The sequence below is a fragment of the Streptomyces sp. NPDC017095 genome, assembly GCF_044332325.1.
Lineage (GTDB): Bacteria > Actinomycetota > Actinomycetes > Streptomycetales > Streptomycetaceae > Streptomyces.
Genome location: NZ_JBIROU010000022.1, coordinates 1 through 54,647 on the forward strand (window position 1 = coordinate 1; position 54,647 = coordinate 54,647).

General features: G+C 72.2%; 53 protein-coding genes (1 of these 53 running past the window's edge). 28 read left to right on the plus strand and 25 right to left on the minus strand.

Translation table 11 applies throughout. The features are described from left to right. Positions 1-381 precede the first annotated feature (381 nt). Positions 382-1,263, minus strand: coding sequence for a DUF72 domain-containing protein (locus ACH4OA_RS31400; protein ID WP_397945700.1), 882 nt, complete (start codon positions 1,261-1,263; stop codon positions 382-384). Positions 1,264-1,390: 127 nt separating this feature from the next. On the opposite strand from ACH4OA_RS31400, the gene ACH4OA_RS31405 reads away from it, so the two are divergent. The 6 genes from ACH4OA_RS31405 (at position 1,391) to ACH4OA_RS31430 (ending at position 9,007) form a co-directional block, all read left to right on the plus strand. Then, complete coding sequence (locus ACH4OA_RS31405; RefSeq protein WP_365875858.1) at positions 1,391-2,278, plus strand: alkaline phosphatase family protein; 888 nt, start codon at positions 1,391-1,393, stop codon at positions 2,276-2,278. A 1-nt stretch (position 2,279) separates the two neighbouring features. Further along, positions 2,280-3,527: an MFS transporter gene (locus ACH4OA_RS31410; protein WP_365875860.1), complete on the plus strand. Its 1,248-nt coding sequence runs from the start codon at positions 2,280-2,282 to the stop codon at positions 3,525-3,527. Further along, the gene (locus ACH4OA_RS31415) at positions 3,524-4,567 is read left to right on the plus strand and encodes a TolB family protein (RefSeq protein ID WP_397972707.1); all 1,044 of its coding nucleotides are present in this window, start codon (positions 3,524-3,526) and stop codon (positions 4,565-4,567) included. The genes ACH4OA_RS31410 and ACH4OA_RS31415 overlap by 4 nt, the downstream gene beginning before the upstream one ends. A 117-nt stretch (positions 4,568-4,684) precedes the next feature. Further along, complete coding sequence (locus ACH4OA_RS31420; protein ID WP_397972710.1) at positions 4,685-7,057, plus strand: Orn/Lys/Arg decarboxylase N-terminal domain-containing protein; 2,373 nt, start codon at positions 4,685-4,687, stop codon at positions 7,055-7,057. A 163-nt stretch (positions 7,058-7,220) separates the two neighbouring features. Next, on the plus strand, positions 7,221-8,387 hold the full coding sequence (locus tag ACH4OA_RS31425; protein ID WP_397972712.1) for a phage holin family protein: 1,167 nt from the start codon (positions 7,221-7,223) through the stop codon (positions 8,385-8,387). After that, complete coding sequence (locus tag ACH4OA_RS31430) at positions 8,363-9,007, plus strand: DUF3618 domain-containing protein (RefSeq protein ID WP_397941887.1); 645 nt, start codon at positions 8,363-8,365, stop codon at positions 9,005-9,007. Before ACH4OA_RS31425 ends, ACH4OA_RS31430 begins: the two co-directional genes overlap by 25 nt. A 237-nt stretch (positions 9,008-9,244) precedes the next feature. On the opposite strand, the gene ACH4OA_RS31435 is transcribed toward ACH4OA_RS31430, so the two are convergent. Beyond that, positions 9,245-10,117, minus strand: coding sequence for a restriction endonuclease (locus ACH4OA_RS31435; protein WP_397972715.1), 873 nt, complete (start codon positions 10,115-10,117; stop codon positions 9,245-9,247). A gap of 240 nt (positions 10,118-10,357) precedes the next feature. Beyond that, a complete protein-coding gene (glnA, locus tag ACH4OA_RS31440) occupies positions 10,358-11,719 on the minus strand; it encodes a type I glutamate--ammonia ligase (protein ID WP_365875872.1) in 1,362 nt (453 codons plus the stop codon). 305 nt (positions 11,720-12,024) lie between these two features. Here glnA and ACH4OA_RS31445 point away from each other — a divergent pair, with 305 nt between their 5' ends. Both ACH4OA_RS31445 and ACH4OA_RS31450 read left to right on the plus strand, forming a co-directional pair. After that, positions 12,025-13,209: a globin domain-containing protein gene (locus tag ACH4OA_RS31445; RefSeq protein ID WP_397972718.1), complete on the plus strand. Its 1,185-nt coding sequence runs from the start codon at positions 12,025-12,027 to the stop codon at positions 13,207-13,209. 171 nt (positions 13,210-13,380) lie between these two features. Then, on the plus strand, positions 13,381-14,571 hold the full coding sequence (locus tag ACH4OA_RS31450; protein WP_397972720.1) for an aminotransferase class V-fold PLP-dependent enzyme: 1,191 nt from the start codon (positions 13,381-13,383) through the stop codon (positions 14,569-14,571). Here the strand turns inward: ACH4OA_RS31450 and ACH4OA_RS31455 are convergent. Next, positions 14,568-15,014: an RrF2 family transcriptional regulator gene (locus tag ACH4OA_RS31455; protein WP_397972723.1), complete on the minus strand. Its 447-nt coding sequence runs from the start codon at positions 15,012-15,014 to the stop codon at positions 14,568-14,570. The two genes, ACH4OA_RS31450 and ACH4OA_RS31455, sit on opposite strands and share 4 nt — an antisense overlap. A gap of 139 nt (positions 15,015-15,153) precedes the next feature. Here ACH4OA_RS31455 and ACH4OA_RS31460 point away from each other — a divergent pair, with 139 nt between their 5' ends. The 3 genes from ACH4OA_RS31460 (at position 15,154) to ACH4OA_RS31470 (ending at position 18,615) form a co-directional block, all read left to right on the plus strand. Continuing rightward, positions 15,154-15,831, plus strand: coding sequence for a DUF3105 domain-containing protein (locus ACH4OA_RS31460; RefSeq protein ID WP_397945690.1), 678 nt, complete (start codon positions 15,154-15,156; stop codon positions 15,829-15,831). After that, positions 15,828-16,460 (plus strand): DUF305 domain-containing protein, encoded by a 633-nt coding sequence (locus ACH4OA_RS31465; protein ID WP_397972725.1) that lies wholly within the window; start codon positions 15,828-15,830, stop codon positions 16,458-16,460. Before ACH4OA_RS31460 ends, ACH4OA_RS31465 begins: the two co-directional genes overlap by 4 nt. A 211-nt stretch (positions 16,461-16,671) precedes the next feature. Further along, a complete protein-coding gene (locus tag ACH4OA_RS31470; protein ID WP_397943413.1) occupies positions 16,672-18,615 on the plus strand; it encodes a protease pro-enzyme activation domain-containing protein in 1,944 nt (647 codons plus the stop codon). Between the two features lie 113 nt (positions 18,616-18,728). Here the strand turns inward: ACH4OA_RS31470 and ACH4OA_RS31475 are convergent, their stop codons facing one another. Beyond that, entirely contained in the window at positions 18,729-20,132 is a 1,404-nt protein-coding gene (locus tag ACH4OA_RS31475; RefSeq protein WP_397972728.1) for a VanZ family protein, read from the minus strand. A 1,046-nt stretch (positions 20,133-21,178) separates the two neighbouring features. Here ACH4OA_RS31475 and ACH4OA_RS31480 point away from each other — a divergent pair. Further along, complete coding sequence (locus ACH4OA_RS31480; RefSeq protein WP_397972730.1) at positions 21,179-21,367, plus strand: hypothetical protein; 189 nt, start codon at positions 21,179-21,181, stop codon at positions 21,365-21,367. A 99-nt stretch (positions 21,368-21,466) separates the two neighbouring features. On the opposite strand, the gene ACH4OA_RS31485 is transcribed toward ACH4OA_RS31480, so the two are convergent. The 5 genes from ACH4OA_RS31485 to ACH4OA_RS31505 form a co-directional block, all read right to left on the minus strand. Then, positions 21,467-22,309 (minus strand): C1 family peptidase, encoded by an 843-nt coding sequence (locus ACH4OA_RS31485; protein ID WP_397972733.1) that lies wholly within the window; start codon positions 22,307-22,309, stop codon positions 21,467-21,469. A gap of 109 nt (positions 22,310-22,418) precedes the next feature. Further along, the gene (locus ACH4OA_RS31490) at positions 22,419-22,943 is read right to left on the minus strand and encodes a hypothetical protein (RefSeq protein ID WP_397972736.1); all 525 of its coding nucleotides are present in this window, start codon (positions 22,941-22,943) and stop codon (positions 22,419-22,421) included. A 128-nt stretch (positions 22,944-23,071) separates the two neighbouring features. After that, positions 23,072-24,085: an NAD(P)H-dependent glycerol-3-phosphate dehydrogenase gene (locus tag ACH4OA_RS31495; RefSeq protein ID WP_397972738.1), complete on the minus strand. Its 1,014-nt coding sequence runs from the start codon at positions 24,083-24,085 to the stop codon at positions 23,072-23,074. An 83-nt stretch (positions 24,086-24,168) separates the two neighbouring features. Beyond that, positions 24,169-24,357, minus strand: a complete 189-nt coding sequence (locus ACH4OA_RS31500) for a DUF397 domain-containing protein (RefSeq protein WP_397972741.1) — start codon at positions 24,355-24,357, stop codon at positions 24,169-24,171. Further along, positions 24,344-25,204 (minus strand): helix-turn-helix transcriptional regulator, encoded by an 861-nt coding sequence (locus ACH4OA_RS31505; RefSeq protein WP_397943410.1) that lies wholly within the window; start codon positions 25,202-25,204, stop codon positions 24,344-24,346. Before ACH4OA_RS31505 ends, ACH4OA_RS31500 begins: the two co-directional genes overlap by 14 nt. Before the next feature lie 113 nt (positions 25,205-25,317). Here ACH4OA_RS31505 and ACH4OA_RS31510 point away from each other — a divergent pair, with 113 nt between their 5' ends. Then, positions 25,318-25,536 carry a hypothetical protein gene (locus ACH4OA_RS31510; protein WP_397972743.1) on the plus strand — a complete coding sequence of 73 codons (219 nt, stop codon included), beginning with the start codon at positions 25,318-25,320 and terminating at the stop codon, positions 25,534-25,536. Next, positions 25,533-25,892, plus strand: a complete 360-nt coding sequence (locus ACH4OA_RS31515; protein WP_397972745.1) for an ATP-binding protein — start codon at positions 25,533-25,535, stop codon at positions 25,890-25,892. The genes ACH4OA_RS31510 and ACH4OA_RS31515 overlap by 4 nt, the downstream gene beginning before the upstream one ends. An 18-nt stretch (positions 25,893-25,910) precedes the next feature. Here the strand turns inward: ACH4OA_RS31515 and ACH4OA_RS31520 are convergent, their stop codons facing one another. Both ACH4OA_RS31520 and ACH4OA_RS31525 read right to left on the minus strand, forming a co-directional pair. After that, complete coding sequence (locus tag ACH4OA_RS31520; protein WP_397972747.1) at positions 25,911-27,608, minus strand: RecQ family ATP-dependent DNA helicase; 1,698 nt, start codon at positions 27,606-27,608, stop codon at positions 25,911-25,913. A gap of 88 nt (positions 27,609-27,696) precedes the next feature. Next, positions 27,697-27,981: a hypothetical protein gene (locus ACH4OA_RS31525; RefSeq protein ID WP_397972750.1), complete on the minus strand. Its 285-nt coding sequence runs from the start codon at positions 27,979-27,981 to the stop codon at positions 27,697-27,699. Between the two features lie 169 nt (positions 27,982-28,150). Here ACH4OA_RS31525 and ACH4OA_RS31530 point away from each other — a divergent pair, with 169 nt between their 5' ends. Together ACH4OA_RS31530 and ACH4OA_RS31535 are read left to right on the plus strand one after the other, a co-directional pair. Continuing rightward, positions 28,151-28,657: a carboxymuconolactone decarboxylase family protein gene (locus tag ACH4OA_RS31530; protein ID WP_397972752.1), complete on the plus strand. Its 507-nt coding sequence runs from the start codon at positions 28,151-28,153 to the stop codon at positions 28,655-28,657. Between the two features lie 116 nt (positions 28,658-28,773). After that, the gene (locus ACH4OA_RS31535; protein ID WP_365875904.1) at positions 28,774-29,166 is read left to right on the plus strand and encodes an SgcJ/EcaC family oxidoreductase; all 393 of its coding nucleotides are present in this window, start codon (positions 28,774-28,776) and stop codon (positions 29,164-29,166) included. A gap of 44 nt (positions 29,167-29,210) precedes the next feature. Here ACH4OA_RS31535 and ACH4OA_RS31540 read toward each other — a convergent pair whose 3' ends face one another. The 4 genes from ACH4OA_RS31540 to ACH4OA_RS31555 form a co-directional block, all read right to left on the minus strand. Next, a complete protein-coding gene (locus ACH4OA_RS31540; protein ID WP_397972754.1) occupies positions 29,211-30,425 on the minus strand; it encodes an MFS transporter in 1,215 nt (404 codons plus the stop codon). Between the two features lie 139 nt (positions 30,426-30,564). After that, positions 30,565-31,629, minus strand: a complete 1,065-nt coding sequence (locus ACH4OA_RS31545; protein WP_397972756.1) for an endonuclease/exonuclease/phosphatase family protein — start codon at positions 31,627-31,629, stop codon at positions 30,565-30,567. Between the two features lie 186 nt (positions 31,630-31,815). Next, positions 31,816-32,445, minus strand: a complete 630-nt coding sequence (locus tag ACH4OA_RS31550; RefSeq protein WP_397943396.1) for a TetR/AcrR family transcriptional regulator — start codon at positions 32,443-32,445, stop codon at positions 31,816-31,818. A gap of 205 nt (positions 32,446-32,650) precedes the next feature. Then, positions 32,651-34,237 carry an MFS transporter gene (locus tag ACH4OA_RS31555; protein WP_397943394.1) on the minus strand — a complete coding sequence of 529 codons (1,587 nt, stop codon included), beginning with the start codon at positions 34,235-34,237 and terminating at the stop codon, positions 32,651-32,653. A 179-nt stretch (positions 34,238-34,416) separates the two neighbouring features. Between ACH4OA_RS31555 and panB the strand changes: the two genes are divergently transcribed. The 4 genes from panB (at position 34,417) to ACH4OA_RS31575 (ending at position 38,266) form a co-directional block, all read left to right on the plus strand. Then, positions 34,417-35,283 carry a 3-methyl-2-oxobutanoate hydroxymethyltransferase gene (panB, locus tag ACH4OA_RS31560; protein WP_397945683.1) on the plus strand — a complete coding sequence of 289 codons (867 nt, stop codon included), beginning with the start codon at positions 34,417-34,419 and terminating at the stop codon, positions 35,281-35,283. Positions 35,284-35,594: 311 nt separating this feature from the next. Further along, positions 35,595-37,127, plus strand: a complete 1,533-nt coding sequence (locus ACH4OA_RS31565) for a zinc ribbon domain-containing protein (RefSeq protein WP_397945682.1) — start codon at positions 35,595-35,597, stop codon at positions 37,125-37,127. A gap of 34 nt (positions 37,128-37,161) precedes the next feature. Then, positions 37,162-37,539: a hypothetical protein gene (locus ACH4OA_RS31570; RefSeq protein WP_397943389.1), complete on the plus strand. Its 378-nt coding sequence runs from the start codon at positions 37,162-37,164 to the stop codon at positions 37,537-37,539. 16 nt (positions 37,540-37,555) lie between these two features. Then, positions 37,556-38,266 carry a hypothetical protein gene (locus ACH4OA_RS31575; protein WP_397945681.1) on the plus strand — a complete coding sequence of 237 codons (711 nt, stop codon included), beginning with the start codon at positions 37,556-37,558 and terminating at the stop codon, positions 38,264-38,266. Between the two features lie 375 nt (positions 38,267-38,641). On the opposite strand, the gene ACH4OA_RS31580 is transcribed toward ACH4OA_RS31575, so the two are convergent. Next, the gene (locus ACH4OA_RS31580) at positions 38,642-38,884 is read right to left on the minus strand and encodes an acyl carrier protein (RefSeq protein WP_365879669.1); all 243 of its coding nucleotides are present in this window, start codon (positions 38,882-38,884) and stop codon (positions 38,642-38,644) included. Positions 38,885-39,190: 306 nt separating this feature from the next. Further along, positions 39,191-40,345, minus strand: a complete 1,155-nt coding sequence (locus tag ACH4OA_RS31585) for a glutathione-independent formaldehyde dehydrogenase (RefSeq protein WP_365879671.1) — start codon at positions 40,343-40,345, stop codon at positions 39,191-39,193. Positions 40,346-40,553: 208 nt separating this feature from the next. Here ACH4OA_RS31585 and ACH4OA_RS31590 point away from each other — a divergent pair, with 208 nt between their 5' ends. The 3 genes from ACH4OA_RS31590 (at position 40,554) to ACH4OA_RS31600 (ending at position 42,821) form a co-directional block, all read left to right on the plus strand. Beyond that, positions 40,554-40,745 carry a hypothetical protein gene (locus tag ACH4OA_RS31590; RefSeq protein ID WP_397972758.1) on the plus strand — a complete coding sequence of 64 codons (192 nt, stop codon included), beginning with the start codon at positions 40,554-40,556 and terminating at the stop codon, positions 40,743-40,745. A 238-nt stretch (positions 40,746-40,983) separates the two neighbouring features. Continuing rightward, the gene (locus ACH4OA_RS31595) at positions 40,984-42,003 is read left to right on the plus strand and encodes an ATP-binding cassette domain-containing protein (RefSeq protein WP_365878327.1); all 1,020 of its coding nucleotides are present in this window, start codon (positions 40,984-40,986) and stop codon (positions 42,001-42,003) included. After that, a complete protein-coding gene (locus tag ACH4OA_RS31600; RefSeq protein WP_397943384.1) occupies positions 42,000-42,821 on the plus strand; it encodes an ABC transporter permease in 822 nt (273 codons plus the stop codon). The genes ACH4OA_RS31595 and ACH4OA_RS31600 overlap by 4 nt, the downstream gene beginning before the upstream one ends. Positions 42,822-42,834: 13 nt before the next feature. Here ACH4OA_RS31600 and ACH4OA_RS31605 read toward each other — a convergent pair whose 3' ends face one another. Then, positions 42,835-46,095 carry a BTAD domain-containing putative transcriptional regulator gene (locus ACH4OA_RS31605; protein WP_397943382.1) on the minus strand — a complete coding sequence of 1,087 codons (3,261 nt, stop codon included), beginning with the start codon at positions 46,093-46,095 and terminating at the stop codon, positions 42,835-42,837. A 158-nt stretch (positions 46,096-46,253) separates the two neighbouring features. Here ACH4OA_RS31605 and ACH4OA_RS31610 point away from each other — a divergent pair, with 158 nt between their 5' ends. Next, positions 46,254-47,054: a site-2 protease family protein gene (locus ACH4OA_RS31610; protein ID WP_365878321.1), complete on the plus strand. Its 801-nt coding sequence runs from the start codon at positions 46,254-46,256 to the stop codon at positions 47,052-47,054. Here the strand turns inward: ACH4OA_RS31610 and ACH4OA_RS31615 are convergent. The 3 genes from ACH4OA_RS31615 to ACH4OA_RS31625 form a co-directional block, all read right to left on the minus strand. Continuing rightward, the gene (locus ACH4OA_RS31615) at positions 47,044-47,235 is read right to left on the minus strand and encodes a hypothetical protein (protein WP_365878320.1); all 192 of its coding nucleotides are present in this window, start codon (positions 47,233-47,235) and stop codon (positions 47,044-47,046) included. The two genes, ACH4OA_RS31610 and ACH4OA_RS31615, sit on opposite strands and share 11 nt — an antisense overlap. Before the next feature lie 86 nt (positions 47,236-47,321). Then, positions 47,322-48,026, minus strand: a complete 705-nt coding sequence (gene npdG, locus ACH4OA_RS31620) for an NADPH-dependent F420 reductase (protein WP_365878318.1) — start codon at positions 48,024-48,026, stop codon at positions 47,322-47,324. Between the two features lie 37 nt (positions 48,027-48,063). Beyond that, positions 48,064-49,137: an exo-alpha-sialidase gene (locus ACH4OA_RS31625; protein ID WP_397972761.1), complete on the minus strand. Its 1,074-nt coding sequence runs from the start codon at positions 49,135-49,137 to the stop codon at positions 48,064-48,066. Between the two features lie 102 nt (positions 49,138-49,239). Here ACH4OA_RS31625 and ACH4OA_RS31630 point away from each other — a divergent pair, with 102 nt between their 5' ends. Continuing rightward, positions 49,240-49,836 (plus strand): hypothetical protein, encoded by a 597-nt coding sequence (locus tag ACH4OA_RS31630; RefSeq protein WP_397943376.1) that lies wholly within the window; start codon positions 49,240-49,242, stop codon positions 49,834-49,836. A 10-nt stretch (positions 49,837-49,846) separates the two neighbouring features. Here ACH4OA_RS31630 and ACH4OA_RS31635 read toward each other — a convergent pair whose 3' ends face one another. Next, on the minus strand, positions 49,847-50,080 hold the full coding sequence (locus ACH4OA_RS31635; protein ID WP_397943374.1) for a hypothetical protein: 234 nt from the start codon (positions 50,078-50,080) through the stop codon (positions 49,847-49,849). A 58-nt stretch (positions 50,081-50,138) separates the two neighbouring features. Here ACH4OA_RS31635 and map point away from each other — a divergent pair, with 58 nt between their 5' ends. Continuing rightward, positions 50,139-50,996, plus strand: a complete 858-nt coding sequence (gene map / locus ACH4OA_RS31640; protein ID WP_365878310.1) for a type I methionyl aminopeptidase — start codon at positions 50,139-50,141, stop codon at positions 50,994-50,996. A 60-nt stretch (positions 50,997-51,056) separates the two neighbouring features. Here the strand turns inward: map and ACH4OA_RS31645 are convergent, their stop codons facing one another. Together ACH4OA_RS31645 and ACH4OA_RS31650 are read right to left on the minus strand one after the other, a co-directional pair. Beyond that, on the minus strand, positions 51,057-51,266 hold the full coding sequence (locus tag ACH4OA_RS31645; RefSeq protein ID WP_365878308.1) for a hypothetical protein: 210 nt from the start codon (positions 51,264-51,266) through the stop codon (positions 51,057-51,059). 115 nt (positions 51,267-51,381) lie between these two features. Further along, positions 51,382-52,095, minus strand: a complete 714-nt coding sequence (locus ACH4OA_RS31650; protein WP_397972764.1) for a PhzF family phenazine biosynthesis protein — start codon at positions 52,093-52,095, stop codon at positions 51,382-51,384. A 168-nt stretch (positions 52,096-52,263) separates the two neighbouring features. Here ACH4OA_RS31650 and efeO point away from each other — a divergent pair, with 168 nt between their 5' ends. Continuing rightward, complete coding sequence (gene efeO, locus ACH4OA_RS31655; RefSeq protein ID WP_397972766.1) at positions 52,264-53,400, plus strand: iron uptake system protein EfeO; 1,137 nt, start codon at positions 52,264-52,266, stop codon at positions 53,398-53,400. 16 nt (positions 53,401-53,416) lie between these two features. Then, positions 53,417-54,647: the 5' portion of an iron uptake transporter deferrochelatase/peroxidase subunit gene (gene efeB / locus ACH4OA_RS31660; protein ID WP_397972769.1), read on the plus strand. It continues 20 nt past the right edge of the window; only the first 1,231 of its 1,251 coding nucleotides appear in the window; it begins with the start codon at positions 53,417-53,419; its stop codon lies beyond the right edge, outside the window.

Below are 54,647 nucleotides of genomic sequence, written 5' to 3' on the forward strand. Positions count from 1 at the left end.
CGCGCCGCGTGTCCGGCTCCGCCCGCCGTGCGCGGGTGCGGGTCGTTCCCCGTCGCGCCGTGTATCCGGTGCCGCCCGCCGTGCGCGGGTGCGGGTCGTTCCCCGTCGCGCCGCGTGTCCGGCTCCGCCCGCCGTGCGCGGGTGCGGGCCGGCCCCGTCGCGCCGCGTGTCCGGCTCCGCCCGCCGTGCGCGGGTGCGGGTCGTTCCCCGTCGCGCCGTGTATCCGGTGCCGCCCGCCGTGCGCGGGTGCGGGCCGTCCCTCGTCGCGGGTCCGGCTCCGCCCGCCGTGCTCGGGTGCGGGCCGGCCCGCCTCCACCCGCCGTGCACCGGTGCGGGTCGTGCCGCCTTCGCCCGGCGGGCTCGGGTGCGGGGCGGGTGGTTCTAGTGGGCCTCGGGGGTCGTCTTCTCCGCTGGGGTGGGCTGGTGGGGGAATGTCGTGCTCAGCAGGTCGTGCATCGTCTGGGCCGCCGTGGGGGCCGCGTCGGCGCAGCAGTTGTTGAAGAGGAGGTGGACCTCGGACGTGGCCGCCGACAGGGAGTGGATGCGGGGCAGCCACTGTGCGAGTTCCCGCTCGGTGTAGGTGTGGCGGAAGCGGTCCTCCTTGCTGCCGGTGCGCCAGTGGGGGCTGCGGCCGTGGAAGCGGACCATGGCGAGGTGGGGGGTGGTGACGGGGACGGGGTGCTGGTCCTCGGGGGTGTCGGTGGCCACCGCCGTGACGTTGAGGTCCGTGAGGAAAGCGGTCGTACGGGCCGCGTGGTCGGGGTGCCACCAGGCCGGGTCGCGGAACTCGACGGCGAACGGCCAGTCGTGGGCGCGTTCGCGGGCGGTGCGGATGAAGGTCTCGGCCTCGGGGCCGGGGCGCAGGGAGGGCGGGTACTGGAAGAGCAGGGTGCCGAGGCGGCCGGTGTCGTGGAGGGGGGCCAGCGCTTCGGCGTAACGGGTCCAGACCTCGGTGCGCAGGGCCTCGTCGCGGGGGTGGGTGCGCAGGTCGGGCGGGAGGGCCGCGGGGCGGGTGGGGTGGCCGGTGAGGAGGGAGAACGCCTTGACGTCGAAGCGGAAGCCGTCGGGGGTGCGGTCGGCCCAGAGGGCGGTGGTGCGGGCGGAGGGCAGGGCGTAGTAGGAGGAGTCCACTTCGACCAGCGGGAAGCGGGTCGCGTAGTGGCGCAGGCGTTTGTCGGGGTCACGGTGGCCGGGTGGGTACCAGCCGCTCCTGAGCAGGTTCGGGTCGGTCCAGCCGCAGGTGCCGATGAGGATGTCCGCCATGGGAGCGGGGGTACCCGTCGTTCATCCGGTCTTCACCCGTGGGGTTGGCCCGTGTGGGCCAGGGGAATGTTGGCGTGTGCATGCTCTGACCGCACCGCCAGCCGCCCACCCGTTTCCGGAGGTTGATGTGTCCGGCAGTTCCGTGTTCCGCCGTGCCCGTACCGTCGTGGCGTCCGCAGCGGCCCTCGCCGCGGCCGCGTTCGGGCTGTGGACCGGGCTCGGCGAGGAGTCCGCGCACGCCGCGGGCGCCGTCCCCAGCCCGGACCACGTGGTCGTCGTGGTCTTCGAGAACCACGCGTACAGCCAGGTCATCGGATCGTCCAGCGCGCCGTACATCAACTCGCTGAAGTCGGGGGGCGCCAATCTGACCCAGTCGTACGCCGAGACGCATCCGAGCCAGCCGAACTACTTCGCGCTGTTCTCCGGCTCGACGCAGGGCATCACCGACGACAGCTGCTACACCCCGGGCTTCTCCTCGGCGCCCAACCTCGCCTCCGAGCTGATCGCCGCCGGCCGGAGCTGGGCCAGCTACAACGAGACCCTGCCGAGCCAGGGCTCGACGACGTGCAGCAGCGGGAACTACGCGCGCAAGCACAACCCGTGGTTCGGGTTCAGCAACGTGCCCACCTCGACCGCGAAGACGTTCGCGCAGTTCCCCACCGACTACACGACGCTGCCGAAGCTGTCGTTCGTGGTGCCGGACCTGTGCAGCGACATGCACGACTGCTCGGTGTCCACCGGTGACACCTGGCTGAAGAACAAGCTGGGCGCGTACGCGACGTGGGCCAAGACCCACAACAGCCTGCTCGTCGTCACCTTCGACGAGGACAACCGGCTGAGCGGGAACCGCATCCCCACCGTGTTCTACGGGCAGCCCGTCGCCGCCGGGTCCAGCTCCTCGGTCACGTACAACCACTACGACCTGCTGCGCACGCTGGAGGACAGCCAGGGTCTGACCGCGCACGCGGGCAACGCGGCCGGCGCCAAGGACATCACCGGCATCTGGGCGTCCTGACGTGTACGTAGCGGACAGCCGCGCGAGCACGTCCGCCCACGGCGCCGTCCGGCCTTCCGCCGGGCGGCGCCGTGCGGCGGTCGCGCCGACCGTGCTCGCGCTGGGAACCGTCAGCCTGGTCACCGACGTGTCCTCGGAGATGGTGACGGCGGTGCTGCCGTTGTACCTGGTGACCGGGCTGGGCCTGTCGCCGCTGGGCTTCGGGCTGCTGGACGGCGTCTACAACGGCTTCTCGGCGCTCGTGCGCCTGGTCGGCGGGCACCTCGCCGACCGGGGCGGCGGGCGGCACAAGTGGGTGGCCGGGCTCGGCTACGGCATCTCGGCCGTGTGCAAGCCGCTGCTGCTGGTGGCGCACACGCTGACCCCGATCGGGCTCGTGCTCGCCGCGGACCGGACCGGCAAGGGCCTGCGGACGGCGCCGCGGGACGCCCTCATCTCGCTGTCCGGCCCGCCCGAGACGCGCGGCCGGGCCTTCGGCGTGCACCGCGCGATGGACACCGCCGGGGCGCTGCTCGGACCGCTGGTGGCGTTCCTGATCCTGCGGGCCACCGTGGACGGCTACGACGCGGTGTTCACCGTCAGTTCCTGTGTCGCCGTGCTGGGCGTCCTGGTGCTGGTCCTGTTCGTGCCGGGCGGCCGGGGCGGCGCGGTGCCGGCGGAGCGGCCGACGCTGCGCGCGGCGCTCGCCCTGCTGCGCCGCCGCGATCTGCGCCGGATCACCGTCTGCGCGCTGCTGCTGGGCCTGGCCACGGTGAGCGACTCCTTCGTCTATCTGCTGCTCCAGCGCCGCCTCGGCGTACCGGACCGCTGGTTCGCGCTGCTGCCCCTCGGCACGGCCGCCGCGTTCCTGCTGCTGGCGGTGGTGCTCGGCCGGCTCGCGGACCGGGTGGGCCGCTGGACGGTCTTCCTGGCCGGCCACGGCGCGCTGCTCGTGGTGTACGCGCTGCTGCTCGGCCCCTGGCACGGCACGGCCCTGCCCTTCCTGGTGCTCGCCCTGCACGGCACCTTCTACGCGGCCACCGACGGGGTGCTGATGGCCGCCGCCTCGGACAGCGTGCCCGAGGCGCTGCGCTCGTCCGGGCTGGCCGTCGTACAGACCGGGCAGGCGCTGACCCGGTTCGCCTGCTCGCTGCTGTTCGGCGCGGCCTGGACGGTGTGGGGCGACCGGACGGCGCTGGCCGGGGCCGCGGTGGCGCTGGCCGGGTGCGCCGTGTTCTGCCTTCTGTCGCGTCCGGGGAGGACCGCATGACCGCACGCCACCGCGTCCTGATCCTGGTCTCGGCCGTCGCCGTGCTGGCGGCGGTCGGGCTGGCGTCCGTGCTGCACGCCTCCGCGCGGGCGGAGCGCCGGGACCGCGTGCAGGCGGGCGGGCCGGCCGTCGCCTCCGGGACGGTGACCCTGCGCGACCCCGGGCGGCTGGTGTTCCGGAACATGGCGTGGGGACCGCACCGGGACGAGCTGACCAGCGTCCCGGCCGGCACTCCCGGCGGCCCGCGCACCGCCGCGGGCCTGAAGTGCCTGCGCTTCTACGCCGCCGCGGGCACCGGGGTCTGCCTCCAGGCCGTGCACGGCCCGGTCTCGGACACCTACCGGGCGCTGATCCTCGACGCCCGTCTGCACACCGTGGACCGCTACGACGTGCCGGGCATCCCGTCCCGCGCCCGGGTCTCCCCCACCGGGCACTTCGCCGCCTGGACGGCGTTCGTGGGCGGTGACTCGTACGCCGGGACGGACTTCTCCACCCGCACGGCGATCGCCGACACCCGCGACGGCACGCTGATCCCGTCGCTGGAGGCGTTCCGGATCGTCAAGGACGGGCGGACCTACCGGGCGGCCGACGCCAACTTCTGGGGCGTGACGTTCGCGGCCGACGACCGCACCTTCTACGCGACGCTGGCGACCGGGGGCCGCACCTACCTGGTCCGCGGCGACCTGCGCGCCCGGACGGTCACCACGGTGCACGCCAACGTGGAGTGCCCGTCGCTGTCCCCGGACGGCACCCGGGTCGCGTACAAGAAGCGGGTCGCGGGGCTGCCGAAGGACGCGCCCTGGCGGCTGTACGTCCTGGACCTGCGGACGCTGCGGGAGACACCGCTCGCCGAGCTGCGGAGCGTGGACGACCAGGCGGTGTGGAAGGACGCCCGTACGGTCGTGTACGCGCTGCCCGGGGACTACGGCGCCGACCTGTACCAGGTCCCGGCGGACGGCTCGGGCCGGACGCGGCGGATCAGCCCGGCCGCCGTGTCGCCGGCGTACCTCGGCAAACCGCCTTCCGGGTCAACGCGGTAACCAGGTTTACCCCCATCACGGTGACCTGCCCTGCCCGCCGCCCGGCCGCCCGGCGGACCGCCCCGGAGACTTTCCGCGGCGGCGGCCGGACGGCCGCCAAAGAGGGCGAGGGCACGCATGAGCGACAGCAAGATCCTGGTGGCGGTGCCGGAGCACCCGAGCGCGGAAGGCGCCGGGGCCGAGCAACTGCGGAAGATCCGGGACGCGGTGGAGGCGGACGGCTTCGAGGTGCGGTGGGCGGTCACCGCCGAGGACGCCGACGCGGTGCTGCGGACGGAGGCGGGCCTGGCGGCGGCCCTGGTGGCGTGGGACCTGCCGGAGGAGGGCGGGTGGCGGCCCGGGGACGGGCCCGGGGCCGCGCTCGCCGCGCCGCCCCGGCCGGCCGGCACCGTGCACGAGGACCCGGGCGGGGCCGCCGTGCTGCGCCGCATCGGGCAGCGCTACCGGGACCTGCCGGTGTTCCTGGTCATGGCCGAGGACGGCCTGCGGGAGCTGCCGCTGTGGGTGTCGGAGACGGTCGTCGGGTACGTCTGGCCGCTGGAGGACACCCCGGGCTTCATCGCGGGCCGGATCACCAGCGCCGCGCGCGCCTACCGGGAGGACGTGCTGCCGCCGTTCTTCCGGGCGCTGCGCCGCTTCCACGACGCCCACGAGTACTCCTGGCACACGCCCGCCCACTCCGGCGGGGTCGCGTTCCTCAAGTCGCCGGTGGGACGCGCCTTCCACGACTACTTCGGCGAGCGGCTGCTCCGCTCCGACCTGTCGATCTCGGTGGAGGGACTGGGCTCGCTGTTCGAGCACACCGGGCCCATCGGGGAGGCCGAGCGCAACGCGGCCCGTGTCTTCGGCTCGGAGCTGACCTACTTCGTGCTGCACGGCGACTCCACCTGCAACCGTCTGGTGGGCCACTTCAGCGTCACCCGTGACGAACTGGCGCTGGTGGACCGCAACTGCCACAAGTCGGTGCTCCAGGGCCTGGTGGTCTCCGGCGCCCGGCCCGTCTACCTGATCCCGACCCGCAACGGCTACGGCCTCGCCGGCCCGCTGCCGCCGGCCGAGCTGGCCGCGGACTCGATCGCGGACCGGATCGCCGCGCACCCGCTCGCCGAGGGCGCCGTGTCCCGGGACCCGCAGTACGCGGTGTTCACCAACTCCACCTACGACGGCCTGAGTTACGACGCCGTGCCGACCGCGAAGGCGCTCGCGGCCAGCACGCCCCGGGTGCACTTCGACGAGGCGTGGTTCGCGTACGCCCGCTTCCACCCGCTGTACGCGGGCCGGTACGGCATGTCCGTGGACGAGGCGGCCTTCCCGGGCCCGGACCGGCCGACGGTCTTCGCCACCCAGTCCACGCACAAGCTGCTGGCCGCGCTGTCGCAGTCGGCGATGGTGCACGTACGGCCGGCTCCCCGGGCGCCCGTGGAGCACGACCGCTTCAACGAGGCCCTGATGATGCACGGGACCACCTCGCCGCTCTACCCGATGATCGCCTCGCTGGACGTGGCGACGGCGATGATGGACGGCCCGCAGGGCGAGTGGCTGGTGGGCGAGGCGGTCACGGAGGCGGTCCGCTTCCGGCAGGAGATGGTGCGGCTGGGGCGGCGGGTGGCGAGCGCCGGGGACCGGCCGCCGTGGTTCTTCGGCGTCTGGCAGCCCGAGGAGGTCACCGACCCGGAGACGGGCGAGCGGCTGCCCTTCGACGAGGCGCCGCCGGAGCTGCTGGCCTCGGACCAGTCCTGCTGGCTGCTGGAGCCGGGCGCCGCCTGGCACGGCTTCCCGGGGCTGACCGAGGGCCACTGCATGCTGGACCCGGTCAAGGTCACGCTGACCTGTCCCGGCATCACCGCGACCGGCGAGATGACCGAGGAGGGCATCCCGGCGCGCGTGCTGACGGCGTACCTGGCGACCCGGAACATCGTGGTGGAGAAGACCGACAGCTACACCACGCTCATCCTGTTCTCGATGGGCATCACCAAGGGCAAGTGGGGCACGCTGCTGGACGCCCTGATGGACTTCAAGGCCCTGTACGACGCCGACACCCGGCTCGACCGCGTGCTGCCCTGGGCCGTCGAGGCGTATCCGAAGCGGTACGCCGGGCTGACTCTCAGGGAGCTGTGCCGGCAGATGCACGAGGAGCTGCGCTCGGCCCGCCTGGTGGAGCTGCTGGACACGGCGTTCCAGCAGCTTCCCGAGCCGGTCCACCCGCCGCACCACTGCTACGAGCGGCTGGTGCGCGGCGGCACGGAACGCGTCCGGATCGCCGACGCGGCGCACCGGGTGGCGGCGGCGATGGTCACGGTCACCCCGCCCGGCATCCCGGTCCTCATGCCCGGTGAGTCCACCGGCGCCCAGGACGGCTCCCTGCTGCGCTACCTCACCGCCCTGGAGACCTTCGACCGCCGCTTCCCGGGCTTCCGCAGCGAGACCCACGGCGTGACGATCGACGAGGAGACGGGCGACTACGAGATCGAGTGCCTGCGACCGGAGTGACACGCGTTCACGATCCATGGCCCGCAAAGGGTGTCGAACAGGGACAAATGGCGACTCGGAGCGGGACGGACGGTCTCGTGGGGTGCCCGGCGTACGGCTTCTGGTCCGGGCCGGGCACCCCGCGGACGGGACCGCACGCTGACATCCTGAGGAGACGTCGCCGATGAGTGAGTCCATACAGACGGGCACCGGGAGCACCGGGGAGAAGGTCAGGGCGGAGACCGCCGCGACAGCCGGCCAGGCCAGGCAGGCGGCGGCCCAGGTCGCCGGGACCGCGGCGGAACAGACCCGCGCCGTCGTCGGCGAGGCACGGCAGCAGGCGGGCACGGTCATCGAGGAACTGCGCGGCCGTGCGATGGGCGAGGCCGACCAGCAGACCAAGCGCGCGGCCGGCACCCTGAGGCAGTGGGCGGAGGACCTCACCGGCCTCGCCGAGAACGCCCGGGACGACTCGCCCGCCCGCGGTCTGGCGAACCAGGCGGCCGACCGGGGGCACCGGGCGGCGGACTACCTGGAGAAGCAGGGCGTCCACGGCCTGGTCAGCGATCTCCAGGGGTTCGCGCGCCGCCGTCCCGGCGCCTTCCTGGGCGGCGCGCTGCTGGCCGGACTGGCCGTGGGGCGCCTGGCGAAAGCGGCGGGGGCCGCCTCGCGGTCCGACGGGCACGAGCGGGGGCAGGGCGGTACCGGGCCGGACCAGGGAGCGCTGGACGCCCCGGCCGCCCAGGCGCTGCCCACCGGCTCTCTCGCGGAACCCGGGCCGGCGACCGCGGCCCAGGCGCCGCCCGGACCGCCGGCCGGAGCCGCGCCGGGCGGACCACCGCCGGTGCCGCCCGCTCCCTCGGTGCCGCCGACCGTCGGTACGCCCCGCCGGACGGCACACCGGGCCGCCCTTACCCGGAGGTGTGAGATGGCCTCGGTCCCGCCCGTTTCCGGGCCGGCCCGGCCGCAGGGGGAGGACGCGTCCGTGGGCCGGCTGCTGTCCGCCGTGACCTCGGACCTGCAGACCCTCTTCCGCCAGGAGATCGAACTGGCCAAGGCCGAGGTCAGGGAGGAGGGGACCCGGGCGGGCAAGGCCGCCGGGATGTACGGCGGCGCCGGGTTCGCCGGCTATCTGGTCCTGCTGTTCCTGTCGCTGGCCGCCGTGTTCGGGCTGGCCAACGTGATGGACGGGGGCTGGGCCGCCCTGATCGTCGCCGCGGTGTGGGCCGTCGTCGCGGCCGTGCTGTACCAGCAGGGGCGCAGCCGGATGCGGGCCGTCTCGCCCAAGCCCGAGCGAACCGTCGAGACCATGAAGGAGAACGCGCAATGGGCACGTCACCCGACCAGGTGAGGGCCGAGATAGCGGCCACTCGCGACCGGCTGTCCGCCGACGTGGACCAGCTCGCCGACCGGACCAGTCCCCGGCGGGTGGTCCGCCGCCGGGCGCACCGGATGCGCGGTGCGGTGTCGGGCGTCCGCGAGCGGGTCATGGGCACCGCGGCGGACACCGCGCACGGTGTCGCGGACACCGCGCAGTCGGCGACCGGCTCCCTCCAGGAAGGCGCCGGGCGCGTGGCCGGCTCGGCGCGCGACACGGTCGGCGGCGCGGGGCAGGCCCTCCAGCAGGCCCCTGAGCTGGCCCGCCGCCGGGCCCAGGGCAACCCGCTCGCCGCCGGCCTGGTCGCCTTCGGCGTCGGCCTGCTGGCGTCCTCGCTGCTGCCCGCCTCCCGGGTCGAGCGGGAGAAGGCGTCCGACCTGATGGAGAGCGACGCGCTGGAGCCGGTCAAGCAGGCCACGGCCGAATCCGCGCAGCACCTGAAGGAAGGCGCCAGGGAAGTGGCGCAGAGCGCGGCGGCGGAGGTGCAGGACAGCGCCGCGCAGGCCGCCCGCACGACCCAGGAGGAGGCCCGCGCCCAGACCGGCCAGGTCACCGACCAGGCCCGGGACTCCGGCCACCACCTCAAAGAATGACCCCGGGGGTGGCGACCGTCCGGTCACCGGCCGAGGATCCAGAACAGGACGACGGTCGCCACCACACTGACGAGCAGGGAGCCGAGGCAGCCGACCCGGTTGCTGAAGAAGATCATGGCTCCCCCGTACCCCGGCACGGACGGTCCATGAGGACCTGCCCCAGCGACACACCGGGGCCGACGGTGCATGACCGTCGGCCCCGCCTGCGGCAATTTCGCTGCCGGGTGAGCCGGCCGGTCAGTCCGCCTCCGACAGGATCTTGGCGACCGGCAGGGAGCAGTGGCCCGTCTCGCTCGCATGCCGCTTCTTGCGGCGGATGAGTTCATCCAGCCGGATGCGCTGTTCCAGCACCGCCATGAAGTCGAGACCGTCCATCGTGATGAACGGCGTGCTGAAGCTGTACACCGCCACGGCGTCCGAGGTGAAGCCGTTCATGCTGATGTAGAGCCCCAGGGTGTTCTTTCCCTTGCGCTCGATGTTGGCCTTGAACACGTCCAGCTCCCGGCGCCCGATGGCGTCCTTCCACCACTTCGCCTCGAGCACGTAGTGGTCGGTGTCGAAGGCGAAGGCGCCGTCGATCTGCTCGTGCTCCATGACGTAGGACGCCCGCGGCTCCAGGTCGTAGAGGACGAACAGTTCGTTGATGAAGCCCTCGAACTCGGTGCCCCGCTTGTGCGGGTTGGTGGCCGTGTGCATCACCAGGAAGCGCTGCCTCAGGTCGTCGTGAGCCTGCGCGAACACCCGGCCGTCCTGGGCCTTCCTGGCACTCTGGGCGATGGTGGCCGCGTGCTCTTCGTGCTCCGCCATGACTTCGCGCTGCTTGGCCGTCCAGCGCTTCAGCTCGGCCACGGCGGCCTGGGCCTTGGCCACCATGTCATCGGCGTCCACCTGCGAAGCCAGATTGGGAAACGTCTCCATCGCTGCGATGTCGAGCATGAGGGCGACCGTCAAGTCCAGGTAGCGGGCTTCGTTGGCGCGCAGCAGCTCCACCAGCTGCCCCGACACCTCCCGCTTGGTGGCGGTGAAGTCCAGTCGCGGCAGGATCTCGCTGTGATCCTTCAGCATGGCTCGGACGTACGTCTGGAACGGCTTCTTGTTCCAGAAGATCACGGTCAGTGCCTCGACAAGCGCAAGGTAGGCACTCGGATTCAACGTCTTCCTACGGTCGTCGGACCGCATGGTCCCCCTCCTCCATCGACCACCCCGCACTCACGGTGACGGACCAGACACGGTACCGCTCGACGGGTGGATCGGGTGCCGGTACGACTGACCTTGATCCAGAGGTATGGGAGACGCGCCGGGGCCGACGGCGTCCTGACCGTCGGCCCCGGGGGCGGTTCGGTGTCGCGCCTACAGCACCGGCAGGTTCTTCCGCAGTTCGAACGCTGTGACCTCCGAGCGGTACTCCTCCCACTCCTGGCGCTTGTTGCGCAGGAAGAAGTCGAAGACGTGCTCGCCGAGGGTTTCGGCGACGAGGTCGCTGCTCTCCATCAGGGTCAGGGCCTCGCCGAGGTTCTGCGGGAGGGGTTCGATGCCCATCGCGCGGCGCTCGGCGTTGGACAGGGCCCAGACGTCGTCCTCGGCGCCCGGCGGCAGCTCGTAGCCCTCCTCGATGCCCTTCAGGCCGGCGGCCAGCAGGAGGGCGTAGGCCAGGTACGGGTTGGCGCCGGAGTCCAGGGAGCGGACCTCCACGCGGGCGGAGCCGGTCTTGCCGGGCTTGTACATCGGGACGCGGACCAGGGCGCTGCGGTTGTTGTGGCCCCAGCAGATGTACGACGGGGCCTCGCCGCCGGCGCCCGCCGTGCGCTCGGAGCCGCCCCAGATGCGCTTGTAGGAGTTGACCCACTGGTTGGTGACCGCGGAGATCTCCGCCGCGTGCCGCAGCAGGCCCGCGATGAAGGAGCGGCCGACCTTGGAGAGCTGGTACTCCGCGCCCGATTCGTAGAACGCGTTCCGGTCGCCCTCGAAGAGCGAGAGGTGGGTGTGCATCCCGGAGCCGGGGTGCTCGGAGAACGGCTTCGGCATGAAGGTCGCCTGGACCCCCTGCTCCAGCGCGACCTGCTTCATGACCAGGCGGAAGGTCATGATGTTGTCGGCCGTGGAGAGCGCGTCGGCGTACCGCAGGTCGATCTCCTGCTGGCCGGGCGCGCCCTCGTGGTGGGAGAACTCCACCGAGATGCCCATCGACTCCAGCATGGTGATCGCCTGGCGGCGGAAGTCCATGCCCACGTTGGTCGGGGTGTGGTCGAAGTAGCCCGAGTTGTCGGCGGGCGTGGGGCGGGAGCCGTCCAGCGGGCGGTCCTTCAGCAGGAAGAACTCGATCTCCGGGTGGGTGTAGAAGGTGAAGCCCAGGTCGGAGGTGCGGGCGAGGGCGCGCTTGAGGACGTAGCGCGGGTCGGCGAAGGACGGGGAGCCGTCCGGCATGAGGATGTCGCAGAACATCCGGGCGGTGCCCGGGGTCTCCGCGCGCCACGGCAGGACCTGGAAGGTGGCCGGGTCCGGCTTGGCGATCATGTCGGACTCGTAGACCCGGGCGAAGCCCTCGATCGCGGAGCCGTCGAAGCCGATGCCCTCGTCGAAGGCCTGCTCCAGTTCGGCGGGGGCCACGGCGACGGACTTGAGGAAGCCCAGCACGTCCGTGAACCACAGGCGTACGAACCGGATGTCGCGCTCCTCCAAGGTCCGGAGCACGAACTCCTGCTGCTTGTCCATCTTCCGCTTCCCATCCTTGCTGGTCAGGCCGCCTGCCCGGGTACCACGGGAGGCGGTCGGGCACCTGAGCATCCCACCACGACACCGTTTCACGCGCGTTGCGGACCTTGATCGCCCGAGCGTCCGCGCCCTGAACGGCTCTCGTCCGGCAGGTCTACTGCGCTCTCGCCCATCTTGCCTGCTCGCGGCGGTATCCGTAATGGCCGGTCCGCTTCGCCCGTGAGCGATACCACTGCCTTTTAATTTGCATCCCACATGCCAATTTTCTTACCGTGCTGATCAGCCGAGTCCTCCGAGGAGTCCCGATGCTGACCGAGCAGTCCGCAGCCACCGTCCGCGCCACCCTGCCCGCCGTCGGGGCCGCCATCGGCGAGATCACCGAGCGCTTCTACGCCCGCCTCTTCGCCGCCCACCCGGAGCTGCTGCGGGACCTGTTCAACCGGGGCAACCAGGCCGCCGGCACCCAGAAGCAGGCCCTGGCGGGTTCCATCGCGGCCTTCGCCACCCGTCTGCTGGACCACCCGGAGCAGCGGCCGGACGCGATGCTGGGCCGGATCGCCCACAAGCACGCCTCGCTGGGCGTGGCCCCCGAGCAGTACGAAATCGTCCACCAGCACCTGTTCGCCGCGATCGCCGAGATCCTCGGGGACGCCGTCACGCCCGAGGTGGCCGCCGCCTGGGACGAGGTCTACTGGCTGATGGCGAACGCGCTCATCGCGATCGAGAAGCGGCTGTACGAGGAGAGCGGCGGCCCCGGCCTGCGCGCGTGGGAGGTCGTCGACCGGGTCGAGGAGACCGCGGACGTCGTCACCTTCCGGGTGCGGCCGGCGGACGGCGGCCCGGTGGCCGGCTTCCGCGCCGGGCAGTACGTCTCCGTGGGCGTGACCCTGCCGGACGGGGCCCGGCAGATACGGCAGTACAGCCTGTCCGGGGCGCCGGCCGAGGGCGTGCGCCAGTTCAGCGTCAAGCGGGTGCACGGCGGCACCACACCGGACGGCGAGGTCTCGCACCACCTGCACGCGCGGGTGCGCCCCGGTGACGTCCTGGAGCTGTCCGAGCCGTACGGCGACCTCGTCCTGGACGCCGGCGCGGACACGCCGGTGCTGCTCGCCTCCGCGGGCATCGGTGTCACGCCGATGATCGCGATGCTGGCCGGCCTGGCCGCCGGCGGCCACCGCGGCCCGGTCACCGTGGTGCACGGCGACCGCTCCCCCGCCGACCACGCCCTGCGCGCCGACCACACCGCCTACGCCGGCAAGCTGGCGGCTGCCGACGTGCACTTCTTCTACGAGCGTGACGCCGGGCCGGACGCCCGGACCGGCCTGCCCGACCTGGCGGACATCGCCGTACGGCCCGGCACCCGCGCCTACCTGTGCGGCCCGCTGCCCTTCCTGCGCGCGATCCGCGCCCAGCTCATCGGCAAGGGCGTGGCCCCGGCCGACATCCACTACGAGGTGTTCGGCCCGGACCTGTGGCTGGCCCAGGGCTGAGCTGTGTCAGCGGAATCAGGACAGCCGGAGCCGTAGGCGGGCGAGGGGGGGCGGCCCGGCGGAACCCGGCAGCCGCCCGCCGTCCTGGCATGCCCGCCGACCCGGCGGCCGTGCGGACCGTAGCGTGGGTGATCGCGAAGGGACGCATACGCGTGAAGGAGTCGGGTGCCGGTGGCGATCGATGTGGAGCGGGTCCGTCAGGAGACGGCGGGCGTCGCACGGGTGGTCCACCTGAACAACGCGGGGGCGGCTCTGCCGCCCCGCCCGGTGGTCGATGCCGTGGTGGGGCATCTGCGCCTGGAAGAGCAGATCGGCGGGTACGAGGCCGCGGCCGCGCAGGCCGCGCGGATCGAGGGCACCTACGACTCGCTGGCCCGTCTGATCGGCGCCGGACGCGAGGACATCGCGGTGGTGGAGAACGCCACCCGCGCCTGGGACATGGCGTTCTACTCCCTGCCCTGGGCCGAAGGCGACCGCATCCTGACCGCCCGTGCCGAGTACGCGAGCAATGTGATCGCCTTCCTGCAGACCGCCCGCCGCCACGGCGTGCGCGTCGAGGTCGTACCGGACGACGCCGACGGCCAGCTCGACGTCGACGCACTGCGCGCGATGATCGACGAACGGGTCAAACTGATCGCGGTCACGCATGTGCCGACCCAGAACGGCCTGGTCAACCCGGCCGCCGAGATCGGCAGAGCGGCCCGCGAGGCCGGCATCGTCTACCTGCTGGACGCCTGCCAGTCCCTCGGCCAGATGCCCGTGGACGTCGGCGAGATCGGCTGCGATCTGCTCACCGCGACCGGCCGCAAGTTCCTGCGCGGGCCGCGCGGCACCGGCTTCCTCTACTGCTCGCCGCGCATCCGCGAACGGCTGGAGCCCCCGTTCCTGGACCTGCACGCGGCCACCTGGACGTCGGCCGACAGCTACCGGGTCCGGGCCGATGCCCGCCGGTTCGAGAACTGGGAGACCTACTACGCCGGCAAGATCGGCCTCGGCACCGCCGTGGACTACGCCCTCGGTCTCGGCCTCGACGCCATCGGGGAACGGGTGACCCGCCTGGCCGCGAACCTGCGCGCACGCCTGCGCACCCTGCCCGGGGTGCGGGTCCACGACCGTGGCGCCCGCCAGTGCGGCATCGTGACCTTCACCGTCGAGGGCCGCGACAGCCAGGACGTCGCACGGGCCCTCCAGGCCCGGGGGATCAACGTCTCGGTCTCCCTCGCGGGCTACGCGCGCTGGGACCTCGCACCCCGGTCCCTCACGTCGGTGGTCCGCGCCTCCGTGCACTACTACAACACGGACGACGAGATCGATCAGCTGATCGACGCTCTGCCTCCCGCCGACCGCCTGCCAGAGCGTTAGTCCCCGGCCGCCGGCCCCCTGGAGAGGCCCAGCAGCAGGGGGCCGGTCGGGTCGGTGACGATGTCGGCGATCATGATCGGGTCCAGGGTGGCGTAGAAGGCCTCCTGGGCCCGGCGCAGCGCGCCGCGCAGGCGGCAGCCGGAGCGCAGCGGGCAGGGGTTCGCGCCCTCGCACGCGACCACGTCGCCGTCGCCCTCGAAGGTGCGGACGACCGCGCCGACCGAGGCCGCACGGCCCCGCTCGGTCAGCGTGAGCCCGCCGCCCCGGCCGCGGCGGGCGTCGACCAGGCCCAGGTGCTGGAGTCCGGCGACGACCTTCGCGGCGTGCGTGTACGGCACCCCCATGTCGGCGGCGACCTGGCGGGTGGTGGGCGTGGCGTCGGTGATGACGGCCAGTCGCATCAGGACGCGCAGGGCCAGGTCGGTGGAGCGCAGCAGCCGCATACCGCGAGGGTAGGTAATGCGCATCCTGGCTTCAAATTAACCGCCGGCCGTGCGACGCCCTACGGCAGCGGACGCTTTCCGCATTACGATCAGCGGGCCCCACCGTCCCCGCCCGTTCCTCTCCCGAAGGACACCTCTCATGGGTTCCGGCAAGAACAGCAGCACCGCGGCGCGCAAGGCGCGCATAGACGAGATGCGGCGCGCCGAGCGTGCCCGGGAACGCCGCAACCGGATCCTGCTCGTCGCCGCCAGCGCGGTGGTGGTCGCCGGTCTCGTCGTCGGCGGCGTGGTCCTGGTGAACACGCAGTCGGACAAGAAGGACTCGACCGCGAGCGGCGACGCCAAGGGCGCCGGGGACTCCGGGCACTTCACCACCGGCGAGGACGGCGTGAAGAGCTGGTCGGGCAAGCTGGCCCGGACCCACGTGACGACCAAGGTGACGTACCCGATGCACCCGCCGGTCGGCGGCAACCACAACCCGGTCTGGCTGAACTGCAACGGTGACGTCTACACCGACCCGGTCCCGGAGGAGAACGCCGTGCACTCGCTGGAGCACGGCGCGGTCTGGGTGACGTACACCGGCAAGGCGCCCAAGGCGGACGTGGACGCGCTCGCGGCGAAGGTGAAGAAGACGCCGTACTCGCTGATGAGCCCGTACGCGAACCAGGACGCCCCGCTGCTGCTGTCGGCGTGGGGCCACCAGGTGGCGGTCAAGAGCGCGAAGGACCCGGAAGTGGACAAGTTCTTCGCCGCGTACGTGCAGGGGCAGCAGACGCCGGAGCCGGGTGCCTCGTGCACCGGCGGGGTCATGAAGTGAGCCGGCACGCCCTCGGCTGGGTCGCCGGGTGCGCGGTGACGGCGCTGGCCGCGGCCGGCGCGATCACGTACGCGGTCGCCCAGGACTCCGGCGGAGCGCGGGAGCGGACACCGGCCGCGGAGTCGGCCGACGCGGGCTTCGCGCGGGACATGGCCGTCCACCACCAGCAGGCCGTCGAGATGTCGTACATCGTGCGCGACCGCACCAAGGACGAGGAGGTGCGGCGGCTCGCCTACGACATCGCGCAGACGCAGGCCAACCAGCGCGGCATGATGCTGGGCTGGCTGGACCTGTGGGGGCTGCCGAAGGTGTCGGCCGAGCCGCCGATGACCTGGATGGGCATGCGCGGCATGGCCGCCGGCAAGGACGGCGCGCTGATGCCCGGGATGGCCACCGACACCGAGCTGAAGAGGCTTGAGTCGCTGAACGGGAAGCAGGCGGAGATCCTGTACCTCCAGCTCATGACGGACCATCACAAGGGCGGTGTCCACATGGCGGAGGGCTGTGTGGCCAAGTGCACGGTCGGCGTGGAGAAGCGGCTCGCGCAGGGCATGGTCGAGGCGCAGCAGTCGGAGATCGAGCTGATGGCCGGGATGCTCAAGGAGCGTGGGGCGCAACCGCGTTCGTAACATCCCCGTAAGGAGGAAAAGCCCAAATCGCCCCGGATGGCGTGGACTTGATCTTCTCTTGACTTCCCCGTTCCCCTGGCATGAACGGTTCATCGCAAGAGTGACCCCCATCATGTGATCCCTTCACCGGCCGAAACCGCCGCGGGCCGGGGCGCGGATCGCATGAGGCACCAGCCACTACATGCATGCGAATCGCATCGCAGGGGGTTTCATGAGATCCAACCGCGCCACCGTGCGCGCCGGGGTGAGCTTGGCAGCGACACTGCCGATGATCGCCGGAGCGCTGGCGCTGGGCATACCCGCGGCACACGCCGCCGACAGCCCCGCCCGTGACGTACTGAAGGGCACCAAGCCGCTGTGGGCCACGGCCAAGGCGGACCGGGGCGCCACCCCGGACAGCGGCCGGGTGAAGGCCCGTGTCTACCTGGCCGGCCGGGACGCGGCCGGCCTCGCCGCCTACGCCAAGGCGGTCTCCGACCCGGCCTCGCCGCTCTACGGCAAGTACCTGAGCGCGAAGAAGGCGCAGGCCCGCTTCGGCGCCACCAAGGCGCAGGTCGCCGCGGTCACGCACTGGCTGAAGTCGGCCGGTCTGACCGTCACCGCGGTCACCGGGCACTACGTCGCCGTCTCCGGTGACGTGGCCGCCGCCGAGAAGGCGTTCGGCACCCAGCTCCACGACTACGCCAAGGGCGCGAAGACCTACCGCGCCCCGGCGCGCACCGCCTCCGCCCCGGCCGCGCTGAAGGGCGCCGTCCTGACCGTCACCGGCCTGGACAACGCCCCGCACACCGCGCACCACGACGACCAGCTCCCGCCGCCGGACGCCGTGTTCAAGAACTCCGGGCCGTTCTCCTCGTACTACGGCTCGAACATCGCGACCACCCTCCCGGACGCGTACGGCGGCAAGATCCCGTACGCGGTCAGGGGCTACACCGGCAAGCAGCTCCGCGCGGCCTACGGCGCGGGCGGCTACACCGGCAAGGGTGTCCGCATCGCGATCACGGACGCGTACGCCTCCCCGACGATCGCCTACGACGCGGGTGCCTACGCCAAGAAGCACGGCGACGCGGCCTGGAAGACCGGCCAGCTGCACCAGGTGCTGCCGAAGAACTACACCAAGACCGAGGAGTGCGGCGCGGCCGGCTGGTACGGCGAGGAGACCCTCGACGTCGAGGCGGCGCACGCGCTGGCCCCGGCCGCCGACATCACCTATGTCGGCGCGGCCTCCTGCTACGACGACGACCTGCTGGACTCCCTCGGCAAGGTCGTCGACGACCACCTCGCCGACATCGTCTCCAACTCCTGGGGCGACATCGAGGCCAACCAGACGCCGGACCTCGCCGCCGCGTACGACCAGGTCTTCCAGCTCGGCGCGGTGCAGGGCATCGGCTTCTACTTCTCCTCCGGTGACGACGGCGACCAGGTCGCGGCCTCCGGTGTGAAGCAGGTCGACACCCCGGCCAACTCGGCGTGGGTGACGGCGGTCGGCGGCACGTCGCTGGCCGTCGGCAAGGACGAGAAGTACCTGTGGGAGACCGGCTGGGGCACCGAGAAGGCGACCCTGTCGGCCGACGGCAAGAGCTGGACGAACCTTCCCGGCACGTTCACCTCCGGCGCGGGCGGCGGCACCAGCAGGACGGTGCCGCAGCCGTACTACCAGAAGGGCGTCGTCCCGGACGCGCTCGCCACGGCCAACAACGCCGCCGGCAACCGCGTCGTCCCGGACATCGCGGCCATCGCCGACCCGAACACCGGCTTCCTCGTCGGCCAGACCCAGACCTTCCCGGACGGCACCGAGCAGTACAGCGAGTACCGCATCGGCGGCACGTCGCTGGCGGCGCCGGTCATCGCCGGCGTCCAGGCGCTGGCCCAGGAGGCCCGCGGCGGCAAGCCGCTCGGCTTCGCCAACCCGGCGATCTACGCCGACTACGGCAAGCAGGGCGTCTACCACGACGTCACGGACAACCCGACGGGCTCCGGCCTGGCGGTCGCCCGCGTCGACTTCGCCAACGGCGTGGACGCGGCGGACGGTCTGCTCTACTCCGCCCGCACCCTGGGCGAGGACAGCTCCCTGTCCGCGGTGAAGGGCTACGACGACGTGACGGGCGTGGGCTCCCCGGCCCACGGCTACGTCCAGTCGTACCGCCGGCACTGACCCGCCATACAGACCGGGGGCGTGAGGCGCTGGTGGCCTCACGCCCCCCTTGGCGTCGGATGGTGTCCTACCGCGCGGACCGAGCGCGCGGGTACGGCCGCCTCGCGCTCCGGTCAGTCCGTCCCCACCTGCGTGCCGCTGCCGTCGTAGACCCGCCCGTCGACGGCGTCCACGTGCCATGCGTCCCCCGCGTCGGACGCCATCGTCGCCTCGTCGGCCTTCGGGTCCGCCGAAACCCCCACGAGCCATTCGGGCCGCCAGGCACCGTCCCGGTCGACCGCCTTGAGCGTGAACGCCTTCACGGCAAGACCATGCGGGGTGCCACGCCCATGGGCCTCGGCCTGAGCCGCCATCGCCTCCTTCACGGCCTTTTCGGCCTGCCGCGCGTCCAGCCTGGCCTTCTCAAGAGGCACGTGCGTGGGACCGAGAGTGACGTCAACTTGTGAGATATGTCCGGCCTTGTCGACTTGTACGTCCAGCATCCGTGGCATCAGGACGTCGCGGTCGAGCCAGCGCCAGTTGGTCATCCATCCCAGTTCCGCTTTCTCCCCGACCGGAAAGGTCCGGTGCACAACCGCCCCCTGCGCCCACGGATAGCGCTTGTCCGTATACGACTGTGCGATCCGGAAGGCCTCTTGCTCGTTGGCCGGCTGCTTCGCCCCCTCCACCGGATAGCCCATCACTGCGGATCGGTTACCGTCTTCGAGCAGTATGTTCAGGTGCTTTTTGTCCGGCCATGACAGGTTGCCGTTGGCGAAGGCTCGTGGGTGGTTCTTGTCTCGGCTCAGCAGCGTGAAAAGGATGTTGGTACACGACAGTTCCACACATGGCTGCTCATACACATGCCCCAGGGCGTACCGGTCGCCGAATGCCTGTCGCACGGCCTGCTCCACGGCTCGGCGTTGCGGTGAGTTCGCCGCCGAAAGGCCAGTACCGTCGATGTTGGTGAAGGTCAGCATCGGCTCAGCGACACCGGTGCCCAGCAACAGGGCGGCCACAACGGTGACGAGCGCCGCTTTGGCACCTCCCTGCCAGTCGACGGATCGGCCACTGGCGAGGATCACCGTCGCGACGACGAGTCCCAGGAGGCCGCCCAGGATGTTCATTTCGGCGTCCGAGCTGTCACAGACCCGCCCGAGACCACTCACGGTCGCCTGCGTGAACTCGATCGCCACGGGCAATGTCAGTACACCGGCCAGGACCGGCAGCGGTCTGCGGACGGCCAGCAGGGCGAAGAGTCCAAGGGGTACGGTCAACGCGAGATTCCACAGACCTTGTGTGGTGTGGAACGGCTCGGCAAGATCATGATTGATAACGCACTGGCCGCCGGCCGGACCACCACCCATGAAGGTGACTCCCAGCACGCCGGTGAGGGTGGCCGCGAGCCAGCCCCACCACGTTCCGTACGGCTTGCCGAGACGGCGGGCCAGCAACCACGCCGACCCGCCGAGCACGAGTGCCACCAGCGTGCACACGGCCAGATAGGCGTGGTGGTGTTGGAAAACAGCGGTAAACACGGGCTCAGTCCTTGGCAATCAGGAACGGGCAGAGGAATAACCAAAGGCCCCGCCCTGAGAGACGGGGCCTTGATGCTGCCGGTTCAGCAGTGCGCGGAAGGCGTCTGGTACGTGCCGTCGCTGTAGTTGAGCAGGCCTACGGTCGACGAGCAGTAGTAATCCCCGGTCTTCTCCCAGGATGTCGACTTGGTACTGCCAGAGCTTATGGACTGGTAGGAACCGTAATGGGTAGTGCCACCCAGCGTGTAGCCGAGACGAGCACTGATGGTGGAACCGCCGGTCTTAGAGTAGGCCGTGATGATCGTGGTGTTGGTGCTGCCCGAGTACGCCTTCCAGTGAGCGAGAACCCCGTTGGAGAGGCTGGTGCGTCGGAGTGTTGTCGGACATGTAGCCGGACGAGTCGCAGTAATAGCCGGAGGCCGAGGCGGTGGGCGCGCCGAACATGAGCGTGCCAGCCGCGATAGCGCAGGAGATGGCCACGGCTTTGATCTTGGTCTGCATGAGCATCCCACGTAACTGCGTTCTGGGCCGTCGGTTGCGGTACTTATAGCCGTGCACGCACGGTGCCCCACCCCGACACGACCGGCCCCGCCCGTGTGATCCGGTGGGATCCGCAAACAGTCCGGAACCTATCCACAAGGTCACCGGGGACTTCCGGTATCACGAAGGGCGCTTGCAAGAGCCTCTCCCACGGGTTCGTCAGGCAAGCCGGGCTCTGGCCGGTCCGTCGTTGTCCTGACCGCGCCCACCGGAGTCGGCGACCGCGTCGCCACCATCGCCGGCACCGACCCCGCCCGCGTCACCGCACTCCTGGCTGCTGCCCACCGTGCCCCGGCCCCCTGCCGCCGCTGGCCGAGCGGGCATCCCCCAGCGTGCGGATCACCTGGCCGTGCCGGCAACGGCCACCCGAACGGCCGAAGGCAGGTGCGTACCGGCATGCCGTGCTCGCGCATCGGGAGCAAAGTGGCTGGCAGGACGCCGCATCAGGCGCTCTCTCCCCGCCTCCGCGCGTGTCGAGCCGGAGGCCGACAGGCAGGAATCACGTCATGGCAGCGAAGAAGCAGGACCGGTCCTCCACCGGCAAGTCCGACAGGGCCGTCTCCCGGGACAAAGACGCCCCCGAGCGCACCGCCGCCGACGATCAGGCGGAAGAGGTGAAGCCGCAGACGCGCATGTCGCGGCCTCAGCCCCAGCAGCCGCAGCAGCCGCAGCAGCCGCCCAAACAGACCTATTAGTCCGGTAAGGCCGGGCCATGTGCGCCGGTACGCCGGGGCCGGCGCACTCTCCCCGCCTCCGCGCAGGCAGACAGGGCAATCCGGTGGAGAACGGTCCTGCTAACCGCGGATGATCCGTGGCGCTACGCGGAACTGGTAGGCCTCCATGTTCTTGATCTCGCGCTGGTAGGTGCTCAGCCGCATGCGGAACCAGCCCTTTTCGCCCCAGCCGGGTCCCCAGGAGTTGCGCAGGGCGAGGACCGTGCGCTGGGGGTCCAGGTCGCCGTCAGGGGTGCGGCCGATCTCCTCCACGCGCGCGACGCAGACGGTGTGACCGCCCACGATCGGGCTCTTGTCCCAGTCTCCTGAGTCGATGAAGCCGTCGCCGTCCGGGTAGGAGAAGGCGTCGTACCAGTGCGTGCCCATCACGACCGGGCCGGACTGCAACGCGGTCACCAGGGCGAGGGGAGAGGTGATGGGGTGGTAGCTGTCGTACCACCCCTCCTTGTGCCCAGCCTTGCAGCAGGCGATGCCCGTCGTGCCGCAGTCGTCGTTCGGGTACTGCTTCTCCAGCAGGTCATCCATCAAGGTGGCTGCCGCGTACCAGCGCAGGGCGAACTTCTCACCTCCCGAGGGGTCGGTGGTGTCCATGCCGGCCTCCGCCAGCCGATCGTCGTCCAGCACGATCGACAGGGCCGTGGTACAGCCGTAGGGCGCGCAGGCGCCCAGACCGTCGGCGGCCTCCTGAGCACCGAGCAGTTCGGCGGTGTCGATGCCCCGCTTCTTCAATTCGTCCTGCTGGAGCACCGGGACCTTCGGAGTCCACTCCACGGTGTTCAACGAGGCAGGATCCGCCGGCTCCACCCGGTAGTCCAGGGAACGGCTGTCCAGGACGTGGTGCCAGCCCAGATTGCGGGTCACGGGGTAGCGCTGTTCACGCGTGATGTGCGGAGGAAGCTCCATAATCCGGCAATATAGCCCGGTTATTTCGATTCCCTTGACTACGCCACGTGACGGAGCGATGACCACTGGCTGCGAAGCCGAGCCCCACCCTGCGCGCCGAGTTCCGGTGTCAGTCGCCGGAGCGGGGTGTGGGGGCGTAGGGCTCGATCTCTCGCCAGGGCGGCGGTCCGCCGAGCTGTCGGTCGATCGGCTGCTGGGAGTCGTCGAGGGAACGACGGGCCGCGTTGACGAAGGCGAGCTGTCCGGATGCGAGTTCCGCCATGATCCGCTGGAGGTCGTCGCGGTTCTTCGGGCCGTCGTCGGCGACCAGGAGCGCGAAGCGGCCGATCGCATCGGCCAGGTCGCCTGCCGCGTTCACGACGTCCCGGGTCGCGACCAGGCTGAGTGAGGTCAAGGCGGCGTTGAACGGCGGCCAGTCGACGTTGTTGGGCCGGTCGTCGAGGTACGCCTCACGCAACTCGATCTCGACAGCGGTGAACTCCTGGAGGAAGCCTCCGTAGGCTGCCGTCCGGGTGTCACGCAGCCATTGCTGGTTCTGGCTGCGGCGGCCGACGAAGCCGCCCACCACGATGCCGAGGATGGTGGCGACGGCACCGACGCTCGTGGACGCCAGAGCATCCCAGGGGGCGGCCATATCGGGTTCCTCCTCCGGCACGGTGGCTGTGATCCGTGGTCGGCGTGGGCAACGACCGGACCATTCTTGATCAAGACGTCTGCCGTGCGGGGCCGGATCCAGAGGTCGGGCGGTGGCTTGCCAGGAGGTCAGTGCTCGGGCTTGGGGGGTCGCTGCATCAGCGCCGCGGCGGCCTCGTCGAGCGTGGCCTCCTCGCGCAGCAGGGCGGAGATCACCTCCGTGACCGGCATCTCGACGTCGTGGGCGCTAGCCAGCCCGAGGATCGCCTCCGCGCTCTTGACGCCCTCGGTGGTCTGCCGGGTGGCGGCCGTCGCCTCCTCGACGCTCAGTCCCTTGCCCAGGTGAGTGCCGAAGGTGCGGTTGCGCGACAACGGGGAGGAGCACGTGGCGACCAGATCGCCCAGTCCGGACAGCCCGGCGAGGGTGGCCGGCTGCCCGCCCATCGCCACCGCGAGGCGGGTGGTCTCCGCCAGCCCACGGGTGATGAGCATCGCCCGCGCGTTGTGGCCGAGGCCCATGCCGGAAGCGATCCCGACCGCCAGGGCGATGACGTTCTTGACCGCACCGCCCAGCTCGCAGCCGGTCACGTCGACGGACGTGTAGGGACGGAAGTAGCCGGTGTGGCATGCCTTCTGAAAGCGGTGGGCGGCGTCCTCGTCAGGGCAGGCGATGGTGGCGGCGGCGGGCCGGCCCTCCATGACCTCGCGTGCCAGGTTCGGTCCGGAGAGCACCGCGACCCGGTGGGTACCCACTCCGGTCACCTCGGTGATGATCTGGCTCGCCCGCAACGTGCTGCTCCGCTCGATGCCCTTCGCCAGCGACACGATCACGGTATGCGGACCGATGTGCGGCGCCCACGCGGCGAGGCTGGTACGCAGGCTCTGCGCGGGGACGGAGAGCACCAGGAAGTCCGCGCCAGCGAGCGCGGTGGCCGGGTCGGTCGTCGCGGTCAGCGCGGCGGGCAGTTCGACGTCCGGGAAGTAACCGGGGTTGCGGTGACGCGTGTTGATCGCGTCGGCGATCTCGCCACGGCGGGCGTGCACGACGACGCCGGTGCCGGCGTCGGCCAGGATCTTGGCCACCGCGGTGCCCCAGGACCCGGCCGAGAACACCGCGGCACGGGCGGAACGGCGCTCGGTCACTGCGGGGTCCTCTCGTCGGGTCGGCCTGGCGACGGCCACCGGGGGGAGGCCGAAGCCCTCCCCCGGGTGCTTGACCGGTGCCGCTACTGGGACTTGAGCGCGGTGACGAAGGGGGTCCAGGCGGAGGCAGTGAGGATGAGGGCGGGGCCCTCGGGGACCTTGGAGTCACGCACGGGGACGAGTCCGGGGATGTTGTCGGCGACTTCGACGCAGTGACCGCCGTCGCCGTTGCTGTAGCTGCTCGTGAACCAGTGAGCTTCACTCAAGTGCATGGGGGTTCTTGCCATTTCGGTAGTCCTCGGCTGCTTGCTCGATGAGGTTGAGGGACGTCTCGGGATCCAGCGCGGCGGCCCTGAGACGACCGTATGCCTTCGAATACTGCTTCACGAGCGCCGGATCATCGATCAGCTGACCGCTGTACATGGCCTCCGTGTACATGATCGGCGGGGCATCATCAAAGGTCATGAACCTCGCCATGCCCATCATGAACGGGTGAGCGCCCAATTTCCGCGGTACGACTTGCGTGAACGTCCGGCGCTTGCGCAACACCTCCACGAGGTGGGCCAGCTGTTCCGCCATCTCGTTCGGTGGAAGGATCGGATTCAGGAGAACCGACTCATCCAGGATCACCCAAGTGTCCGGTGAAGCCTGGTCCTCGAAGAGCCACGCGCGGCTGCGCCGTCCAGCGACCTTGGCCGCGAGCCTTTCCTCGGGCTCCGTGGGGTATGCCGACAGGACCAGCGCCCTGATGTACGGCTCCAGTTGCAGCGGACCCGGGATCAGTCGCGGGTCCCACTCCTCGATCTCCTGTGCTCGCTTCTCCAGCTCCAGCACATCGGCGAAGTACTCGGCGTGGCCATCCTTCCTCGCCCTGCGCACATCATCGCAACGCCGCTCGAAGAACCCGTCCGTCTTCAGAACCCGATCCGCATGGCGGGCCATATCCACGGGCATCCTCCGCTGCCCGCGCTCGATGTCGCTGAGGTACGTCTTGCCGTAGAAGCTGCCCTCTAGGAACGCCTCCAGTGACAGGCCCGCCGCCTCCCTCTTCCACCGCAACTCCTTGCCGTAGAAGGTCGGGACGCTGGTCGAGCCGTCGATGTCCTTGCCGCGGGTCACCGCCCACACTCCTCCGCTGCCCTGGCCGCGAACGCGAAACCTCTTTCACGGTAGCGACTCGCGCGACACTCTGTGAGCTGTTCGTCACACCACGCACAGAAGGTTGTGGCCCCATGCCAGACCGCTCCCCCACCACCCCCGACGTGATCCGCTGCGTCGAGGAACTCCGCGCCGCCCTGGCCCTGCACGGCATCACGCTGCCCTCGCTCCGGGTGGACCTGCCCAGCTTCGCGGGGACGTACGACCCGCCCGCCGGTCTCGTCACGCTCGGGAACTGCAACACGGCGACCGCGCGGGCCCTCACCGTACTGCGGAAGGCGGCGGCCGAGTGATCACGTCGCTGGAGTTCCGTCTGCTCGCCACGCCCAAGGCCGCGCCGGAGCTGCGCCACCGGCTCCGCCACCACGGGTACGACATCCGGCTGTGCGTGACCGAGCTGCTGACGAACGTCATCGAGCACCTGGGCGAGGGCACCCCGGTGACCGTGCGCGTCACCGGTACGGCGGCTCACGGCCGTACCCGGATCGAGGTGACCGATCCCGGCCCGCGCGCGCTGCCCGTCCCGCGCTCCGCCGGGTGCACGGAGGAGTCGGGCCGGGGTCTGGCGCTGGTGGACGCGCTCGCCGAGCGGTGGGGCGTGGAGCAGGGACCGGACCGCAAGACGGTGTGGTGCGAGGTGCTGGACTGACGCCGGGGCGAGGCGCCGTCAGGCGTCCGGCCGGTCCTCGCCGGGGCGGCGTACCACCGTGAGGAGGTGGTCGTGTCCGGCCAGGGCCGCGAGGGACAGGGTGTGGTAGCCGGCGCGGTCGAACAGCACGGTGATGCGGTCCGCCTCCTCGCTCAGCACGGTGCCCTCGCCGAACTGCTCGTGCCGCACCTCGGTCCCGGTCGGGTAGCGCCCCGCGGACCGTCCCGCGCCGTCCTGCGTCCCGGCTCCCGCGTCGCAGGTGTCGCAGTTGCCGCACGGGGCGTCGTAGGGCTCCCCGAAGTAGCCGAGCAGGAAGTGCCGCCGGCAGCCGGTCGTCTCGGCGTAGGCCCGCGCCATGTCCACCCGCGACCGGTCGGTACGGCGGTGCTCCTCGGCCGTCTCCTGCGCGCGCCGCACCGCCCGGCCGGGTGAGACGCCCTCGGCCGGGCGCACCTCGCCGTCCGGTTCGGTGTCGACGGCGCCGGCCTCCTCCAGGAGGTTGACCACCGCGGTGACCCGCCGCTTGGTCAGGCCCGTGTCCTCGTGCAGTTCGTCCAGGCCGGCCGGGTCCGCGCGGTGGTCGTGGACGGCCTCGGCGACCTGGGTCAGTGCCTCGCGGCCCGGCGCCCGGGTGGCGAAGAACGCCTGCATGCCGGTGTCCTTCGCCCGGTAGTGCAGGACGGCGAGGGCGGGCTGCCCGTCCCGGCCGCAGCGGCCTATCTCCTGGTAGTAGGCGTCCAGGGAGCCCGGCAGCGCCGCGTGCAGGACGAACCGTACGTCCTCCTTGTCGATGCCCATGCCGAACGCCGAGGTCGCCACGACGACATCGGCCTCGCCGGCGAGGAAGGCGTCGTGGACGCGGGAGCGCTCGGCGGCGCGCAGTCCGGCGTGGTAGGGCTCGGCGGCCAGTCCCAGCCCGGCCAGTTCGGCGGCGTACTGCTCGCTCTCCTTGCGGGTCGCCGCGTAGACGATGCCCGGCTTCGGCTCGGCGGCGGCGCGCTCCACGACGGCCCGCCGGCGTTCGTCCTCGTCGAGGAAGCGGCGGACCTCCAGCCGGATGTTCGGCCGGTCGAATCCGGTGACCATCAGCCGGGGCTCGCGCATGTCCAGCCGCTCGGCGATCTCCCGGCGCACCGGCGGGGCGGCGGTCGCGGTCAGGGCCAGGACCGGCGGCCGGCCCACGCGGTGCGCGGCCTGTCCGAGGCGCAGGTAGTCGGGCCGGAAGTCGTGGCCCCAGGACGAGACGCACTGGGCCTCGTCCACGACGAACAGGGCCGGGCGTGCCTCGGCCAGCCGGTCCACCACGTCGTCCCTGGCCAGTTGCTCGGGCGACAGGTAGACGAAGCGGGCCCGGCCGGCGCGTACGTCCTCCCAGGCCGCCTCCGTGTCCGCCGCGCCCAGGTCGGAGTTGATCGCGACGGCGCCCGGCGTCCGGTCGTCCTCGGGCAGACCGGCGATCTGGTCCCGCTGGAGGGCGAGCAGCGGGGAGACGACCACGACCGGGCCGGACAGCAGCAGCGCCGGGACCTGGTAGACGGCCGACTTCCCGGAGCCGGTCGGCATGACGACCAGGGTGTCGTGGCCGCGCAGCACCCACTCCATGGCCGTGAGCTGCTCGGGCAGCAGCCGCTCCCAGCCGAAGACATCGGCCGCCGTACGCCGCAGCCGCCCGGCGAGATCCTGCTCCCCGGAGCGCGACTCCGCCGTCCTCACCATCCGCACACCATCCGCACTGCTCCCTCACCCGTGACAGAAGCACCGGGTACCCGCCGGAAAGCCGCGTATCACTCCGCGCGGTGCGGCTTCAGGGCCGGGGATTGGTGCGCTGCCAGCGGGGGCGGGCGTCGGTGCCGCGGCGGCCGGCCACGGAGGCGCACCGGGGGCAGACGCGCTGCACCCGGTCCGCCGCGCCGCCGGACTCCGGGAACGTGTCGGCCCAGGCGACGCCCGGGAAGCGGACCAGTTGCGAGCGGCTGAGGGCCAGCCCGCAGACCGTCTGGTTCAGCCCCGGCTCCCAGGCGTGGACCTCCCCGGCGGGCAGCCGGCGGCGCCCCTCCTCCTCGTCGGTCCACTGTCCCGAGGCGGCCACTCGGTACGTCTTCCTTCTCACGGCACCACCTCCGGCTCGGCCTCCGCTGTCCGGGTTCCGCGTGCCCGGAACCCGGCGCTCCAAGCGCGCCCGCCGTGCGGCGGTCACCTTTCGCCGCCGTGATCCGTCAGAGCGGTGACAGCAACCTGAAAGCCCGAAGGAGACGGCGATGGAAGCACGTTCGATCACGGCGGAGGTCCCGATGGTTCCGCGGATGCCCGAGGACCCCGCGGCACTGGTCCCCGAGCTGGCGGAGGTGTCGGCGGCCCTGTTCAGGGTCACCGGCAACGGTTCCGTACCGCGCTCCACGATCAGCCTGGTGCAGCTCCGGGCCGGTCAGCTCGTGGGCAGCACCTACCTGACCGTGCTGCACACGGGGTTCCTGCGCAAGGCCGGGGAGCCGGAGGAGCGGATCACCTCGGTGGCGTCCTGGCCGGACTCGCCGTACTTCAGCGGTGCCGAGCGCGCCGCGCTGGCGCTGGCGGAAGCGGTGTTCCGGCCGTCCGCGGCCGGTGAGCGGGTCTCCGACGAGCTGTACGCGCAGGCGGCCGGCCACTACGAGCCCAAGGCGCTGGCCACGCTGATGTTCGCGATCGGCCAGGTCGGCTTCTTCATCCCGGTGGCGCTGATCGCCAAGCCGGTGCCCGGCCGGTCGTTCACCGACCCGTGGAAGTGACGGGAGCGGGACCGTGACCGGCCGGACGGTGCCGTGACCGGGCGGGCGGGAGCGGCCGGTCCGCGCGGCCGTCGGACCTTGACCTCAAGTCGGCTTGAGGTCGCAGAGTGATCCGCATGAGCACCGTAACCGCGGACACCGCGGCCATCGAGCAGGTCGTGGCCACCGTCGAGCGCACACAGCGGGCGAAGGACACCGAAGGGTTCCTCGCCCTGTTCCATCCCGACGCCCTCTGGACGACCGCCCACGGCAAGGTCCTCATCGGCCTCGACGCCATCGCCGAGTTCACCCGCGCCGTGCTGCCCGCCGCGAGCTGGGACGGCGAGGTCACCTACCAGGCCGTGCACATACGGTTCCTGCGGCCCGACGTGGCGGCCGTGAAGGTCCGCCAGGTCTACCACTCGGCGGAGGGCGGCACGGAAGGCGCTCCGCTGTACATCATGGCCAGGGAGAACGACGGGCGGTGGCTGCTGCACGCGTGCCAGAACACCGAAGTGCGGGCCGGCTAGCACGGGCCCGGTTCCCCGGCCGGGGAACCGGGCCCGTGCGGGTGTCAGTGGTGCAGGGCCCCCGTGCTCTCCGGTACGTGGGAGGCGATCACGCGGCCCGCGTGGGTGACGGCCCGGCGGCGGTCCACCGCGTACGCCAGACCCGCCACGGCCAGGCCGAGGACCGCGAGGGCCGCGCCCGCGAGGGCCGGGGACGTCGCGGCGAAACCGGCCGCCAGGGTGAGGCCGCCGATCCAGGCGCCGCCCGCGTTGGCCAGGTTGAAGGCGGCCTGGTTGGCCGAGGAGGCGAGGGACGGGGCCGCCGACGCCTTCTCCATCACCATGAGCTGGAGCGGGGAGCCGGTGACGAACGCCGCCATGCCCAGCAAGGTCACCGCCAGCGCCGCGCTCCACTGCGCCCGCATCAGGAGCGGGAACAGCAGCAGCACCAGCGTGAGGGAGAACAGGCCGCCGAACAGGGTGGTGCGCAGCGAGTGGTCCGCCAGGCGGCCGCCGAGCAGGTTGCCCGCGGTGGCGCCCACGCCGAACAGCGCCAGCAGCAGGGTGACGCTCGTCTCCGCGTAGCCCGCGGTGCCCGTCAGCATCGGGGTGATGTAGCTGTAGGCCGCGAAGAGCGCGCCGAAGCCGGCCACCGTCGTGCCGAGGGCCAGCCAGACCGGCAGGGAGCGCAGTGCGGCCAGTTCGCCGCGCAGGCCCGTCGCGGGCGCGGGCGTGTGATCGCGCGGGATGAGCAGGGCCAGCGAGGCGATCGCCGCCACGCCGATCGCGCTCACCGCGAGGAACGTGGCCCGCCAGCCGAAGTGCTGGCCCATGAGGGTGGCGGCGGGCACGCCGGCGATGTTGGCGACGGTCAGGCCGAGGAACATCAGCGACACCGAGCGGGCCTTGCGCTCCGGCGGGACCATCGCCGTGGCGACGACCGCGCCCACCCCGAAGAAGGCTCCGTGCGGCAGACCGCTGAGGAAGCGGGCGGCCAGCAGCGAGGTGTTGCCCGGGGCGAACGCCGACAGGGCGTTGCCCGCCACGAACAGGGCCATGAGCCAGATCAGCACCGTACGGCGGGACATGCGGGCGGTCACCGCGGCCAGCAGGGGCGCGCCGATCACCACGCCCAGCGCGTACGCCGAGACCAGGTGCCCGGCGGCCGGGATCGAGAGGTGCAGGTCGTCCGCGACGTCGGGCAGCAGGCCCATCATCACGAACTCGGTCGTACCGATGCCGAAGGCGCCCACGGCGAGGGCGAGCAGGGCCAGGGGCATGAGGGACCTTTCAGAGCGGAAGCGGGGGAGAGGATCGAGTCTCGCAGTATGTTCCAGTTCGAAACAAATGCGTGCCGATCGGCATTCCCCGCACGTCGCCCTTTTCCGCCGGATCGCCCAGGTCGGGTGGTCCGGCGGGTTACGAGCCCGTGTCCAGCTTCACACGGGCCGCCACCGGCAGATGGTCGCTGCGGGTGCGCGGCAGCGTCCAGGAGCTTTCCGGCTCCACGCCCTTGACCATGATCTGGTCGATGCGGGCCATCGGGAACGACGCCGGCCAGCTGAACCCGAAGCCGCTGCCCGCCGCGCCCTGCGTGGAGCGCAGCTGCGAGGTGACGCCGTTGAGCGAGCGGTCGTTCATGGTGCCGTTCAGATCGCCGAGCAGGATCACCCGCGGCAGGGTCTCGTCGGAGATCGCCTCGCCGAGCGCGGCGGCGCTCTTGTCCCGCTGTCGCGCGGTGAACCCGGCCGCCAGCTTCACCCGCACCGACGGCATGTGCGCGACGTAGACCGCGACCGGGCCCCGCGGGGTCGTCACGGTGGCGCGCATGGCCCGCTTCCAGCCCAGCTTGATGTCGACCGCCCGCACCTCGGTCATCGGGTAGCGGCTCCACAGTCCGACCGTGCCGACCACCGCGTGGTACTTGTACGTCGGCGCGAGCGCCCTGGCGTAGACCGGGACGGCGGAGGCGGGCAGTTCCTCCAGGGCCAGCAGGTCGGCGCCGGACGCGGCCACGTCGGTGGCGGTCGCGGCCGGGTCCGGGTTGTCGGCGTTGACGTTGTGGGTGGCCACCATCAGATCGCCGGCGCCCGCCGTGCCGCCGTCGCCCGTCTTGTCGGTCAGCAGCCCGCCGAAGAGGTTCAGCCAGACGACCGCCGGCAGCAGCACCGCGATGAGGGCGGTCGCCGACTTGCGCACCACGCCCAGCACCAGCAGCACCGGGATGGCCAGGCCGAGCCAGGGCAGGAACGTCTCGGTGAGACTGCCGAGGTTGCCCACCCGGTTGGGGATGCGGGAGTGCACCAGCATCACCAGGGCGAGCAGCAGGGACAGCACGGCGAGGACGGCGCCCCGGCGCCAGATCCGCGGATCGCCCCGCCAGCCGCCGAGCAGCCGGTGCGCCAGGCGTCGGAGCCGGGTCCCCGGTCGCTCGGGCCCCGAGCCGCCGTCCGCCGTCTCCGTCATGTACGCCTGCTGCGCCATACCGTCTGCCTCACTGCCTGCCGTGCACACCGTTCGTCCCCCCGTGCCTTCGACCCTAGGGGATGACCGGCTCCGTTCCCGCCGTCCCGTGACGGCCGTACGGAAGACGAGGACGAGCGGAGCGGTGGCGGGAGTTCCGGACAGCGGCGAACCGGCCGTGTCTGTGACGAAACGCGCACAGGAGTGCTACGAGGCTGTGGAGCTGACGGGCCGTAGGCCGGCCAGGACCGCGTCGACGATCTGCTCCGCCAGGTCCTCGGGCAGTTCGGCGTCGGGACGCATGACGGAGCGGACCAGGACCGGCCCGACGAACAGGTCGTTCGCCAGCTCCACGTCGACGTCCGGCCGCAGTTCGCCGTCGCGCTGGCCCCGGCGCAGCACGTCGAGGACCTGCTCGCGCCGGGGCGCTATGACGTTGTCGTGGTAGGCGGCCCAGATCCTCGGATTGCTCTTCATCTGGGCGTGCACGTTGTGCAGCAGGGCCGAGGAGCGGCTGGCCAGGCCCCGCTGCCGCAGGTTCTCCAGCAGGGCGAGCAGGTCGTCGCGCATGGACGTGCCGGGCAGTTCGGGCTCGGGCGGCTCGGCCGCGCGGACCACGTCGACGAACAGCTCCTCCTTGCCGCTCCAGCGGCGGTAGATGGTGGCCTTGCCGACCCCGGCCGTGCGGGCGATGCGCTCGATGGACAGCTCGGCGAGGGGCACGCCGTCCTCCAGGAGTCTCATCACTCCCTCCACGATGGCGTGTTCCACCGCGGCGCTGCGCGGGCGGCCCCGCGCGGGTACGTCCGGCCCGGGCCGGCTGTCGGCAAGGCTCACGTCGCTGTCCGTCCTCTCACTCACGCGCGGGCGTCGTCCCGCGCCTGCGGGATCGTCCCGCAGCGGCCCCCCTTCCCCCGTAGTGTCACTTCCCGTAGGGGTAATCCCCTGGAGCGGCGCTTCCCGGCAGGGACGCTTCCCGCAGGAGGCGTTCCCCGCAGACCCGCTCCCGCAGGGCCCGCTCCCGTCGGTCGCCGTGCCCGGGTCAGTCCGCCGTGGCGACCAGTTCCCGTTCCTGCTCGTCCTGCCGGCCGGCCGGCGGCCTGCCCGGCAGGAACAGGGCCGTCACCACGGCGCCGACCAGCGCGACGCCCGTACCGCACAGCGCGGTGATGTGCATGGCGTGCAGGAACGCGTCGTGGGCCGGGCCGACGAGGGCCTGGCCCCGCGGGCCCAGCTTCTCGGCGATGCCCAGGGTGGACTCGATGGACTCGGCGGCGGTGTCGCGCAGGCCGGGCGGCAGCGCGCCCAGCTTGTCCTCGATGCCGTTGCGGTAGGACGTGGCGAGGACCGAGCCGAGGACGGCGATGCCGAGGGCGCCGCCGACCTGGCGGAAGGTGTTGCTGAGCGCGGAGGCGGAGCCGGCCTTCTCGCGCGGCAGGGCCTGCATGATCACGACCGAGGTGGGCGTCATGATGTGCGCCATGCCGGTGCCCATGAGGAAGAAGACGACCTCCAGCAGCCAGATCGGCGTGTCGGCCTCGAACCCGGCGAACGCGGCCAGCGTCGCCGCGATCAGCAGCAGACCGGCGGTGGTGGTGGCCCGGTTGCCGAACCGGTCGACCACCAGCCGGGCGCGCGGCGCGAAGACGAGCTGGGCGAGGGCGAGCGGCAGCATCAGCACGCCGGACTCCAGCGGCGAGTAGCCGCGCACGCTCTGGGTGTAGAAGACGCCGAAGAAGGTGACGCCCATCAGCGCGAAGAAGACCAGCGCGATGGCGCTCATGGCGGCCGAGAAGGCCTTGTTCCTGAAGTAGCTGACGTCCAGCGACGGGTGGTCGCTGCGCTTCTCGAAGAGGACGAAGGCGACCAGCACGAGGACTCCGGCGGCGATGGTCGCCAGCACCTTGGCGTCGGTGAAGTCGGCCAGTTCGCCGCCCTTGATGATGCCGTAGACCAGCAGCACCAGGCCGACGACGGACAGGACCACGCCGACGGGGTCGAGGCGGCCGGGCCGGGGATCGCGGGAGTCGGGCACCAGCCAGGCCATCAGGACGAGCGCGACGATCACGATGGGCACGTTGACGAAGAAGACCGAGCCCCACCAGAAGTGGTCGAGGAGCGCGCCGCCGGTGATCGGGCCGATGGCGATGGCGAGGCCGACGCCGCCGGCCCAGATGCCGATGGCCTTGGGCTGCTCGTGGCGTTCGAAGACGTTCATCAGCACGGCCAGGGTGGCCGGCATCACGAAGGCGGCGCCGAGGGCCATCAGCGCGCGGTAGGCGATCAGCTGGCCGGGCGAGCCGGACTCGGCGGCGAGCGCGGAGCCGATGCCGAACACGAGGATGCCGCCGAGCAGCACCTTCTTGCGGCCGATCCGGTCGCCGATGAGCCCGGAGGTGAACAGCAGGCCGGCGAAGACCAGGGTGTAGGAGTTGATCGCCCACTCGATCTGGCCCTGGCTGGCACCGAGGCCGGTCGGCGCCGGGGTCGCGATGGTCTTGATGGCGACGTTCAGGATCGAGTTGTCGAGTACGACGATGAGCAGGCTCAGCATCAGTACGCCGAGGATCGCCCAGCGGCGCCGGTGCACGTCTTCCGGTATGCGGGAGACAGGGACGGGACTTGTCATGACCCCGAGCCTACGATCATTCCGATACGGAACGGTCTCGTATCTTAATTCTTTGCCAACGCCTTACGCAGCGTGACTCACAGGGGGTCCCCCTGGTCGCCGCCGGTACGAGGTGCCACCATGGAGACGATCCGGGGACGCCGTCAGGGCGCCCCGAGATGACTGAAGGAGCCGTTGCCATGACGCAGCTTTCGGCTGCCCGCACGAACCCCTCCGACGGCAGCAAGGCGCTGTACGGAGGAAAGGGCACCCGCCGCATCACCGTCCGCGACATCACGCTCGCCAAGGAGCGGGGCGAGAAGTGGCCCATGCTCACCGCCTACGACGCGATGACCGCGTCCGTCTTCGACGAGGCCGGCATCCCGGTGATCCTGGTCGGCGACTCGGCCGGCAACTGTCACCTCGGGTACGAGACCACCGTACCCGTCACGCTGGACGAGATGACCATGCTCTCGGCCGCCGTCGTCCGCGGCACGGGGCGCGCCCTCATCGTCGGCGACCTGCCGTTCGGCTCCTACCAGGAGGGTCCGGTGCAGGCGCTGCGCTCGGCGACCCGGCTGGTGAAGGAGGCCGGGGTCGGCGCGGTCAAGCTGGAGGGCGGCGAGCGCTCGCACGAGCAGATCCGGCTGCTGGTGGAGTCCGGCATCCCGGTCATGGCCCACATCGGGCTGACCCCGCAGTCCGTCAACGCGATGGGCTACCGCGTGCAGGGCCGCGGCGAGGAGGCGGCGGCGCAGCTGCTGCGGGACGCGAAGGCCGTGCAGGACGCGGGCGCGTTCGCGGTGGTGCTGGAGCTGGTGCCGGCGGAGCTGGCGGCCGAGGTGACGCGCGTGCTGCACATCCCGACGGTCGGCATCGGCGCGGGACCGGAGACGGACGCGCAGGTGCTGGTGTGGACCGACATGCTGGGGCTGACGTCGGGCCGGGTGCCGAAGTTCGTCAAGCAGTACGCCGACCTGCGCGCGGTCATGACCGGCGCGGCCCAGGCGTTCGCCGAGGACGTCGTCGGCGGCACCTTCCCGGCCCCGGAGCACTCCGTCCACTAGGGCCCGCCCGAGCCCGGGAGCACCCCGGCCCGGGAGCGCCCCGGCCGCCGGACCATCGCGGCACCACCGCGGACAGCCCGCCGATCTTCCCCCGTCGGCGGGCTGTCCCTTTTCCGGTGGCGACCCGGCCGGCCTCCGGTGGCACCCGGCCGGCCGCCCCGCACCTTTGGCCACAACTTTCTCCGTTCGCAAGGGAGTTGGCTCGAACTCCGGGTAACGGAGTGGCGTCGAAAACCCGCCGGGGGCTCCCCTGACGCTGTCCGGGTGGTGCACTTGACGATGTGGGACGTCTCACATTCGGGGGAGCGACGATGGCCCAGCTTCAGACCGCCTGTTCCGCTTGTTCCGCCGCCGCCGTGCCGGGCGCGGCCTTCTGCGGCGAGTGCGGATCCGCACTGACCGCGGCCGGCCCGCCGCCCGCGGCCCGCCCGGCCCACGGCCTCACCGTCCCGCGCTGGACCGGCGGCCGGGACCTGACCCGCTACATGTGCGCGGCCGTCTACCTGGACCGGCCGTACGCCGACTCGCTCATCCGGGACATCGCCGCCGAACCGCACCTCGGCGTGGCACCGGCTCCCGGCTGTGACGTGCCCGTGGTCCTGCGGCACGCCTACCAGGCCAACGCCCGGCGGCACGCCCGGGACCTGCTGCTGGCGGCCGAGTTCGTGATCCTGGTCGTCGGCTGGCTGATGGGCAGCGGCCTGGCGGCGTTCCTGCTGTTCGTGTTCGGCTGGCTGACGACGCTGGGGTTCGCGCTCTCCACCCAGTACGGCGAACACCTCCAGCGGCTGCGCCCGGACCGCTTCGACCCGGCCCAGGCACCGCCGCCGCCCAACGACTCCGCCGCCCGGCGCCTGCGCCAGATCGACGAGTACGCGCACGGCAACCTCACCGTCTACAGCGACTTCTCGCCGTTCACCGGATACGGCCAGGAACTGGACTCCTGGTCGCTGAGCTTCGACGTGACCGCGCCGGGACACGACGGCGTGGCGCCCCGGGAGTTCGACGTCGCGGACCTGTACGCGCACATCGCCCGGCGGGTCGGCGAGCTGTCGCTGCCCTGCCTGGAGCTTCAGGAGCGGGTCTTCGTGGAGGGCACGGCGGTGCTGGGCGACCCCCGGTTCCTGCCGGACCCGCTCGGCCGTCCCGTGGCCCAGATCGGCCGGGACCGGCTCGACGCGCTGAAGCGGGCCCCGGAGGAGACCGCGCGCGTCTATCTCGTCACGCACTCCTCGGGCTGGGGCGGCGAACTGGTCACCTCGCTGTTCCTGCGGCTCGTGCGCTCGGACTCCAACCTGTTCGTGGAGGCCCTGCCCACCGTGCTGTGCCCGCTGCTGGACCGCTACCGGACCATCGACAGCCTGATGCCGGCCCCCTCGCCGCGCGAGTTCCTCGGGATGGCGCTGCAGAGCCTGGCCAGCACGCCGTTCGTGCTGATCGCCTCGCCGGCCCGCGCGGTGACGGGCTTCTTCCCGGACTTCCGGATGCACAGCCGGCTGCGCAAGCAGCACCGGCGGATCACCCGGCTGAAGATGTTCGACTACGGAGCGCGCCAGAGCGTGCGGCAGCTCGCCTCCGCCACGGACCACCAACGGTACTTCCAGAAGGTCGACTCCGGCATGGTCCTCAAGACCGCCGAACGGCGCATCCTGGACGCCCTGGTGGAGTTCGCCGTGGACCACGGCATCGACGCGGGCGACCTGATCAAGCGTCAGGAGACCATCATCAACAACGGCATCATCGCCACCGCCGGCGCGAGGGTCGAGTCGAGCGCGGTCGCCTCGGGCGACAGGTCCCGCATCTCCACCATCCTCAAGAAGATTCCGCGGCCCAACACGGACTGAGGCCGCGGCCCACCGGACGACGAACGGGGACCCCATGGACGGACGCAGCAACGACGGCGTCATCGCGACGGGCAACGCCCAGGTGAGGAACGCGGTGGTGGCGAGCGGCAGCAACGCGCGCGTCGACTTCCGCGTCACGGAGCAGCCGTCGGCCGGGCCCGGACCCGCGCCGACCCCGGCCGAGGTCAGCGAGCTGCTGGCCCGGTTCATCGAGGAAGTGCGCCGCTCGGACCACCCGGAGCGGGCGGACCTGGCGGAGTTCGCCGAGGACGCGCGCGAGGAGCTGGCCGCGCCGGAGCCCCGGACGGGCAAGCTGCGCCGGGTCGCGAAGGCGCTGGTGGACGCCGTACCCGGGTTCGCCGCGCTGGCCTCGCTCGCGGTGACCATCGAAGAAGCCGTCCGGGGCCTGTAGACGGGGGCGGGACACCATGCGCTTCTGCGTTCAGTGCGGCGCGCGCGTCACGGACGCCGGCGGGCCGGTCTGCCCGGACTGCGGCGCGCCGCGCCCCGCCGCCGGTCCGGCCGGGACCGCCGGCCGGACCGGGTACGTGCGGATCGGCGCCACCCGGCTGCCCCGCTGGCTGCCGTGGGCGCTGGCGGCGGTCCTGGTGGCCGGCGGCGTGTCGGTCGCGGTGGCCGTCGCCCACCGCCCCGGCCCGGCGGCCGGCGCGCCCGCCGGCCTGGTCTCCCCCTGGCCCACGGACGACGGCCAGGACACCGTCCCGTCGCCGTACGACGACGGGTCCACCGCGCCGGAGACACCGGAGACCTACCCCGGTGACGACTCCGCCACGGAGGACGGCGGCGGGTACGACACCGGCACCCCGACGCCCGGACCGTCGGACACCCAGGACGCGAGCACGGTCGTCACGACGTACTACGACTACCTGAACGCCGGGGACTACCCGGCGGCCTGGGCCCTGGGCGGCTCCCGCCTCTACCAGGGCTCCTACACCAAGTGGGTGGCGGGCTTCGCCGGCACGGCCCACGTCGAGGTGACCGCCTCCGACACCGGCGGCGGCGAGGTCCGCGCCGACCTCCGGGCGACCCAGGACGACGGCAGCGTCCGCGTGTTCACGGGCACCTACACCGTGACGGACGGCCGCATCACCGGCGCCCGCATCCGGGAGGTGTCCTAGTGCTTGAAAATTTCCGCAAGCCCTTCCGGTACCGCCTCCATCCGGACCGGCTCCGACCAGCCCCGCCTCCGACGCCCTCGGCACACGGAAGCCCTCGAGGTCGCGAGGCCCCGCGGTTCCCCGGGGAGCGCCCCTGCGCTGCGAGGGATCTCGGCGAACTCTCGCCGGGAGACCGCTTGGGCACCGGCCGTCGCCGGCATGCGTGCGGCAATCCGACGAGCCGCCAGGACGGCGCGAACCAAGCGCCGGTTGAGTACCACCGGAACCCTTGACCGGCGCCTGCCGTGACGGTCACCGCAGCCTCGGCCGCGGCCCGCATTCCTGGAGCGTCCTCTTGAGATCCTTCGTGCACCCTCGTGCGCGGTCAGGGCGTCGTCAGCGGACGGCGGGGCCGGCCTCCTCGGTGCCGGACAGCTCGGCCAGGAACTGGTGACAGCGGGCCGCGCGTCCGGAGTCCTGCTCCATGACGGTACGGAAGAACTCGGCTATCTCCTCCTTGTTCGCGTTCTCCGCGTCGCGCACGTACTGGCCGTAGTCGTGCCCGGCCTTCAGCGAGTGGTACTGCACGGAGATGAGGTCGTACACGAGGTCGCTGAAGCCTGTTTCACCCGTGGCCATGAGCCCTCCCGGATGTGTGAGACGTGCATCGGAGGCCGGGTTTCACCGCTCCGGCGGCCCAAACCGTGAGGGTCTCCGCCTGCCTGCTCACCGCGGGCCTGACGGCCGACGGGCCCCCTGACCGAGCCCCCGGCGAAGGCGGCGGCGGTCGCCGCCGGCAGGGCCGAGGCGGCCACAGAGGCGTACTCCCCATGGACGGCAGGGCGCGGATGGGGGCCACGGGGTCCGGGGGCAGGGAGACCTGGCCGGTGCCGCGGGGCCGCTGCGGGAAAACGGTCCCACGGCACCGGGAACGGCACGGGGCGCTCAGGCCTGCGGGTGCAGCACGACCTTGGTGTAGCCCTCGATCCGCTTGTCGAACTTCTCGTACGCCGTCGGCGCCTGCTCCAGCGGCAGCTCGTGCGACACGACGAAGCTGGGCGTCGCACGCCCAGCGATGATCAAGTCGCGTAGCTGACGGTTGTACCGCTTGACGTTGCACTGGCCGGTGCCCATACGCAGCCCCTTCTCGAAGAGACGCCCGACGGCGACGACCAGCATGCCCTGCTTGGCCTGCTCGTCCGGCCCGCCGGGGTCGCGTGGCACATACAGCCCCGGCACACCCAGGGCGCCCGTCGGGCGGACCGTGTCGATGAGCGAGTTCAGCACGGTCGCCGGTTCCTCCCGGTCCTCGCCGTCCTCGGGATGAGCCTGCGCCTGTGCCTGGTAGCCGACGGCGTCGATGCCCTTGTCGGTGCCTTCGCCCGCGGTGTGCTCCTTGATCTGTTCCACCGCGCTGCCTTCGGTGAAGTCGATCGGCACGGCACCGATCTCCTCCGCCTTCTGCAGCCGTTCCGCGACCCGGTCGACCACGAACACCTTGCTCGCGCCGCGCAGCATCGCCGAGTAGGCCGCCATCAGGCCGACCGGGCCACCGCCGTAGACCGCGACACTCTCGCCGGGACGTACGTCGGCCAGCTCGTTGCCGTGGTAGCCGGTCGGGAAGATGTCGGCGAGCAGGACGAAGTCGGTCTCCTTCTCGGTGCCCTCGGGCAGCTTCAGACAGTTGAAGTCGGCGTACGGCACGCGTACGTACTCGGCCTGACCGCCCACGAAGGGCCCCATGGCGACGTACCCGTAGGCGCCGCCGGCGAAGCCCGGGTTCACCGTCACGCAGAAGCCCGTGAGACCGGCCGTGCAGTTCTTGCAGAAGCCGCAGGCCACGTTGAAGGGCATGACGACCCGGTCACCGTTGCCGAGCGAGGTCACACCGTCGCCGGTCTCCTCGATGACGCCGAGGTTCTCGTGGCCGAAGACGATGCCCGGCTCGGCGGCGGTACGGCCCTCGTACATGTGCAGGTCCGAACCGCAGATGGCGGTGGACGTGACCCGGACGATCACGTCGTTCGGGTGCTGGATCCGGGGATCTTCCACTTGCTCGACCGCTACTTCGAACGGTCCCTTGTACACGACGGCCCTCATCCTCGGGCACCTCCACTCGTGTGCTGGTGCGCTCACGCTGGGGAACGGCGATGCCGGGGCCGCTGCATCCGACAGGGAAAAGGGTCTCGGCCCGCAGTCCGACCGGCCTCATGTGCTGCGCCTCATACTCCAGACTGGTACATAATGAGAAGATTTGCACGGGAGGGACTGCAATAGCCTCTTTGTGCATGCGGAAGGACCCATAACCTTGTCACGACGTCTCGGCACCCTGCTCGTCCCGGTCTCCGGTCTGTCCGGCACCACGTATCCGGAGGGGACGCGCGTGGCCATACGCGGCACCGGCGGCTCCGTCGACGGCTTCGTCAACGGAGACTGGCTTCCGCTCGCCTGGTGGGAGTTCGCCGACATCCGCCAAAAGGACATCCCCGACGGCAGGTGAGGCGAACCGCGCGGAATATCCGGCGAGAAGCAGCGTTCGACCACGTTGCCCCGCTTGTAGAGCTGCTTGTCGAAATCGGACAGTCCATGGCGACGTATCACCCGGCCGTGATCCCCGACCGAAGATCATTTGACGACAGACCCTAGAGCCCGCGCCGACAGGCCGCCCACAGCCGCCGCGCCGGCGCTGTAGGCGGCCTGTCGGCGGTTTGTCGGCGGGCCCTGGCAGGGTCGTCCCCATGACACGCATCGACGACAACCCCGCCGGCGGACGCTCCGCCGTGACCGTACGGGGGCTGGTCAAGCACTACGGCGAGACCAAGGCGCTGGACGGTGTCGACCTGGACGTGCGCGAGGGCACCGTGATGGGTGTGCTCGGGCCGAACGGCGCCGGCAAGACCACGCTCGTACGCATCCTGTCCACCCTGATCACCCCGGACGCCGGCCAGGCCACCGTGGCCGGCTACGACGTCGTGCGCCAGCCCCGGCAGCTGCGCCGGGTCATCGGCCTGACCGGGCAGTACGCGTCCGTGGACGAGAAGCTGCCGGGCTGGGAGAACCTCTACCTGATCGGCCGGCTGCTCGACCTGTCCCGCAAGGACGCCCGGGCCCGCGCCGACGAACTGCTGGAACGGTTCTCCCTGACCGAGGCCGCCCGGCGCCCGGCGGCCACCTACTCCGGCGGTATGCGGCGCCGGCTGGACCTGGCCGCCTCGATGATCGGCCGGCCGGCCGTGCTGTACCTGGACGAGCCCACCACCGGCCTCGATCCCCGCACCCGCAACGAGGTGTGGGACGAGGTCAAGGCGATGGTCGGCGAGGGCGTCACCGTGCTGCTCACCACCCAGTACATGGAGGAGGCCGAACAGCTCGCCTCCGAGCTGACCGTGGTGGACCGCGGCCGGGTCATCGCGCGCGGCGGCATCGAGGAGCTGAAGGCCCGCGTCGGCGGGCGCACGCTGCGGGTCCGCCCGGTCGACCCGCTGGAGCTGCGCCCGCTCGCCGCCCTGCTGGACGAGCTGGGCCTGACCGGGCTCGCGGCCACCACCGTGGACCCCGAGTCCGGGACCCTGCTGGTGCCGGTCCTCAGCGACGAGCAGCTCACCGCGGTGGTCGGCGCGGTCACCGCGCGCGGCATCACCCTGTCCTCCATCACCACCGAACTGCCCAGCCTGGACGAGGTGTTCCTGTCCCTCACCGGCCACCGTGCCAGTGCCCCGCAGGACACCGCTCCCGACCGCCAGGAGGTCGCCGTATGAGCGCCGCCACCCTCGCCCCGTCCGCCCCGCAGGCCGACACGCCGATCCCGCTGCGCGGCCATCTGCGGCACACCGGCGCGCTGATCCGCCGCAACCTGCTGTGGATCCGCCAGGACCCGGAGTCGATGTTCGACGCCATCCTGTTCCCGGTGGTCTTCACCCTGCTGTTCGTGTACGTCTTCGGCGGCTCCATCGGCAAGTCGCTGGGCGGCGGGCAGGACCAGTACGTGCAGTACGTGGTGCCCGGACTGCTGGCCATGATGGGCATGAACATGGCCCAGGGAGTCGGCACCGGCTTCAACCAGGACTTCAACTCCGGTGTCATGGACCGGTTCCGCTCGCTGCCCATCGGGCGCGGCTCCGTCCTCGTCGCGAAGATCGCGGTGGAGCTGATGCGGATGCTGTTCGCGACCGTGGTGCTGCTGATCGTCGCCCTGCTCGTGGGCTACGACGTGGAGAGCTGGAGCGGCCTGCTGGGCTCCGTGGCGCTGTCCGCGCTGTTCGGCTCGGCGCTGATGTGGGTGTTCCTGACCCTCGGCGTCACGATGAAGAACGCGCAGTCGGTGCAGGCCATGGGCTTCCTGGTGCTGATGCCGCTGCAGTTCGGCTCCTCGATCTTCGCGCCGACCGCGTCGATGCCGGGCTGGCTCCAGGCGTTCACCGACTACAACCCGCTCTCCGCGCTGGCCGACTGCGCGCGCGGGCTGATGGCGGGCGGGCCGGTCGCGCACCCGCTGTGGGTGACGGTCCTGTGGTCCGTGGGGCTGACCGCGGTGATGGCCCCGGTCGCCGTCCACAAGTTCCGCACCAAGAGCTGACCGCTCGCGCCGGTCAGATCAGGGCGGTGGCCTCCGCGAGGGAGAGGCCACCGCCCTCGGCGTACGCGGCCCGGTACGCCCGGTCGTCGAGTCCGCGCCGGATACGGGCCTCGATCAGGGCCCGGCCCCGCCGTTCCAGGCCGGAGGCGACGTGGCCGGGCGGCAGCAGCGCCTGGGCGGCGGCCAGACAGCGCGCGGCGTCGGCGGCCCGGCCGTCGGCGGCGACGGCCATCGCGGCGACGGCCAGGCACACGGCGTTCAGATGCGGGGTGATGGCCTCGGACAGCGGGTCGGCGGCGAGGCGCAGCGCCCGGCGGACTCCGGCGAGGGCCTGCCCGGTCCGCTCGTCCAGGGCGTCCAGCCACGCTTCCTGGCACACCAGCATGGCGTCGAAGACGACGACGAAGTGCGCGATCGGCAACTCCTCGCGCAGCCGCCGCAGTTCCTCGCGCGCCTCCGCGGTGCGGTCGGTCAGGCCGAGCCAGCCGGCCAGGAAGAGCCGGGCCATCGGCATCGCCTCGTGCGAGGTGCCCTCCTGGCCGGCGATGACGTCCCGGAGCATCCGCTCGCCGCGCACGGCGTCGCCCGCCTCCAGCAGCACGCTGCCGAGCCGGGCCCGCAACACGGCCACCTGGCCGCGGGCGCCGAGGCGTTCGGCGTGCTCGATGGCGGACCGGTAGTCGGCGGCGGCCCGCTGGTAGGCGCCCTTGCGTTCGTGGGACTCGCCGCGCGCGGACAGCGCCTCGGTGGCGCCCCAGGCGTCGCCGAGGCGGCGGAAGATCTCCAGGGACTCGTCGGCGTCCCGGGTGGCGTCGCCCGCCCAGGCGGTGCGGTTGGCACGGAAGTTGGCGCGCAGGTGCAGCACCCCGGCCAGCTCCCATTCGAAGCCCGGGGTGTCCCGGCAGGTGCGCACACAGGCGTCCACGATGGCGTGCAGCCGGTCGACGCCGCCGGTCAGCAGCACCGCGAAGAACCACAGCAGGCCCGGCGGCCGGCAGGTCTGCGGCATGCCGGGTTCGTAGACCCGGGTGACCGCCCGCAGCTTGGCCTGCGCCTCGGGTGTCTCCCAGATGTCGATCTCGGTGTCCATGCAGGCCAGATGGGCGAGATGGACACCGCGCCGGGCCTCGGCGAGGATCTCACCGGTGTACGGGGGCGGGGTGTCGGTGCAGCGCCGCCACACCGGGGCGGCCGGGCGGACCGGTTCGGCGAACGGGTCGGGACCGAGCGCCATGACCTCCTGGCACCAGGTGCGGGTCTCCACGCGCTGGTCGCGCATCTGCCAGAACCACAGCAGCGACAGGACCAGGCACAGCCCCTCCTGCTCGTCGCCGAGGGCGACGGCGTGCCGCAGGGCGGTGCGCAGGTTCTCGTACTCCGCCTGGAACCGGTCGATGGCGGCGCGCTGCTCGGGACCGCGCAGCAGCGGGTCGGTGGTGCGGGCGAGTTCGCGGTAGTACGCCAGGTGGGCGCGCTCGGTCTCAGCGCGGCGGCCGGTCTCGGCAAGCCGTTCGGCGGCGTACTCGGCGACGGTCTCCAGCAGCCGGTAGCGCATGCCGCCGACGGCCGCGGGCGCGGCCACCACCAGGGACTTGTCGACCAGGGAGCCGAGCGCGTCCAGCGCGGCCGGCCCGCACACCGCCTCGGCGGCGGCCAGGTCGCAGCCGCCGGCGAACACCGACAGCCGGGCCAGGACGTCCCGTTCGCCGGCGTCCAGCAGGTCCCAGGACCAGTCCACGACGGCCCTCAGGGTCTGCTGCCGGGGCAGCACGGTGCGGCTGCCGGAGGTCAGCAGCCGGAACCGGTCGTCCAGCCGGCCGGCGATCTGCCGGGGCGTGAGCATGCGCAGCCGGGCCGCCGCCAGCTCGATGGCGAGCGGGAGCCCGTCCAGGCGGCGGCAGATCTCGGCGCACGCCTCGGGGTCGTCCTCGGTCCGGAAGCCGGGCCGGGCCGCCGCGCCCCGCTCGGCGAACAGCCGCAGCGCGACCGGCTCGGGCAGCGGCTCCACGGGCCGCACCACTTCCCCGGGCACGCCGAGGGGTTCGCGGCTGGTGGCGAGGACGGTCAGCTCCGGGCAGCGGGCGAGCAGGGTCTCGGTGAGCCGGGCGGCGGCATCCACGACGTGCTCGCAGTTGTCGAGGACCAGCAGCATCCGGCGCCGGGCGCAGTGCTCCACAAGCCGTTCCAGCGGGTCGCCGTGCCGGTCGCCGACCGCGCGCATGCTCTCCACGCCGGCGCCGTGCAGCACGGTCTCGCGGGCGCCGATCGCGGTGAGCACGGCCTGCGGTACGGCGTCCGGGTCGTCCACGGGAGCCAGCTCGGCGAGCCACACGCCGTCCCGGACGGTGTGCCGTACCGCCTCGGCGGCCTCCTGGGACAGCCGGGTCTTCCCGGCGCCGCCGGGGCCGAGGAGGGTGACCAGGCGGGCGCCGGCCAGGTCGGCCGCGATGGTCCGCAGGTCGCTCTCGCGGCCGACGAAGGAGGTGAGCCGGGCGGGCAGGTTGCCCGGGCGGGCCGGGGCCGGGGAGTTCACCGGGGCCGGCGGTTCCGCGCGCAGCAGCTCGGTGTGCAGGGCGCGCAGTTCGGGTCCGGGGTCGGAGCCGAGCCGGTCCGCGAGCAGCCGTCGTACGTCCTCGTAGGCGGCGAGCGCCTGGGCCGGGCGGCCGGCGTCGCGCAGCGCGCGCAGCCGCAGCGCCTGGAGCGGCTCGTCCAGCGGGTGGTCGTCGCACAGGGCGGTCAGTTCGGGCAGCGCCTGCTCGGCCTGGCCGAGGGCGAGGGCGGCGGTGTGCCGGGCCCGCAGGGCGTCGAGGCGGCGGGTCTCCCAGCGGGCCGCCTCGGCGGTCCGGTCGGGCAGGTCGGCGAGGGCGGGCCCGTGCCACAGGCCGAGGGCGTCGTCGAGGACGGCGGCGGCCTTCGCCGGGTCGCCGTCGGCGAGGGCGGCGAGGCCGTCGGCGGTCAGCCGGTCGAAGCGGGCGAGGTCGACGTCGTCGGGGCCGGCGGTGAGCCGGTAGCCGCCGTCGGCGGAGGCGACGGCGGAGGCCCCGAGGGTCCGCCGGAGCCGGCCGACGAGCGCCTGGAGGGCACCGGCGGCGTCGGCGGGCGGGTCCTCGCCCCACACCTCGTCCACGAGGACGCCCGCCGGCACGGTGCGGCCGGCCCTGAGGGCGAGCACGCTCAGCAGGGCACGCAGCCGCGCCCCGCCGACCGGGACGGCCGTGCCGTCGGGACGGATCGCCTGGGTGGTGCCGAGCAGCCGATAGCGCACGGGGTCCATTGTCTCCGGAGGTGTGGGAGGTGGTGACGGTGGTGGGGGTGCCGGGGCCGGGGCGGGCCCTTCCCCCACCCTCCAGGAACCCGGCGGCGACCGCGAGGCGTTTTCCCCGTATGCTCTCGGATCTTCCCGCCCGTCCTCGTTTCCCCAGGAGCCGACCCATGACCACCGCCACCACCCGCCACGGCGACCGGCAGGTCAGTCCCGTGTTCGTCGGCATCCTGGCCGTGACGGCGGTGACCGGCTGGGCCACCTGGACCGGGTTCGCCGAGCGGCCGGGCATCGCGGTGTTCCTGTTCGTGACCGCGGCCTGGATCGTCTCCCTGTGCCTGCACGAGTACGCGCACGCGCGCACCGCCCTGCACGGCGGGGACATCACGGTCGGCGCGAAGGGCTACCTCACGCTGAACCCGCTGAAGTACACGCACGCGGTGCTGAGCATCGTGCTGCCGGTGCTGTTCGTGATCATGGGCGGGATCGGGCTGCCCGGCGGCGCGGTGTTCATCGAGCGCCACCGCATCCCGGGCCGCTGGCGGCACAGCCTGATCTCGGCGGCGGGCCCGCTGACGAACGTGGTGTTCGCCGCGGTGTGCACGGCGCCCTTCTGGCTGGACGCGCTGGACGGCGTGCCCGCGGACTTCCGGTACGCGCTGGCGTTCCTGGCGCTGCTCCAGGTGACGGCGGCGATCCTGAACTTCCTGCCGGTGCCGGGCCTGGACGGGTACGGCGTGCTCGAGCCGTGGCTGTCGTACAACGTGAAGCGGCAGGTGGAGCCGTTCGCCCCGTTCGGGCTGCTGTTCGTGTTCGCGCTGCTGTGGCTGCCGGCGGTGAACGACGTCTTCTTCGACGTGGTCGACTCCCTGCTGCGCGCGCTGCACGTGGACATCCTCTCCCAGTACTGCGGCCAGGCGGACTACCGCTTCTGGGAGGACGCCCCGGAGATCTGCTCGCTCAGCTCGTGACGGACGTGTCCCGGCCGGCGGCGGTCCGGCCGCGCTTGGCGTAGTACCAGGTCATGTTGGAGGACAGCCCGGCCAGCAGCACCCAGACGATCCCCAGCCAGCTGCCCTGGACGAAGGAGACGACGGCCGCGGCCACGGCGAGGACGCAGACGGCGAGGGGGTAGAGGGCGATGCGGGGCATGACGGGTGGCTCCTGTCGGGGACACGGATCGGCGGGTGCTTCACCGACCAGTGTCCCCCATGCCCCCCGCACGCCCCGCGCGCGGCTCACACGTCGGTCAGCCGCAGCCCGGCGTGCGCCTTGTAGCGGCGGTTGACGGAGATCAGGTTCGCGACCAGCGACTCCACCTGGTGGGCGTTGCGCAGCCGGCCCGCGAAGACGCCGCGCATCCCGGGGATGCGGCCGGCCAGCGCCTGCACGATCTCCACGTCGGCGCGCTCCTCGCCGAGCACCATGACGTCGGTGTCGATCCGCTCGATCTCCGGGTCCTGGAGCAGGACGGCCGACAGGTGGTGGAAGGCGGCGGTGACCCGGGAGTCCGGCAGCAGGGCCGCGGCCTGCTCGGCGGCGCTGCCCTCCTCGGGTGTGAGCGCGAAGGCGCCCTTCTTGTCGAAACCGAGCGGGTTGACGCAGTCCACGACCAGTTTCCCGGCCAGCTCCCCGCGCAGCGCCGCCAGGGTGTCGCCGTGGCCCTCCCACGGCACGGCGACGATCACGATGTCGCTGCGGCGGGCGGTCTCGGCGTTGTCGGCGCCGTCGATGCCGTGGCCGAGTTCACCGGCGGCGGCCCGGGCACGGTCGGCGGCGCGGGAGCCGATGATCACCTTCTGGCCGGCCCGGGCCAGCCGGTAGGCGAGGCCCTTGCCCTGCGGTCCGGTGCCGCCGAGCACGCCGACGGTGTACCCGGAGACGTCGGGCAGGTCCCAGGGGTCCTTGGCGGGGGCCTTCTGTGCGCTGTCGGTAGAGGTCATGGCCCGACTCTACGTCCGGGCCGCCGGCGGCACCGGGTCAGGTCAGCCGGTGCACCGGCACCCGGCGGAAGGTGATCGTCTCGTTGGCGCCGAAGTCGCCGGTCTCGTACAGCAGCCCGACCGTGCGCGGGTCGGCGCGGGCCAGGTCGGAGTAGGCGGCGGGCAGTCCGTCGACGGTGTACGCGGTCCGCCAGGTGGTGCCGCCGTCGCGGGAGGCGCGGATCGTCATCAGGGCGCGGGCGGCGGGGTCGGCGGGCGCGGAGAAGAGCAGCAGGTCGGGGTCGCGGAGCTGGAGGACGGAGGCCTGGCAGACCGGTGCGGTGAGCCCGGCCTGCGGCCGGAAGGGCTTGCCGAGGGTCCGCCCGCCGTCCGCGGAGTGGGCGTCGGCGCGGTTGCCGGGCGACGGGGAGTCGTTGCGGGCGTTCAGGTAGACGCGGCCGTCGGGGAGTTCGGCGGCGGTGGTCTCGTTGACGTTGATGTAGCCGTCGGTGTTCTCGTCCAGGTAGCCGAGGTACCAGCTCGCGCCGCGGTCGTCGCTGAGCAGGCAGTGTCCGCTGTTGTACTTGGCCTCGGCGCCGGTGTCGGTCCCGGCGGGCGCCACGGTGTGGTTGGCCGGGACCAGGACGCGGCCGGAGGCCAGCTGGAGGGCGTGGCCGGGGGTGGTGGCGTACCAGCGCCAGCCCGGCCGCTTCACCTGCCCGGTGATCTCCCTCGGCTCGGACCAGGTGGCGCCCTCGTCGTCGCTGTGCTGCACCCAGACCCGGCGGCCGTCGGCGTCCGGGACCTGTCCGCGCAGGATGGCGGCCTCCGTGGCCCAGGCGGCGGCGCGGATGTGGACGAGCAGGACGCGGCCGGTGTCCAGGACGACCGGGGCCGGGTTGCCGGCGAGGTCGGGTCCGTGGTCCGCGGCGACCTGGAGCGGGCCCCAGGTGCGGCCGCCGTCCGTGGAGCGTTTCAGCACGACGGCGATGCGGCCGTGGTCGGCGGCGGAGTCGGCGCGGCCCTCGCAGAAGGCGAGCAGCGTGCCGGAGGCGGTGGCGACGAGCGCGGGTATGCGGAAGGAGGCGTATCCCTCGTGGCCCGCGCGGAAGGGGACGGTGACGTCGGTCATCGGGCGGCTCCTGGGTCGGGACGGGCCGGGACCCTCCCCAGTCCGGGCGAATTCCCGGTGAACTCCGGGTCACGACTGACCGGTTCCGGCAGGATGCGGTCCATGGACGCCGTACGGGTCGCGTTGCTGCGGGAAGTGCTGGCCGGGACCGAGTGGCTGGGTGCCACCCGGCGGTTCGCCGGGGTGCTGCGCGGGTCGGTGGTGGCGCACGGCGGCGGGCTGCTGCTGGCGGGCACGGCGGAGTACGAGCCGTGGCACCTGGCCGCGCACCTGGTGGACGAGGCGGCCTGGTCGGGCACGCCCGAGCTGGCGCCGACGCTGGTCCGGCAGCACCCGCGGCCCGGTGATCCCCCGCACCTGGCGGTCGGTCCGGGCCGGCTCGCGGCGGCGCGGCGCGGCGAGACCCTGCTGGTGGTGGCGGTGCGGGAGCCGGCGCCGCTGCTGGAGCGGGTGCACGACGCCCGGCGGGCCGGGGCGACGGTGCTGGCGCTCGGCGCGGGCGGGGGCGAGCTGGCGGCGCTGGCGCACGACACGCTGGCCGTGCCGGAAGGCGCGGAGCTGGACCTGGACACCGTGCAGCACCTGGTGAGCGCGGCGGCCGGGGAGAACGCGGGCCCGCCGCGGGCCCGGCGGGGGTTCCGGGACCGTCTGTCCCGGCTGGCGGAGGCCCTGACGGCCCCGCCCCCGGCCTCCTGGTGACGTGCCCGGGTCAGGCCTCGTCGCCGTCCCGGCCGGCGGACGCGTCGTGCCAGCGCGGGTCGTTCTCCCACTGGAGGTTGCGCTCGGCGGCGGTCTCCATCGCGTGCCGGGCCTCCTGGGGGGAGGCGTAGGGCCCGAAGCGGTCCTTGCCCGGGCAGTCCGGGCCCTCCTCGACCTTCTTGTGCTCCAGGCAGTAGTACCACTCGCCCGGCTTGCCGGCGGTGCGCTTCTTGAACAGGGCCATGGACAGCTCCTCTCGCCACCGACATGTTCCCCCATGTCCGCTGGTTAGACTCGCTGGCATGTCTGGCCAGTCGCTGCTCGTACCAGGGGAGCTGTCTCCCACCCGTCCGGTCCCCGGAAACATCCGGCGCCCCGAGTACGTCGGCAAGCCCGCGCCGGCGCCGTACACGGGGCCGGAGGTGCAGACCCCGGAGACCATCGAGGCGATGCGGATCGCCGGCCGTATCGCCGCGCGGGCGATGGAGGAGGCCGCGAAGATCATCGCACCCGGCGTGACCACGGACCGGCTCGACGCGGTCGCCCACGCCTACCTGTGCGACCACGGCGCCTACCCGTCCACGCTGGGCTACCGCGGCTTCCCGAAGTCGCTGTGCACCTCGGTCAACGAGGTCATCTGCCACGGCATCCCGGACTCCACGGTCCTGCGGGACGGTGACATCGTCAACCTCGACGTGACGGCGTACATCGGCGGTGTGCACGGCGACAACAACGCCACGTACCTGGTCGGCGAGGTGGACGAGGAGTCGCGGCTGCTGGTGGAGCGGACCCGGGAGGCGCTGAACCGGGCGATCAAGGCCGTGCGGCCGGGCCGGCAGATCAATGTCATCGGCCGGGTCATCGAGTCCTACGCCAAGCGCTTCGGCTACGGCGTGGTGCGGGACTTCACCGGGCACGGCATCAACTCGTCGTTCCACTCCGGGCTGATCGTCCCGCACTACGACAGTCCGCACGCGACGACGGTGATGCAGCCGGGGATGACGTTCACGATCGAGCCGATGCTGACGCTGGGCACCCACGAGTACGACATGTGGGACGACGGCTGGACGGTCGTGACGAAGGACCGCAAGCGGACCGCGCAGTTCGAGCACACGCTGGTGGTGACCGACACCGGCGCGGACATCCTCACCCTGCCCTGACCGCGGGCCGGCGGGCCCCGGGTCCCCCTCGCCGCGTGCGCGAGGGGGACCCGGACCGCATCAGTGCAGGGAGCCCCGGCAGTGGGTGCCGGCCCAGGAGATGGTGTTCTCCAGCGAGGTGATCTGGCCGGAGTACTCGCTGCACACGGCCTCGCGGTCCTTGCTCTCGTCGCTGTCGTCGTCGCGGCCGTGGGCGCCGGCCGTCGTCGCGCCGGTCGCGGCCAGGGCGACGGCGAGAACGGTCGCGGCCAGGACTGATCTGATGCGCATGGTGCTCCTCTCGGGGAGGCGGAGTGGTCACGCCCACTGGTCCCCGTTCGCCCTGCCGCGCACACGCGGTTCCACCCGGACGGGCGCCCGGCCCTCACCCGGACACCGGTACGGCTCAGCGCTCCAGCCGGACCCGCCCGCCGATCTCCGTCCAGCCGTGCGGCTGCGGCGCGGTCAGGATCTGCGAGCCCCGGCCCTGGGTGATGTTCAGGGCCCGGCCCAGCCGGTCGGTGAGCAGCAGCGCCGCCGCCCCGGTGGCCTCGTCCTCGTCGATCCCCCCGGTGCGAGCACCGGCTCCACCGGAGCGGCTGGCGCCGCGCTCGTCGACGCGCCCAGGAAAGCCCCGGGCACGGACCCGCCCGGCCGCCTCGTCCTCCCACGCCCATGCGTACACCCACTCCCCTGGTTCTCCTGGTTCCCCCGGCTTCCCCGACGGGACTTGAAGCGCGTCCACGGCGGCCGCGTCCGGGTACTGGCGCAGGGTGCGCGGCGGCGCCCACTCGGCGCGGGCCTCGATCCAGGTGAACTCGCCGTCCAGCCGCACCCCGACGACACCGGCGGGGGTGACGAGTTCGGGCACGTCGAGCAGCCAGGCGGTGCCCACGCACGGGTGACCGGCGAACGGCAGCCGCAGGGTGGGCGTATAGATGTCGATCACTCCGCGCTCGGGGTCGTCCACGAACACGGTCTCGCTGAAGCCGAGTTCGCCGGCCAGCGCCTGGCGGTCCGCCCGCCCGGGCAGCACCGAGCCGTCCCGGACGACGCCCAGCCTGTTGCCGTAGCCGCCGTCCGGTCCGCAGAAGACGCGGAGTACGTCGTAGTCAGTCACCGGGGCATTGAAACACCCCGTCCGGCGCCCCGGCGCCGGGAGCGGTCCGGACCACCGTCCCGGGGGCCCGGGCGCTGAGAGCAGAATCACGGACCGCGGGGGTCTGGGTGAGGTAAGCCTCATGTAAGTTAGGGCAGCCTCACCAGAACAGATCCGCTTGGAGCCTGCATGCGAGCCGTCCGACTGACCGTCACCGCCGCCGCGACCGCGGCCGCTCTGACCGCACTCTCGGCCTGCACCGCGAAGAGCGATGCCAAGGACGGGGACGCCATCCAGGTCACCGCGGCGGACTCCACCTGCGAGACCTCCCGCACCTCCGTCCCGGCCGGCCAGGTGACACTGAAGATCGAGAACAAGGGCGCGAAGGCGACCGAGGTCGAGATCGTCTTCCCGGACGACCGGATCGTCTCCGAGAAGGAGAACATCGGGCCGGGCACCAAGTACACGCTGACCGCCGAGGTGAAGGCCGGCTCGTACGAGATCGCCTGCCGGCCCGGCATGAAGGGCCACGGCGTCCGGCAGAAGCTCACCGTGACCGGCGGCGGCTCCGCCGCGCAGCGCGACCCGCGGCTGGACCGGGCGGTCGCCGACTACCGCCAGTACGCCCAGGACCAGGCCGACGAGACCGTGCCGAAGGCCGAGGCCTTCGCCAAGGCCGTCCAGGCCGGCGACCTGACGGCCGCGAAGAAGGCGTACGCCCTCTCCCGCCTCGGCTGGGAGCGCACCGAGCCGGTCGCCGAGTCCTTCGGTGACATCGACCCCAAGGTCGACGTCCGCGAGGACGGCCTGGAGGACGGGCAGCGGTGGACCGGCTGGCACCGGCTGGAGAAGGCCCTGTGGCACGACCGGAAGATCGGCGCCGAGGAGAAGGCCCTCGCCGGCCGGCTGGTGACGGACCTGAAGGACTGGCAGCGCCGGGTCGGCAAGGCCGAGATCACCCCGACCTCCATGGCCAACGGCGCCAAGGAACTGCTGGACGAGGTCGCCACCGGCAAGGTCACCGGTGAGGAGGACCGCTACGCCCACACCGACCTGGTCGACTTCCAGGGCAACGTCGAGGGCGCCCGGAAGGCGTACGAGCTGCTGAAGCCGGTCGCCGCGAAGAACGACCCGGCCCTGACGAAGGACCTGGACAAGCGGTTCACGGCGCTGGAGACGCTGCTCGGCAGCTACCGCCCGGACAAGGCGTCGTACGACTTCGTCTCCTACGACAAGGTCGGCAAGGAGCAGCGCAAGGAGCTGTCGGACGCGGTGAACGCGCTCGCCGAGCCGCTGTCCAAGCTGGCCGCCGCGGTCGTGAAGTGAGCAGGAGGGCACAGCGATGACCGAGACACAGGGCGGGACTCCGTCGCGCCGGGCGCTGATCGGCTGGGGCGGGGCCGGGCTCGCGCTCGGGGCCGCGGCGGCCGGCGGCGCGGTGGCGATGGCCAAGGCGGGCGACGACGTGGACCCGGTGGCCGCCGAGACGGGCGGCGCGGTGGAGTTCCACGGCGCCCACCAGGCCGGCATCGCCACCCCGGTCCAGGACCGGCTGCACTTCGCCGCGTTCGACGTGAAGACCGAGGACCGCGACGAGTTCGTCCGGATGCTGAAGGAGTGGACGGCCGCGGCCCGCCGGATGACCGCCGGCAAGCCGGTCGGCGAGGGCGCCTACGGCGGGCTCGCCGAGGCGCCGCCCGACGACACCGGCGAGGCGCTCGGGCTCGCCCCGTCCCGGCTGACGCTGACCATCGGCTTCGGGCCGTCCCTCTTCGACCGGTTCGATCTGGCCGGGAAGCGGCCGGCGGCCCTGGCCGACCTGCCCCGGTTCCCCGGGGACAACCTGGACCGCTCCCGCACCGGCGGCGACCTGTGCGTGCAGGCGTGCGCCGACGACCCGCAGGTGGCCGTGCACGCCATCCGCAACCTGGCCCGGATCGGCTTCGGCACGGTGGCCGTGCGCTGGTCCCAGCTCGGCTTCGGCAAGACCTCCTCCACCACGCCGGGCGCGCAGACCCCGCGCAACCTCTTCGGCTTCAAGGACGGCACCCGCAATATCGCGGGCACCGAGACCGGCCGGCTGGACAAGTTCGTCTGGGTCGGCGACGGCGACGGGCCGGAGTGGATGACCGGCGGGTCGTACCTGGTCGCCCGGCGTATCCGGATGAACATCGAGACCTGGGACCGCACCTCGCTGCAGGAGCAGGAGGACGTCTTCGGCCGCGACAAGCGCGAGGGCGCCCCGGTCGGCAAGCCCAAGGAGCACGACGAGCCGTTCCTGAAGGCGATGAAGCCCGACGCGCACGTGCGGCTCGCGCACCCGGACGCCAACGGCGGGATCACGATCCTGCGCCGGGGCTACTCCTTCACCGACGGCACGGACGGGCTTGGCCGGCTCGACGCGGGCCTGTTCTTCCTCGCCTACCAGCGGGACGTGCGCAAGGGCTTCATCCCGCTCCAGCGCCGACTGTCGGCGCACGACGCGCTCAACGAGTACATCCAGCACGTGGGTTCGGCGGTCTTCGCGATCCCGCCCGGCGTCCGCGACGCGGACGACTGGTGGGGCAGCACGC

What these genes read in the sequence shown, in the direction of transcription:
- ACH4OA_RS31400 (WP_397945700.1), bottom strand. Translation starts at nt 1,263, where the DNA reads ATGGCGGACATCCTCATCGGCACCTGCGGCTGGACCGACCCGAACCTG.
- ACH4OA_RS31415 (WP_397972707.1), top strand. Translation starts at nt 3,524, where the DNA reads ATGACCGCACGCCACCGCGTCCTGATCCTGGTCTCGGCCGTCGCCGTG.
- ACH4OA_RS31420 (WP_397972710.1), top strand. Translation starts at nt 4,685, where the DNA reads ATGAGCGACAGCAAGATCCTGGTGGCGGTGCCGGAGCACCCGAGCGCG.
- ACH4OA_RS31425 (WP_397972712.1), top strand. Translation starts at nt 7,221, where the DNA reads ATGAGTGAGTCCATACAGACGGGCACCGGGAGCACCGGGGAGAAGGTC.
- ACH4OA_RS31430 (WP_397941887.1), top strand. Translation starts at nt 8,363, where the DNA reads ATGGGCACGTCACCCGACCAGGTGAGGGCCGAGATAGCGGCCACTCGC.
- glnA (WP_365875872.1), bottom strand. Translation starts at nt 11,719, where the DNA reads ATGGACAAGCAGCAGGAGTTCGTGCTCCGGACCTTGGAGGAGCGCGAC.
- ACH4OA_RS31445 (WP_397972718.1), top strand. Translation starts at nt 12,025, where the DNA reads ATGCTGACCGAGCAGTCCGCAGCCACCGTCCGCGCCACCCTGCCCGCC.
- ACH4OA_RS31455 (WP_397972723.1), bottom strand. Translation starts at nt 15,014, where the DNA reads ATGCGGCTGCTGCGCTCCACCGACCTGGCCCTGCGCGTCCTGATGCGA.
- ACH4OA_RS31460 (WP_397945690.1), top strand. Translation starts at nt 15,154, where the DNA reads ATGGGTTCCGGCAAGAACAGCAGCACCGCGGCGCGCAAGGCGCGCATA.
- ACH4OA_RS31470 (WP_397943413.1), top strand. Translation starts at nt 16,672, where the DNA reads ATGAGATCCAACCGCGCCACCGTGCGCGCCGGGGTGAGCTTGGCAGCG.
- ACH4OA_RS31480 (WP_397972730.1), top strand. Translation starts at nt 21,179, where the DNA reads ATGGCAGCGAAGAAGCAGGACCGGTCCTCCACCGGCAAGTCCGACAGG.
- ACH4OA_RS31485 (WP_397972733.1), bottom strand. Translation starts at nt 22,309, where the DNA reads ATGGAGCTTCCTCCGCACATCACGCGTGAACAGCGCTACCCCGTGACC.
- ACH4OA_RS31490 (WP_397972736.1), bottom strand. Translation starts at nt 22,943, where the DNA reads ATGGCCGCCCCCTGGGATGCTCTGGCGTCCACGAGCGTCGGTGCCGTC.
- ACH4OA_RS31500 (WP_397972741.1), bottom strand. Translation starts at nt 24,357, where the DNA reads ATGCACTTGAGTGAAGCTCACTGGTTCACGAGCAGCTACAGCAACGGC.
- ACH4OA_RS31510 (WP_397972743.1), top strand. Translation starts at nt 25,318, where the DNA reads ATGCCAGACCGCTCCCCCACCACCCCCGACGTGATCCGCTGCGTCGAG.
- ACH4OA_RS31520 (WP_397972747.1), bottom strand. Translation starts at nt 27,608, where the DNA reads ATGGTGAGGACGGCGGAGTCGCGCTCCGGGGAGCAGGATCTCGCCGGG.
- ACH4OA_RS31530 (WP_397972752.1), top strand. Translation starts at nt 28,151, where the DNA reads ATGGAAGCACGTTCGATCACGGCGGAGGTCCCGATGGTTCCGCGGATG.
- ACH4OA_RS31535 (WP_365875904.1), top strand. Translation starts at nt 28,774, where the DNA reads ATGAGCACCGTAACCGCGGACACCGCGGCCATCGAGCAGGTCGTGGCC.
- ACH4OA_RS31540 (WP_397972754.1), bottom strand. Translation starts at nt 30,425, where the DNA reads ATGCCCCTGGCCCTGCTCGCCCTCGCCGTGGGCGCCTTCGGCATCGGT.
- ACH4OA_RS31545 (WP_397972756.1), bottom strand. Translation starts at nt 31,629, where the DNA reads ATGGCGCAGCAGGCGTACATGACGGAGACGGCGGACGGCGGCTCGGGG.
- ACH4OA_RS31555 (WP_397943394.1), bottom strand. Translation starts at nt 34,237, where the DNA reads ATGACAAGTCCCGTCCCTGTCTCCCGCATACCGGAAGACGTGCACCGG.
- panB (WP_397945683.1), top strand. Translation starts at nt 34,417, where the DNA reads ATGACGCAGCTTTCGGCTGCCCGCACGAACCCCTCCGACGGCAGCAAG.
- ACH4OA_RS31565 (WP_397945682.1), top strand. Translation starts at nt 35,595, where the DNA reads ATGGCCCAGCTTCAGACCGCCTGTTCCGCTTGTTCCGCCGCCGCCGTG.
- ACH4OA_RS31570 (WP_397943389.1), top strand. Translation starts at nt 37,162, where the DNA reads ATGGACGGACGCAGCAACGACGGCGTCATCGCGACGGGCAACGCCCAG.
- ACH4OA_RS31575 (WP_397945681.1), top strand. Translation starts at nt 37,556, where the DNA reads ATGCGCTTCTGCGTTCAGTGCGGCGCGCGCGTCACGGACGCCGGCGGG.
- ACH4OA_RS31580 (WP_365879669.1), bottom strand. Translation starts at nt 38,884, where the DNA reads ATGGCCACGGGTGAAACAGGCTTCAGCGACCTCGTGTACGACCTCATC.
- ACH4OA_RS31585 (WP_365879671.1), bottom strand. Translation starts at nt 40,345, where the DNA reads ATGAGGGCCGTCGTGTACAAGGGACCGTTCGAAGTAGCGGTCGAGCAA.
- ACH4OA_RS31595 (WP_365878327.1), top strand. Translation starts at nt 40,984, where the DNA reads ATGACACGCATCGACGACAACCCCGCCGGCGGACGCTCCGCCGTGACC.
- ACH4OA_RS31600 (WP_397943384.1), top strand. Translation starts at nt 42,000, where the DNA reads ATGAGCGCCGCCACCCTCGCCCCGTCCGCCCCGCAGGCCGACACGCCG.
- ACH4OA_RS31605 (WP_397943382.1), bottom strand. Translation starts at nt 46,095, where the DNA reads ATGGACCCCGTGCGCTATCGGCTGCTCGGCACCACCCAGGCGATCCGT.
- ACH4OA_RS31610 (WP_365878321.1), top strand. Translation starts at nt 46,254, where the DNA reads ATGACCACCGCCACCACCCGCCACGGCGACCGGCAGGTCAGTCCCGTG.
- ACH4OA_RS31615 (WP_365878320.1), bottom strand. Translation starts at nt 47,235, where the DNA reads ATGCCCCGCATCGCCCTCTACCCCCTCGCCGTCTGCGTCCTCGCCGTG.
- npdG (WP_365878318.1), bottom strand. Translation starts at nt 48,026, where the DNA reads ATGACCTCTACCGACAGCGCACAGAAGGCCCCCGCCAAGGACCCCTGG.
- ACH4OA_RS31625 (WP_397972761.1), bottom strand. Translation starts at nt 49,137, where the DNA reads ATGACCGACGTCACCGTCCCCTTCCGCGCGGGCCACGAGGGATACGCC.
- ACH4OA_RS31630 (WP_397943376.1), top strand. Translation starts at nt 49,240, where the DNA reads ATGGACGCCGTACGGGTCGCGTTGCTGCGGGAAGTGCTGGCCGGGACC.
- ACH4OA_RS31635 (WP_397943374.1), bottom strand. Translation starts at nt 50,080, where the DNA reads ATGGCCCTGTTCAAGAAGCGCACCGCCGGCAAGCCGGGCGAGTGGTAC.
- map (WP_365878310.1), top strand. Translation starts at nt 50,139, where the DNA reads ATGTCTGGCCAGTCGCTGCTCGTACCAGGGGAGCTGTCTCCCACCCGT.
- ACH4OA_RS31645 (WP_365878308.1), bottom strand. Translation starts at nt 51,266, where the DNA reads ATGCGCATCAGATCAGTCCTGGCCGCGACCGTTCTCGCCGTCGCCCTG.
- efeO (WP_397972766.1), top strand. Translation starts at nt 52,264, where the DNA reads ATGCGAGCCGTCCGACTGACCGTCACCGCCGCCGCGACCGCGGCCGCT.